This is a genomic window from Sphingobacterium corticibacter (assembly GCF_003076635.1).
Classification (GTDB): Bacteria; Bacteroidota; Bacteroidia; order Sphingobacteriales; family Sphingobacteriaceae; genus Sphingobacterium; species Sphingobacterium corticibacter.
Map to the genome: position 1 here is coordinate 1 of NZ_QDKG01000009.1, position 57,671 is coordinate 57,671.

Here is a 57,671-nt window from a genome sequence, read left to right on the forward strand (position 1 = left end):
CTGCACTATTTCTTGAATCTCTCGCTTGTTAAAAGGGAGGTGCTTGTTCGGTCTAACTGAATTAATTCTTTCTTTTTCTAATGCCATACACGTTGTTTTAGTGTATAGTTATTTTAGGACCGGACAAAGCAATGGTGAATCAATAGGCGATCTATGCCCAGATCAAACGGCAATAAATATCGAAGCAATAGCCAATCAATAGGCAATTAATAGTCTCTCCGATCCGTGGTTTTTTAGATCCACTTATCTATTTTAGGAAAACAATAAGCCGCAATAACGAGTAAATTAAAAAGAAAAGAATCCACTGCTATAAATCTCTCCATTCTACCACTTTTGGACGTGATCCAAAAAAACTTTTTTTCTGAGGTACTTTCTGATTGGCTAGCCGTATATAGAATATATGACTACCAAGTATCGAATTATTGAATTGCTCCACAAAGAGCGAACAGGTGCGCTTAATGCACAGGAACAACAGGAGCTCACGAATTGGTTGTCGACCTCAAAAAATGCTACCTTATATCAGCAACTCAAAGACAGCGCGTCGGAAAAAGAAGCTCTGGATAGATTGCAAGCTTACGATACGGAAACCGAACTCGCACAGATTTTAGGCAGGCTTGCGCCTCAACAGCAAAACAAAAAAACAAACCGCAACTGGTTTAAAGTTGCGGCTTTGAGTGCAGCATGCCTCGCTGCGGCTTTTTTGCTTATTTTCCCCTTTTTCAAAAAGACAGAAGAAGTCAAAAATATCATTATCGCTGGTACAGATAAAGCCATATTGACATTAGAAGACGGTACCATCGTGCCTTTATCCAATTTTAAAACAACGGTGAATGATTCTTCTGGTACAATGCGCGTGTATGCGGACTCCGAAGGACGTCCGGTGTATGAATATACAGGCACAGATAACAATAGCTCAGGTTGGCATACGATTACGACGCCTAAAGGCGGACAATACACCGTAAAATTACCTGATGGCTCGACCATATGGCTGAATGCAGCATCCAAATTGAGTTATCCGCTCAACTTTTTGGCCGATAGAAAAGTAAAATTAGAAGGTGAAGGCTATTTTGATGTGCAGAAAATGTCTGTCAACCAAGCTACATTAGCTCCTTTTACGGTAGAATTATCGGGACATCAGGTACATGTTCTTGGCACACAATTCAACATCAACGCGTACAAAGAAAATGCGCAAACACAAACGACTTTAATCGAAGGAAGCGTGCAGATTAGCGCACAAGGGAGTACAAGTATGTTGCGTCCCGGACAGCAAGCCATTGTATCTTCTTCAGGACCCGGTGTTATTAGGATACAAGAAGTAGATACGCGCTCTTTTGCCGATTGGAAAGAAGGTTATTTTTACTTCGATGAAATCTCTATCCAAGATATCATGAAAAAGATTGCGAAATGGTATGATATCGAGGTTGCCTATGCAGGTACTATTCCAACGGAAAAATTTGGCGGAGAAATCTCCCGTTTCGAAAATCTGCAGGAACTATTAGATCTCTTGGAAATGACCGAAAAAGTACATTTTAAAGTGGAAGGAAGGAGGGTGACTGTCATGCCATAAACACTATGTGCTAATAAATATGTTACCCTAGAGAATATAACAGGACATTGTTGCAGCAATGCCCTGTCAAATATAGGGTCAACAGCTATCTAATCGTGAAAATCGTAGTTTTCTAACCCTAATCAAATATATGAAATTATCAAAAGCCAAAGGTATCCTTATGCGCTTAAATTTAATCGTTGCCCTACTGCTCACCTGCGCGATCGGCACCTATGCAACAAACACCTTCGCTCAGCGCGTTACCTTAAGCAAAAAGGACGCCAAGCTGAAAGATGTATTCTCGGATATTCGCAAACAAACATCGTATAGTTTTATCTATACGCAAGAATTGCTCGAGAAATCCAACCCCATCAATATTGAGGTACTCAATATGCCCTTGGCCGAGGTATTAGATTTATGTCTAAAAAATCAGCCGCTCACCTACAAGCTTTCTGGGAAAAGCATTATTTTGAAAGAAAAAGCACTTCCTATAGCTACTAAAGCAAATGCTAGTGCAAATCAGCAAGAAACATTTCCGCTACGCGGTACCGTTTATATCCGCACCGACGATGGTACGGCTACCGTAGCTGGTGCCAGTGTACGCAGCAACGCACAAGCGGTCGGCACAGGCGCAGATGGCGTTTTTAACCTTTCGGTAAAGCGTGGCGACAACATCGTCATTTCTATGATGGGCTATATCACTAAAACGGTGGTTGTTGGTACAGCTCGCACCATCGACGTCATACTTGAACCAGCGATCAACGAAGTGGAAGATGTAGTCATAACTGGTTACATGACACAGGAAAAACGATCTATTACAGGCGCGATGTCTTCCATCAAATCAGACGTACTGGAAAATGTACCGGTACAAAGTATTGACCGCGCCATGCAAGGACAATTATCTGGTGTAAATGTGATGGCGGCCAATGGTGTACCAGGCGGTCCTGTAAACATCAATATCCGTGGTATGGGATCGATTACCGCTGGAAATGAGCCGTTGATCATTGTTGATGGTGTACAACTAAATATGTCGACTAGTTCTGGACAAACAGCTAGCAATCCATTGGCATTCTTGAATAATAATGATGTGGAGAGCATCGAAGTATTGAAAGATGGGGCTGCGGCATCTATTTATGGTGCACAAGCTGCCAACGGTGTGGTCTTGATTACGACAAAACGTGGTAAAGCGGGTAAGACAAAAATTGGCCTCAATTACTACAACGGTATCACAACACCGATGCCAGAGGTGGCTATGATGTCTACAGAGCAATATTTTACGTCACGATTCGAAGCCAGAAACAACAGATATCCTACGCGTACGCTAGAGCGTAACCGTGCAGATATGCTTACCGCAGTTGGCCTACCAGCAGATTTGACCGATGAAGATATTGCCGCGCTAGGAACTTACAACTGGCAGGAAGCAGCTTTCCGTACGGGAAGAACAAACAATGCAGATATTTCGGCTAGCGGTGGTAATGAGAAAACACAATTTTTCGTATCCGCTTCGTACAACAAAACAGATGGTAACGTAGTCGCGATTGATTTTGAACGCGCTACGGCGAAAATCAACTTAAGACACGAAATTTCGAAGCGCCTTTCTTTTGATTTGAACACGAACTTAAGTAGTATCGTACAGAACGGTACTTCTGGAAGTAACGGTTCTACAGGTGCATATGCCGCACCGCAATATGCTGCACCTACCATGTTGCCTTTCATTCCGATCTATAATCCGGATGGTTCTATGAATGCGCCGATTGAAGGCTTCCCAGGATCGGCCAATAGAAATCCTATTCAGGAAAGTTTATTGGGCACCTTGCAAAGTCGTACCAAATCTTTGGTGAGCAATGTGAGCGCGACGTACAAGATTTTGGATAACCTATCTTTCAAATCTTTTTACGGATTAGATTTTCGGTTAATTGATGATGAGCGTTATGTAGATCCGCGCACCAGAAGTGGATTTGCAGCACAAGGTTCATTGACTGTCGGTGCTCGTCAAAACCGCAACTTCATCACCAATCAGACCTTACAATACAATACCAGCTGGAACGATCAGCATAATCTCTCTGCCTTATTGGGTTTTGAATACCGCAACGACAATCGCGAGATGAATTCTATTTCGGCGAGCGGGTTTACCACACATCAATTCCGCACATTACAATCTGCGGCGGTGATCGGTAGCGCTTCTGGAAGCTGGACAGGATTCAAGCGTGCTGGCGTATTTACGCAAGTAAACTATGATTTCAACAAGAAATATTTGTTGAGCGGTGTGTTACGTTATGACGGTTCATCCCGTTTTGGGGCAAACAATTACTTTGGATGGTTTCCAGCCATTTCAGCAGGTTGGAATATCTCGGAAGAATCCTTTATGGATGACCAACCTTGGATCAACCAATTGAAAATACGTGCCGGTTATGGCGAGACAGGTAACGATGCCATCGGCAACTTCGATGCTAGAGCATTGTATGGCAGCTCTAGCTCTTCAAATTATAATCAGGAGCCCGGACTTCGCCCATCTGGATTGGCCAATACAGAACTTAAATGGGAGAGAAATTTAACATCTAACATCGGTTTAGATTACGGTTTCTTCAATAATCGTATTTCAGGTTCTGTTGAGGTATTTAGACGCGTTAGTAGCGATTTACTATTAGATAGACCTTTACCTTACTTGAGTGGTTTTTCCAATGTAACCAGTAATATTGGCCGGGTAAAAAACGAAGGTGTTGAATTTGATATTCGCACTACGAATGTAAAAGCGGGTCATTTTACTTGGACAACCAACTTCAACATCACCTTTTTACGTAATCGCGTCCTACAACTATTGGGCGACGACCAAGTGCTGCCGGGCGATCAATCGGTACGCGTAGGTTATTCTTTGCGCACCAATGTGATGTTGGAATATGCTGGTGTGAACTCTGCTACTGGCCGTCCGATGTGGTATGATGCCAATGGCGAAGTAACGTATACGCCAAGCAGTCCGAACGATCTGAAAATTTTCGGTAACCAGATGAGTGATTTCTTCGGCGGATTCACCAATACATTCAGCTACAAAGGATTCTCTGCAAGTGCATTCTTTCACTACGACTACGGTCGTGAACTAAGCAATGCGGGTATGCACAGCCGTTGGTTCTTGAATGGTGGAGACAATCGCAATACCTTGGAACGTATTTTCTTGAATCGTTGGACGACGCCTGGTCAAGTAACCACCGTACCGCGTCCATTCGATGCGAATACCGAGGTCGGCAGTATTTCACATGCAACTACCAGCAGTCGATTTCTGGAAGACGCTTCGTTTATTCGTTTAAAGAATGTGACGTTATCCTATCAATTGCCGACAGGCATCGCAAAACGTCTTGGTATGACAAACTTGAAAGTTTATGCACAGGGAGAAAACCTAGCGACGTTTACCAAATGGACGGGTTACGATCCAGAACTGATGATTGGTTTTGGTGAGTTTTCATCGACACAAGGTACTATCCCACAAACAAAAGTGTACACGTTTGGAGTACAGGTTGGATTTTAATAATACAGGAAACGACAATGAAAAGAATAGTATATATCACCGCCATAGCTTGGTCTACCCTACTATTTAGCGGATGTGAAAAAATGTTGGAAGTGAACCCTCGGCAATCTATTGACGCCGCAGATGCATTAACCAGTCAAGAATCCATAACGGCAGCTACCAACGCCGTGTATGCTCGATTGCGAGAAGTAAGTTTATATGGCCGCGATCTGATTGCCATACCCGATGTATTGGCAGACAATACCATAAACACCTTAGCAGGAAATCGCTTGGTGCGGGAGTGGAACAATCAAATTGGATCACACCTGAGCAATTGGCAACAATCTTACTACGGCATCAACCAAATCAACTTAATTTTAGCAGCGTTAGATGAATTCGATACCGATCAGGCTTACAAAGACGGTATTCGTGGTCAGAATTTGTTTCTCCGCGCTTTGTATTACCACAATCTTATGCGTGCGTACGCCTACGATCCTACAGCCATAGTTGCTGCACAAAATCGTGGTGGTGTTCCGATTATGCAACGTGGTGCTATCGCCGTCGAAGAGATCGAATTTAGTTCTCGTGCTAGCATTGAAGAAACTTACGCATATATCTATCGCGATCTTCAAGAAGCTTATGAATTGATTCCGGCATCTAACAACAGCAGAGGCCCATTCTTCGCAACCAAAGGTGCAGTAGCAGCGTTGTTTTCACGTGTCGCTTTGTACAATGGAGATTACGAGCGCGTGCTAACAGAGTCAGAAAAAGCAATGAACAGTGGCGTAGCAACTTTCCCAAACGCGACACAACTCGAAGCGTCTTGGCGCAGCGAGCGTCATCCAGAGTCATTCTTCGAAATTCCATTTGCTACGCCAGATAATATTGGCAGCAACGAATCTTTACGTGCTACCTACATGACCAGAACGACGGTAGGTTCTACCGCGACAGCATCACACGGTAATGTGGTAATTAGCGAAGACTTACTGGCGCAATTTAGTGCAACTGATGCGCGTCGCGCGTTTATACAAAGTGGATTGGGTAATAACCGTGCTTATTTTGAAATCAACAAATTCGCCAGTAAAAACGGAGTACCTAATCTAGACAATGTTCCAGTGATCCGCTATGCAGAAGTCGTGCTTAACCGCGCAGAAGCGCTAGCAGCGCTCAATCAAACAGCCTTGGCCAATACAGAGTTAAACAAAATTCGGACACGTGCCAACCTAACTGCGGTAAGCCTACAGGGAGAAGCATTGAAAGCAGAAATATTACAACAGCGCCGATTGGAATTTGCCTTTGAAGGACATCGATTTTTCGATTTGAAAAGATTGGGATTACCGATTGTCAAGGAATCAGAAACGATCGCTTTCGAAGACCTACGCATACTGAGCAGAATTCCGGTTCGCGAGGTAGAAATCAACAGTAATCTGGAACAAAATTTCGGATATTAAACTAGTTAAGCATATGAAAAATAGTATAATCATCGCGATGTGCCTTCTTTTGACTTCTTGTTTCAAAGACTATGAAGATAAGCTCATCTTTAAGGACTTTATGGTCGAATTTCAAGATGCCGTAGTCGTAAGTAACGCCGTCGGTAAGACCTACCCTATTATCACCGTTCGACCAGGCGAGCACAAGCTACAAGTGAATCTGTTGGGAGGCTTGTCTGAAAGCGCACAAACCATCCGTGCCACCGTTGTAGCGAGTGAAACCACGGCATTACAGGGCCAACATTATGAACTGAGCCAAGATGGACAAATTCAATTTCCAGCTAATACGGCAATTAGTTCATTGAATTATGTGGTACCTTCGCTAGCGCCACAAACGGATGTTGTTTTGGTCGTAGAGCTCCAAGCAAACGATCAGGTAAAAACGAGTGGAAACTACAAAACCGTAGGTATTCGTATTCGTAATTAAATAACTCCCTTAATCAAAGGTTTGATGAAGTCTAATGACTTCATCAAACCTTTTTGCTTTAGAAAGACATGATGCAATATTTACTTTTAATAATGGCATTAGCCAGCTCTGTAAGCTATGCAAAGACTTCCTCATCAGCAGTAAGTTTAACGCTAGCACAAGACAGCATCCAAGAGCTACCACATATTTTCTTTAATGCCAACGATACGGTTATTCGCTGGGTAAAAGACGGCGCTTTGCAGCAGATATCCAGCGCAGCATCGGCAGATTTTGGAAAAGATGTCGCACAACTCGTGGCCACATTCGATTTGCCATTGTTAGCAGCTTTACAAGAAAATGAGGCTTACAGCAACTTACCAGATCGCTCATACGAATATTCGGATGTGCCAAATTGGTTGGCCATTAGCGATATTCATGGCCAATACCCCCTATTTGTTGCATTATTAGAGCAACATCAGGTAATCGATTCTGAAGGAAATTGGATCTTTGGATCAGGCCATTTGGTGATCAATGGCGACATCTTCGATCGTGGCACTGGTGTTACAGAAGCGCTGTGGCATACCTACAAACTGCAACAGCAAGCGCTATCTGCTGGTGGAAAAGTGCATTATTTAATAGGCAATCACGAGCTGATGGTTTTGGATAATGATTTGCGCTATGTGCATGATCAATACAAACTCACTGCTGAAATCCTAGACAAACCTTACGAAGAACAATTTGGAAGACAATCGTTTTTCGGGCAATGGATCAGACAGCAGCCCATTACGATCAAGATCAACGATACTTGGTTCGTACATGCAGGCATTTCTCCAGAGATCATTCGGGAAAACCTATCTCCTACAAAAATCAACCGCTTATTCCGAGACAGCATCTTTACGCAATCGCGGGCAGATTATCGTGCAAACCCAACGCTGAACTTGCTGGCCACTTCGAATGGACCTGTCTGGTATAGAGGCTACTTCAAAGATGAAGCGATAAACCAAGCTGATATAACGCGAATACTTCAATTCTGGAATGCCGATCGCATGGTGATAGGTCACACTTCACAAAAACAGATTACACCATTGTTTGACAGCAAAGTAATCGTGATCGATTCTAGTATCAAAAACGGCAAGACAGGCGAAGTGTTGCTATATAACGAAGGTCAGCTATATCGAGGTTTGCTCGATGGTAATCGACTAGCATTGTAATGGCAATCTATGAAAACTTAATGGAAGTATCGAAAGGAACTGTTGGAAGAATTGTTACAATAGATCCTTTCGAATTTTTTCAATCGCCGTTTTCATATTGGAATTAAAATGCTCTTTCTCCAAGCGAATTGCAGGTGCCTGTCTTACCTCGCAATCTGCAATACTACACGATTCGCAAGTAACACCCACATTAATCGTCTTTAAACTTGGGGATTTAATGAATCGAATCTTTTTAATGGTCTGCGCATTAAGCAAAATACCCAAACAGTAACTCCTATTACTGCCGTCTGAAAATGGGTTTTTTTGAGAGGTAGAAATCACCAGATAGCTTATGCCTAAATCTTTGTAATGAGATATCTGTGCGTCGGTCAAGGTTTCGTTTTCTTTGAGATGCGCTAGATTCTTCACAGCAATCCAACGTCCACAATAATGCTCGTTCGTGGCATTGGCATGTGGCGCTTGCTGATGATTAAGATGTAGTTCTTTTAATAGCTGAATTTTGTCCGAATTTTTCTTCTTCACCAAACACAGATAAAACAGATCTTTGATACCCAATTCCGAAGATAATACATTGGTCGATCGATAATAAAAAGTCTCTGGAGAATGTGTGAAACTATCAATAAGTCCTTCGAAGCTCTTAGGGCGCCAGCTATTTTGTGAAAAGAAATTTGCGATGCTGTCGCGAATAGCACTCTTCGAAATAAGCAATGCTCCCGCAAAATAAGAAGCATAGAAATTATTTAAAATCTCTTCAAAATTCCCAAAGTGCAACCAAGAATAGGTAGTAGGCCGATGCTTTAATTCCAGCACATTAAACCCAATCTCCTTGGCAAGAATAAAAGTCTTCTTATCGCTATCCAATTTGTTATTGAGCAATAATAATTTTTTTTCAGGAAGAAACATTGATCTTAGATTATCCAAAACGCCATAAGGTTCGAAATCGATTGATTCAATCGCATAATTAAATCGCTCTATTAGAACCTTTTCTAAAATATCCATTTGTATATTTTTACCACTCACGAACTGATTTTCATCCGCGAAGCGCAACACTTCCGCTTCAATATCCGGAAAATTATTATCGTACAACTCTTGAAAAGAGCGCAAAACCGCAAAGTAGAAACGTTCTTTTCCGAGGTTGTAATTTTGCGCAATTTCTATCAGTGCATTGATGAAAGCAGTCACTTTTTTGGGAGCATCACTAATGATACTGATGAGATCATTTTTGCTGATCCCGAAAAGTTCTAAGGGGATTTCTTTAAAAAAATCAGACTGCAAAATCTCATTAAATGGAGCCAGACTTTTGTCCAATTTTGTGGACACAAGGTCATCAAATGTACAATTTAGTGAATTGGATAGTAGAATTATCTTTTCATGCTTTGGGTATTTCTTACCATTTTCTATTTCGTTCAAGTACGATTTCGACAACCCTGTTTTTACAGCTAGATCTTGCAAAGACCAGTTTTTTTTCTGGCGCTGTTGTTTCAATTTAAGTCCGAAAATAGTCTTGATATACTCACTCTCTGATGTCATCTATCAAATGTAAATAATTACAAGGATTTATCCGCAAAGAAATTTTTTTTATAAAAACAGCGAACGTTCGCTCAATAATTTAAATATTTGTTTATTTTTGTGTTGTTAAACCATAAAATCAGTACGTTATGCGAAGTAATCATGAATTTAGAGTAAAACCCATGAAAGAGTTTAACGATGTATTCACTCCGGAGTTAATAAACTTTCTAAGTGAATTACATCAATTTTTCAATCAACAAAGACTACAATTATTAGAAGCACGCAAACTAAAGCAACAAGATTTTGATGCCGGCTATCTACCTACTTTTCTGAGGGAAACCGAGAAGATTCGGCAAGATGATTGGGTATGCACACCACTTCCTCCCGATATATTAGATCGCAGAGTAGAAATCACAGGACCTGTGGATCGAAAGATGATCATCAATGCGTTGAATTCTGGCGCTTCCACTTTTATGGCCGACTTCGAAGACAGTAACGCTCCAACTTGGAGCAATTGCATCGAAGGTCAAATCAACCTTTCTGACGCTATCAACCGTAAGATTGACTTTACGAATGAAAAAGGAAAATCGTACCAACTTAACGAAAAAACAGCTGTATTAATTGTAAGACCTCGCGGACTGCATCTTGCCGAGAAGCACATTGAGATAAACGGCGAAGCGGCCTCCGCATCATTGATTGATTTCGGAATCTATTTTTTCAGAAATATCAAGCAACTTTTAAAAAACGGAAGCGCCACTTATTTCTACCTTCCCAAATTGGAGCACTATAAAGAAGCTCGCTGGTGGAATGAGGTATTTGTCTTCGCGCAAAACTATCTAAATATTCCGCAAGGCACGATCAAAGCAACCGTACTGATTGAAACAATTACGGCCTCATTCCAAATCGACGAAATACTTTACGAATTACGAGAACATAGTGCCGGATTGAATTGCGGTCGTTGGGATTATATTTTCTCATATATCAAAAAGTTTCGAAATCTCCCAGAATTCATCGTTCCTGATCGCGATCAAGTAACCATGACCTCTCCTTTCATGAGTGCATACTCCAAGCGAGTAATAGAGATATGTCATAAAAGAAACGTGCACGCGATTGGCGGAATGGCTGCTCAAATCCCTATCAAAGGTGATGAAGAAGCAAATAAACAAGCTTATGAGAAAGTAAGCAACGATAAAAAGCGTGAAGTGCAAAATGGGCACGATGGCACTTGGGTAGCGCATCCAGCACTGGTCGCAGTCGCCAAAGACATCTTTGACGAGCACATGCCTGCTGCTAATCAGATCGACAAAAAGTTTGATTATCAGATTAAAGAAAGAGATCTATTAGAGATTCCCAAAGGAGATATCACCGAACAGGGTGTACGAAAAAACATCAATATCGGCATTCTTTACATCGAAAGTTGGCTCATGGGCGTAGGTGCAGCTGCCATCTACCATCTTATGGAAGATGCCGCTACCGCTGAAATTTCTAGAACACAGATCTGGCAATGGCTCAGAAACAAAGCAAAGCTTGCGGATAATCGTACGCTAACTCAAGAACTCGTATTAGCATGGGAAGCTGAAGAATTAACCAAGATTGAGCAGTACGTTGGCGCCGACCGATTCAAAAATGGACAATTCGCACGGGCAACAGAACTACTCAACGAACTCATTTTCGACGAAAATTTTGAAGAATTTCTTACGCTAAAAGCTTACCCATTCATTACAAGCAATTAGCACTATACATCATCGTAGTTGTAAAGAGAAAAAACCACTAACAAATAATAAAACTTAAAAAATAGCATCATGAAAACTAAACAAGAGCAAATTCAGGCAATCGAAAATGACTGGAACAACAATCCACGTTGGAATGGTATTACAAGAACCTATACGCCAGAAGATGTATTAAGACTGCGAGGATCTTATACGCAGCAGTTCACCATCGCATCTGAAATGGCGAAAACTTTCTGGACCAAATTGAACAATCAAGATTTCGTAGCCGGATTGGGCGCACTAACCGGAAATCAAGCGGTACAAGAAGTAGATGCAGGATTAGAAGCGATCTATTTATCAGGCTGGCAAGTGGCCGCAGATGCCAATCTATCTGGCGAAATGTATCCCGATCAATCCCTTTATCCAGCCAATTCTGTACCATCGGTTGTCAAAAAAATCAACAATGCACTATTGCGAGCAGATCAAATTCAGTCGGTGAATGGTGGTGGAGATAAAGAATATCTCGTACCGATCATTGCAGATGCAGAAGCTGGATTTGGAGGCAACTTAAACGCCTACGAACTCATGAAGCAAATGATTGAGGCGGGCGCTGCAGCCGTACATTTTGAAGATCAATTATCTTCTGCCAAAAAATGTGGCCACTTAGGTGGTAAGGTATTGGTTCCCACACAAGAAGCCATCAACAAGTTGATCGCTGCTCGTTTGGCTTCCGATGTCTTGGGCGTACCGACGTTGATTATCGCTAGAACGGATGCTGACGCAGCTGATTTGCTTACTTCGGACGTGGACGAACGAGACAAAAAATTCGTTACGGGCGAGCGTACGTCAGAAGGATTTTATTATGTAAACAATGGCGTAGCGCAAGGCATTGACAGAGGATTGTCTTACGCACCATATGCCGATCTCATCTGGATGGAAACTTCTAATCCCGATCTGGAGCAGGCTAGACAATTTGCGGAAGGTATTCACGCTAAGTTTCCGGGCAAAATGTTAGCCTACAACTGTTCTCCTTCTTTCAATTGGGCAGCAAGACTTTCTGTCGATGAAATGAAAAATTTCAGGCAAGAATTAGCCAAACTAGGCTACAAATTCCAATTTATTACATTAGCGGGCTTCCATGCTTTGAACACTGCCATGTTTGAGTTGGCTTCTGCCTATAAAGAAAGAGGTATGGCAGGCTATTCCGAACTGCAAGAACGGGAGTTTGCGCTACAGAAAAAAGGTTTCAGAGCCGTTAAACATCAATCATTCGTTGGAACAGGCTATTTCGACGAGATACAAAATGTAGTGACCAATGGCGCGGCGACTACTGTAGCGATGAAAGATTCGACGGAGACTGCGCAATTTCACTAAGTCAGTATTTCATCCAAAAATGGTTAGTACACTTCACAAAAATTAAGACATCAGATATAGCAGACACGCCGTGTACACATTAATAGCATCAAGGCCCGATCAACTTTTAGCGTTGACCGGGCCTTGATGTATTTCGCATTACCGAATGTAACTTATTTATGCTTCATGATGATCTCTTACCGCAGAATTATTCGCCTTTCCCTTCTTCGGAATCATCGTTCCAAAAATACGATCCCAGAAATACGAACTGACACCAAAGCCTTTATCAGGATCTGAATAGTGGTGTAGCATGTGATGATCTTTGATTTTCTTCAGAAAGCCAGATTTAAAGTTCGCATGATGTATCGCATAATGGCATTCGTCGTAGATCAAGTAGCCAAAAAGAAATCCAGCAAAAAATCCCGCTAAATAATATGTAGAAAAGAAGAGGCTAAATAGTAAATAAATAATAGCTGCCATTGGTATACTTGCCGATAATGGCATCACCAATCGCATTCGATCTCGCGGATAATCGTGATGTACACCATGAAAGATAAAGTGAATGCGCTTACCTAATTTGCCTGGAGGTTCGTAGTGAAATACCCAACGGTGCAATACGTATTCCGCTAAGGTCCAGAATGCTAATCCATATCCAAAATACAATGCTGTAGCTCCACCTCCTATTTCGCCTTGAGCATATGCTCGCCACAAGAAGAAAATAATGACTGGAATCCAGAATATTAAAGGCACCGCATAATGCACCTTGGTAAGTGAGTTCAGAAAATTGTTCTCAAACATGCGAACTGACTCACCCGAGTTCGAAACATAATGTTTTTTGGCCATACGAAAGATGAAAAGTAACTACCTTGAAAATATACCGTGTGGAGCAAATGTACACACCTTACCACAATAATCGTGACAAAACACTCTACTTTTGACCAAAAAGTTACAATGGTCAGGTGAATAGTAAATGTTGCAACAAACAGCAGCACATCATTTTTTATAGATAAAATACCCTGCTTCAGAAGGATGATCTAGAATTAACGTGTCCGCCTTTAATTTCCGCATCGTATGCACTACCATCACATCTCCAATGGCCGATACAGTAAAAAAAGTGCCAAATAAGAGAAAAAACCAATTACCACTAAACCAAGCATAAATCACAGGTGCGAATCCTAAAACGACTAAGGGAGTAAGTGCACCAATAATATAGTGGCGAAGCCGCAATGGTTCCTCACAATGGCAATAAGGCACAAAATGTGGACGAAGAATACCAAAGCGAATAGACGACCAACCTCTTTCTGCAAAAAAAGACCATGGCAAACCATGCAATAGCTCGTGCAGCACAATTCCTAGCACTACAACCAATAGGGCAACAATAGGATAAAGCCAAGAAGCCATCACATCCAAATAACCATTAATAAAAAAAGCTGCGGAAAGCGATTTTTTCCAAAGTAAAAAGTATGGTAAAAAATAACCTAGTAGCACTGGGATCATCAAAGAGCAACCCAGCCGACTGGCTGCTTGTATATCAATTATGTGTTCTTCTTTGTGATGTGGTAACACGCTGAATGATTTTGACATAGAGCCGCATCGTAAAGATCGCAGCAAAAATTCTGCACCAAGATACGTAATTATGCGCTACTGAACAGCAGATCAGTAGCCTTCCGCTAATGAATTGTCATTAATTCTGTCGATAATTTTAACAACTTCTCACGTACACCGCGTATAAAATAGATATCTTTGCATCTGGAAAAGCAGAGAAGAAACTATGAATAAAGTAAAAGTTGGCGTCGTCCAGATGTCGTGCGTACGCGACAAGCAAGAGAACTTAGATAAAGCAATCACTAAAGTACGCGAAGCAGCAGCCAAAGGCGCGCAAATCGTATGCCTTCAGGAACTATTTACGTCCTTGTATTTCTGTGACGTCGAAGATTACGATAATTTCGACCTGGCAGAAGCTATTCCTGGGCCATCTACCGACGCATTATCTGCTGTAGCTGCGGAATTGGGCGTTGTAATTATTGCTTCGCTTTTCGAGAAGCGCACGCAAGGTTTATATCATAATACGACAGCCGTATTAGACGCAGATGGATCTTACTTGGGCAAATATCGCAAAATGCATATTCCTGACGATCCGGCATTTTACGAAAAATTCTATTTCACACCGGGAGATCTGGGTTATAAAATCTTTCCAACCAAATTTGGTAAGATTGGAATTCTGATTTGTTGGGATCAGTGGTATCCAGAAGCATCACGCATCACAGCATTGATGGGAGCAGAAATGCTGTTCTACCCAACTGCTATTGGCTGGGCAACGGATCAAGATGAAGAAACCAACAAAGACCAGTACAACGCTTGGCAGACTATTCAACGTTCGCATGCCGTGGCGAATGGCGTACCAGTGATCTCCGTGAATCGCGTGGGTTATGAGCAAGATGGTGCGATGAAGTTTTGGGGAGGTAGCTTTGTAACCAATGCACAAGGTCGCTTACTTTATTTGGCATCTCACGATCAGGAAGAGGTAGAAGTAGTAGAAGTGAACCTTCAGGAAACAGACTACTTCCGTAAACATTGGCCATTTCTACGTGATCGCCGTATCGACTCATACGGTCAAATCACAAAGCGCTTCATCGACGAGGACTAAGAAGTTTTAATACGTTTTTTTACCGGAAAGTGCAACGTACTTTCTAGCAATAGATATCAACATGGTAGAGCAAGGTGCTGACCTGAACTGGCAACAGGATTTTTTAACGACACCGAAAGATTTAGGATTTACATTCCCAGCAGAATGGGAAGCTCAAGATGCCCTATGGCTAAGCTGGCCGCACAAGGAAGCTTCTTGGCCAGGCAAGATTGATAAGATTTATGCGCCATACTGCGCGTTCATCAAAGCAGTATCTGCGCATCAAAAAGTGCGTATCAATGTCGAAAACGAAGAAATGCATGAATTCGCCTTGCAGCATTTAGAAGCTGCTGGTGTGGCAACAGAAGAAATTGAGTTCTTTTACCATGCTACCAACGATGCTTGGTGTCGTGATCATGGTCCGGCATTCGTCATCAATCGCGAAACGGGTGAAAAAGCCGTTGTGGATTGGGGATATAATGCTTGGGGTGGAAAATATCCTCCTTACGATTTAGACGATGTGATCCCGACAAGAATTGCCAATCGTTTTGGTCATCGTTTATTTACGCCATCTATTGTAATGGAAGGCGGTTCTGTGGAATTTAATGGCGCCGGCACGGTGTTGACAACTACTGCTTGTCTGTTGAACGAAAACCGTAATCCGCACCTGACTAAAGAGCAAATCGAACGTTATTTGCTGGAGTTTTATGGCCAAAAACAAGTATTGTGGCTGGGCGATGGGATTGTAGGAGATGATACCGACGGACATATAGACGATATCACACGTTTTGTAAACGAGGATACGGTGCTTACCGTAGTGGAGCAAAATCCGAGCGATGAAAACTACGCTATTCTACAAGAAAATCTGAAAACGCTAAAAGAGATGCGCTTGCCAGATGGCAGACCGTTAAATATTGTGGAATTACCGATGCCGAAACCAGTGATTTACGACGATCAACGACTTCCAGCATCGTATGCTAACTTCTATATTGGCAATAAAGTCGTGGTAGTACCTACTTTCCAAGATGAGAATGATGCTAAGGCGTTAGAAATTATTAGCCGTTACTTTCCAGATCGCGAAGTAGTGGGCATTGATTCGGTGGATTTGATCTGGGGATTGGGCAGTTTTCATTGCTTGAGCCAGCAAGAACCCAGTATTTAAGGCTAATACGTATAAAGTTAAAGGCTCACAAACTGTAGTTTGTGAGCCTTTAACTTTGGAAGCACTATGCTGACCGTTTAATTACTCCTAAAAAACAACAGACCTTGATTGCTCAAAGTCTGTTGTTTATATTTTCTACTTGAAGTACCCGAGAGCAGATTCGAACTGCCACGCCGTTGCCAGCACCAGCCCCTCAAGCTGGCGCGTCTACCAATTTCGCCACCCGGGTTTGAAGTGTTACAAAAATAGCGGTTTTTCCGATACTTGCAACAGGAATAATTTACAATTTTTCCTTGTTCTTATCGATCAACGTTTGGATAATTCCATCTGCAAGGCCTACCCGTGGAGCGACAATATTTTTCAAACGACCAAACTTCATAACAGTTAGAAAGATCTCTGCTGCTGGAATAATCACATCTGCACGATCGTTTTTCAAGCCCAACACATTGATACGATCTTTTAGCGAATAAGAGCTCAAATACAAGTACATCGCCTTCAATTTCGCGTAAGAAATTGGCTGATCTGGCTTGTCACTGGAAAGTCGTGCCAACTTATTGATATTACCACCTGTACCAATACCGTAGATCACTTTATGCGATTTGGTCAATTCGCGCAACCATAGCTTCATCTCTTCCCAGGTTTCTGATCTATCTTGATTATCGAGAATACGAATCGTGCCGAGATTAAAGGATTTTGAATCAATCAAATGTCCGTTAGCAAATAAAGAGATCTCGGTACTACCACCACCCACGTCGACGAAAAGGTACACTCGATTTTTATCCAGCTTCGCTCCTAGATAACTATTATAGATGATCAGTGCTTCCACTTTTCCATCGATAATATCGATATCTACGCCAACTTCTTTACAGGCTTTGACAACATCTGCACCATTGGCGGCATCGCGCATGGCCGAGGTAGCACAAGCCATATAATCCGTCACTTTGTAAACATCCATCAAATCTCTAAAAGAACGCATTGTCTTCACCATGCTCTCAAACTTCGGCTCGGAAATGTAGTGCTGAATAAATGCATCATCCCCAAGTCGCAGTGGTACGCGCAACAACGTGTTTTTATTGAAGGAGATCTCCTGATCTTTGACAATGATATCGGCAATTAAAAGCCTCACGGCGTTAGATCCAATATCGATGGCAGCGTATCTCATAAAATGAATAGAATAATAGTATACAACCTCTGGCAGAAGTCTGCAATTTGCTTGACGCAATGTTACAGAATCAAGGTTATTTAATTGTTAACAAATCATTAATTAACCTTATTTTCTTTTTGCAGGCGCTAGAATCTCTAATTGCCAACGAATCTGATCCGCAGTTACATAATATGGAGCGCCATGGCGAATACTATCATACACGTGTTGAAACACCTGCTCATAACGTCCTTTTTCAGATGGCACGATCAACTTTTCTAATTCGCCATCACCCTTATTAATCGTTAGCAATCCGTCTACATCTGCTGCTTCCAATCCATAAATTGCATCTTGTGGCTTAATGCCAGCCAGCAGCTGCGCCTCCTGCACATCCGTTCGCGGCTTCACAAAAGAGCCCTGCGTGCCATGCAGCACAAATGCTGCTTGCGGATCGGCCACCAACAAGCTGGTGGTGATAAAAACATTTAATCCATCTACATAGCTGAGGATAATCGTACCATAATCATCGACTTCTGAACCGGCGCGATAAGCGCCCGCAATCTTCGTCATTGATTTAGGTTTTCCAAACAGCGAAATGGCTTGATCCAATAAGTGCGAACCCAAATCGTAAAGTACACCTGCTGCTGGTCGTTTGGTTTCCTTAAAAACCTTTGGTCCTATATCCGTTTTGTAACGATCAAATCGGAGATGTAATTCTATAGGCTGTCCCACAAAATTCTTATCCAACACGTACTTTAGCGATAGAAAGTCCGAATCAAATCGCCTATTATGGTAAGCAAATACTTGTTTACGGTATTTCTCGCCCAAAGCGAATAGCTCATTGGCTTCCTCTAATGTTGGGGCAAAGGGCTTTTCTATCAATACATGTTTGCCATATTCTATGGCACGCTTCGCGAATTCGAAATGCGTATCGTTTGGTGTATTGATAATCACGAGCTCGATCAGCGGATCAAGTAATAGTTCGTCAACACTATCATAACTAATGATACCGGGATAATCTTTATGTGCATTTTTGTGCGTTCGCTCGACCACCGCGTGGAGATCAAACAAATCATTATCACATAAAAAAGGCGCATGGAACACCTTACCGGACATTCCATACGCCAAAAGACCTGTTGTTATTTTGCCTTGCTTATTCAAATAAACTATCAATTAGTGGTGACCACCCGCCTCTTCTTTTCCACCGGCATCCTTATACAAAGTGCTTAGGGCGTCCAATTTTGAAGCAGCGTAATCTCTTAAATCTTTATTCGTATTTCTACTCAAACGCGTGAAGTGATCTTTGATCAAAGCCACTTCATGCTGTACATGATGTGCGTAGTGCTCATCAGAAGCATCACTGTGTGCCGCTGAAGTATGAGCTACAGTCGAATCAGCTACTGCAACGGAATGACTTTCATTCTCTGCGTGGAATTGTTTTCCACCGCGAATCGGAAAATCTACATTATAGCGTGTAGCCAATGTATCTAAATCTACAATCATCTCACTCAAGGTCGCTCTTACTTTCGCTGCCAATGCGCGATTTTCGCCTACAGAACTATTGTTCTCTACATAGGTTGCGTAATCTGTTTCGTAAGGCACTTTTGCTCCAATGGTTTGAAGTGCCAAATAAGCATCACCATCAACCTGTGTCGTGTGGGTATACTTCAATTGCTGTTCTTTCATAGAAGGTTGGCAAGACGTCGTAAATAAGATGCCTGCACATGCCCCAACAGCTAAAATTGTATTTATCTTCATTATGATTCGATTTTGATAACAAAAATAATAAAATATCCCTTATTACTTCACAAAGCGAGTAATTGAAATTCGTTCTAAGCTAAATTTCGTCCTGCATTTACCACACCATACACCGTTCGTGCAATCAATTTTTCGTAGACAGCTTTCTTTTCTTCGCTGATATTCCCTTCATTGAGCACACGGATAGCATAATGCTGAATCGTTAGCAATGGTAAAATGATTTTCTCCCGTTCCAAAATAGACAAACGCTCTACCGGATAGTTTTCCATCAGATGCTTAGCGCCCGTCAACTTCAACACATACTCCTTCGTCCGACAATATTCTTCGTACAAACCTTTCCAGAACTCGCCGAAAGTCTTATCGTCCTGTACGTACGAAGTGATATCGAAATTGGATTTTGTCATAGACATCATACAGTTGTCGATAATCGTACTGAACATGCCTGAAGTAGCATACAGGTTTTGAACGACAGACCAGAGATTATTATCCTCCGCCCATTTCAAAGCCGTACCCACACCATAGAAGCCTGGAATATTTTGTTTTAACTGACTCCAAGAAGTCACAAAACTAATCGCACGCAAATCTTCCAAACGTAGTTCGCGATCAGAGTTACGTTTCACAGGACGACTACTGATATTGATCGAAGACAACATCTTTAGCGGACTAAGTACTTCCAAATATTTCAGGAACAAAGGATCGTGGCGGAGATTCAGGAACTTTTGATGACTCTCGTGCGCTAACTGATCGATAACGCGTTTTTGCTGATCAGTCAGGGTATCGCCTTCCCGTTGTTTCAACTCAGAAATAATTCCGGCATGCATCAATTGTTCGATATTATAACGTGCGGTATCTAGTGAGCCGTATTGACTACTGATTGTTTGCCCTTGAATCGTTAGCTGAATGTGCTTGTTCTCAATCTCACGGCCCATACTCGCGTAGAATCGCTGTGTTTTACCACCACCACGTGCTGGCGGCCCACCGCGACCATCAAAGAATACTAAGTCCACCTCATGCTCTCTGGCCATGGCTGTCAATTCGATTTTCGCTTTGTAAATCGACCAGTTAGCCATCAAATATCCACCATCTTTGGTACTGTCGGAGAATCCCAACATAATGGTTTGTTTGTTTCCGCGCGAGCGCAAATGTTCGGCATACCAAGGATGCGTATACAAGGTTTGCATTACTTCAGCGGCATGCTTTAGATCATCGACCGTTTCAAAAAGTGGCACGAAATCCATGTGCAACTCTTCTTTAGTCCAGCCTTGCCATAAGAACAGCTGTACTAAGCCTAATATATCAGCAGCTTTTTGGCAGTTACTGATGATAAATCGCTGTGCCGCGCGCTCGCTACCCGAACGTTGAATATCTTTCACCAAACGGATCACATTGACGGTATCCTCAATTAAAGAATCGGGAGATTCTTCCAGATCCAATTTGGCTTCGGTGAACTTGATGGCTGCTTGTTTCGCTTCTGCCGATTCTTGGTATTCAGTTCCAGAAATACCCGTTTCTTCCGGATATTTGGCGCTCAAGTGATTAAAGGTCTCCCGCAAAATGGAGCTGTCCTGACGCATATCTAAAGTCGTGAAGTAACAACCAAACGTATTGACTTTATGAATTAAATCATCGACTAGCTCCACGAATAAGCTACCATGCTGTTCTACGATCACCTTGCGCGCCGCATGAAGATTTGTCAAGATTTCATCCGTAAGATCTACCGCATCCTCACTAGGATTGAAACTATTCTCATAGAAGATGTCTTGTAGTTTTTGCAATGGTTCTTGCACTCCTTGGAAGGTAATCCGGCGTCTCACCACACGAAAATCGCGATAATAACAACGGAACAAGATCGTACGTAAAAGGGAAGCTACTTTGCGTGTGCTTTCCCAAGTTACATTAGGATTACCGTCACGGTCACCACCAGGCCAGAAGCCCAGTTCTACTAATTGCTTACCGCTCTTATCAGTATCTTCTAATTCAGCATCTACGCGTAAATGAATCTCTGAAGCGACTTTATAAAATACGTTTTCTAAATACCACGCTAAACTAGCAGCCTCGTCTACTGGAGTCGGTTTTTCTTTATTTAAGAAAGGCGTCTTACCCAATTGCTGCAAGAGCAAATGTATATTTTGAATATCATCTGCTTTCAAGGATTCGATCAGGTCATTAATAATACCTAACACTGGCCCTGGATAGAACTGGGTTGGATGTGCTGTCAAAACTAAACGAACAGAAAAATCTTTCAATTTTTTAGCGATTTGCTTTTTCAGTTCAGGGTTATTCTGCACAGATTTGAATAGCGCGTCCAAGCCTTCCGTATCATCGGTCTTGCCAAGGGCTTTAAAAGAAGAATCTTCTACCGCATCAAAAAGCACGACTTGACGCTCGATATACTGTACGATTCGGAATAGAAAATCAATGCGATCATCTTCCTGCACATATTGTTCATACTGTCCAAAAAAGCTATCAATAATTTCTTCTGGCGGCAATTTGTCTGCAACCCCTTTTTGACAATGGGTCGCAAAGAACGGCAGAATCGTACCGGTATGCTTCACACGCTGAAATGGCAACGTCAAAAAGAGACTTTTGAACAAATCGAAGCGTACAAGCACTTCATTTTCGAATATAGCTTGTTTCTGTAATGATTTCATGTATGTATACTGTTATTACTAATTGTCCTATTTACACTATCTTCAAATATAACATTTTGTTACCATCAACCAAGTTTAATTGCTAATAACATATTTTATAAATATTTTTTTTACGATTAAAACAAAAAACAATGCTTAATCTTATCAGTTTTCTACAAGATGCCAGTAGGTCGATAAATAAAAATCAATAGAAAAAAGGGGCATCTCCCCTTGCTTAATCGTCTGCCGACGACTAGCATTTTATTGCTCATAAAGATGTTTTGTACAACTCATTATGGTTATCTTTGTAACCGAATACAGAAATGAAACAATCCAAAGAAATAAAAAGTTTTTTTTACGGACAATATTTCGCTGAAGGGCTGCGAATCACCATAGGAAGCATTATTCCTGTAGTGGTGTGCGCGCTGCTGGATCAGCTTTTTGTTGGTACGCTAATTTCTTTGGGCGCTCTACTAGTTGGTCTGTCCGACACACCTGGACCGCCACATCATCGTCGCACAGGTATGTTGGCCTGTCTTGGGGTGTGCTTGTTTACATTTTTGGTAACCATCTCGGTCAATAATTCTTTTGTTTTGATGGGTGGCGTGCTCGCCATTATTTCCTTTTCGTATTCGATGTTTGGCGTATTCAATGCTCGGGCTGCGACGGTAGGTGCGATGGGTATTTTGATGATGCTCATCCATATCGAAGGTGAATATACGCTGAAAGAAGAATTGCAATTTATCCTCTTTTTTATCATCGGAGCTGTATGGTACATGATTGTGAGCTTTTCTTTCAACAAGATCCAACCCTATCGTTTGGCACAACAAGAATTGGCAGAATCTATCCGTCATGTTGCCGAATTTTTACGTCTACGCGCTAATTTTTATAACGTAAAAACCGATCATAATCAGAATTACCTAAAAATAATCGAGAAACAGATCGAGGTGCATCAGCACCAGGAGAATGTGCGTGAACTGCTTTTTCGGAGCAAACGATCGGTGAAGGATACCACAAAATTAGGCCGCTTGCTGATCTTGGTCTTTAATGATATCGTTGATCTGTATGAGCAGAGCATGACGACTTATTATGATTACGATGCTATCCGCAAGATGTTTAATGATACTGGAGTGCTGCATCATTTCCGTTATGTCGTCGTCAAACTCACGCATGAGCTAGATCATTTTGCTTATCAGATCAATGCCAATCAGATGCCGCGCCCGATGCACGATTTCACAAAAGATGTCGAGCATTTACGCTTTAAAGTAGAGCAGATTGACAAGAACTATGATCGGAATACGATACCGCTAAAAAAGGTAATCGTGAACATCCGAAAAATGGTTGCACTGATCGACAATATGTATAATTACAGTCAAGTGAATGCCTCATCTATTATAAAGGAGGAAATAGATGATGCGAGCAAGTTTATCCAAACTTCGCACATTGACTGGAAAAGCTTTAAAAGCAATTTATCGAAGGATTCCTCGATTTTTAGACATGCGGTGCGCATGGCGATCGTGATGACGGTAAGTTATTTTGGCATGCATTTCCTGAATTTCAGCGATAAAGGCAGTTTTTGGGTGTTATTGACAATTTTGGTGATCCTAAAACCGGGATTTGGCCTTACCAAAGAGCGCAATGTGCAACGATTGATGGGCACCGTAATCGGTGGAATCGTCGGCGCGCTCATTTTGATCACCATTCACAATCAAGCTGTACTTTTTATATTATTAGTTCTATTCTTTCTTATTGCGTACAGCATCTTTAGGATTAACTATATTTTATTTGTGGTCTTCCTGACACCATATGTACTTATTATGATCAGCTTTACTGGTGTAAATACCTTTGAGATGGCCAAAGAGCGCATATTCGACACGTTTATTGGCGGAATGGTGGCTTTCTTATCAAGCTATATTATATTCCCCAATTGGGAAAGCACGAAGATCAAAGAAACGATTTACAAATTACTCGTAGCCAATTTTGTTTACCTAGAGCAGGTAGCAAAGATGTTTACCGATGAGCCGATCAATATTACAGAATACAAATTGGCACGCAAGGAACTGTACATTGCGTCAGCAAATATGGGATCTACCTTTCAGCGTATGCTTACCGAACCCAAATGGCGACAAAAAAACACGAAAGATGTCAACCGGTTTGTGATTCTGAATCATATCTTTTTCTCGTATTCCGCTTCGCTATTTACAGAAATTGATAAATCGAGTAATTTGCATATCTCTAACAATCAATATGATTTATTGAAACGGACAGCTTTTAATTTGTATCGTCTTATTCAGCGATTTGAGGAATACGAGGCACCTGTAGATTGGACGACTAATTTCCAAGGATCATTGGATGAGGATGAAAATCATGAAGATTCCAAGCTCATTACAGAGCAATTGCAGTTCTTATTGAAAATATCGAACGATTTACCTGCAGCAACAGACGACGCGATTAAGAGAGATGCGATAAAATACGAAAAAGAAATGGAGGTAACACATGCATAATGAGGTATACGACGTACTGATTATCGGCGGGGGTCCGATTGGACTGGCTTGCGGCATCGCAGCGAAAGCAAATAATCTTTCGCACCTTATCTTGGAAAAAGGTTGCCTCACCAATTCGCTTTATAATTATCCAGTGAATATGACTTTCTTCTCCTCTGCGGAGAAGTTAGAAGTTGGCGGGATACCATTTGTAACTACTAATCCAAAACCCAAAAGGGCAGAAGCATTAGAATATTACCGTCGTATCGACAGCAATTTCAATTTGAATACGCGTTTGTTCGAAGAAGTGCGCGATGTGACCAAAGATCAAAATACAGGCCTGTTTACCATAAGCAGTTCTCGATCTGTCTATCTAGCTAAACATGTCATCGTAGCAACTGGATTCTATGATATCCCGATGCAGATGAACATACCAGGAGAGGATTTGCCGAAGGTTAGGCACTATTATGATGATCCACATTATTATGCCAAACAGAATGTGGTGGTCATTGGCGCTAGCAATTCCTCTATCGATGCTGCTTTAGAAACCTATCGCAAAGGCGCAAATGTTACGTTGGTGATTCGGCGTAGCGAGATTAGTCCGCGGGTAAAATATTGGGTGCGCCCAGATATCGACAATCGATTAGCAGCCGGGGAAATTCAAGTTTATTTCGAAAGCTGTTTGTCAGAGATTTCGGAGCAAGCCGTAAAAATCAGAACACCGCAAGAGGAAATTGAAATAGAGAATGACTTTGTATTGGCGCTTACAGGCTATCGGCCAAATTTTGCATTTTTAGAACATATCGGCATCGAAGTTCCCGAAGATGGTGCGCGCATCCCGCAGCATAATGACGCGACCATGGAAACGAATGTTGCCGGATTGTATTTAGCAGGTGTGGTTTGCGGTGGACTTAATACACATCTGTGGTTTATTGAAAACTCGCGCGTGCATGCTGACCTAATTATAAAAGATATTGCTAATAAATTAACACTTCTTTAGTCCGTTAAGAAAGATAGCGGCTAATCTCTTCTGCATGTTCAACATTTGTAGCACCTCCTCCTTGGTGGGCGGTGTAAAAATCGCGTTGAAATCCTTCAACAAGCCCAAGCGCATTCCTAAAATAGACACTAAGAATATACGAGCTGTATCTTCCACATCGTCCATTTCGATTTCGCCATTGGCTACACCAATCTGTAGCAAGCGTACAAATTGTTGCAGTTCTTTCTCAAAGATTTTTGGAATGAGATCTTGCAGATCGGAAGGAATATCAAATCGAAAAGAGTACGCATCAGCAAATACATTATAATAATCATTTAAAAAATGCATACGTTCTTCCAACAACAAATTTGTCACTTCAGCAACCTTTCCACCACGTGCAATAATAACATCTCCTCTATCCAACAGTTCGTCGAGTAAGTGATTCCAGACGGCCGCATAAAGATTATTCTTATCTGGGAAATAGTAATAAAGTAATGCTTTTGAGAATGCCAAATCTTTCGCAATCTCTGCCATTGTAGTTTTTGCCATTCCAAAATGTGAAAATCTGCGCAAAGCGGATTCAATAATTTTAACGCGTTTGGCATCAGCGCTCTTCATAGTCATTCGTATTTTTTTTTAGCTTATAACTATCGCAATGGGTATCTTTACCTTTGGATTATTAAAGGTAAATTTTTTCTTTGATTTTTCCGTACAATTAGTCAAATATGGGCATACAGATTTTGGAAAACGCAGCACTAGATCATATCAACACCTTTCGAATTTCGGCGTCTGCCGATCGTTACATGAAGATTACCGACGAGTCAGAGCTTGTGAAACTACATAATCAAGGTTTATTTGCAGAATCTTTTTTTGTGTTGGGCGGCGGCAGTAATGTCTTATTCACCAAAAATTATAACGGACTGATTGTGCACATGGCTATTATAGGCAAACAGCATTTCATCGAGGGCAATTATGTGTACGTCACTGCCGCTGGTGGCGAAGTTTGGAACGATTTGGTTTGGTACTGTATAGCACATCAATTTCCAGGTTTAGAAAATATGGCATTGATCCCCGGATCCGTTGGCGCTTCGCCAGTTCAGAATATTGGTGCCTATGGTGTGGAGTTAATGGATGTATTCTATTCTTGCAGAGCATTTGATACCGTGACTGGCGAATATGTCACCTTTAATAAAGAAGCTTGTGGCTTCTCTTATCGTGACAGCATTTTCAAAACAGAATATAAAGGAAGGTATATCATCACCTCAGTCACTTACAAATTACACCTCAATGCTGCCAAAAACACATCTTACGGCGCGATAAAAAGCGAATTAGAACTACGCGCTATTAGCAACCCGACGATCCGTGATATTGCGGAGGTGGTATCACATATTCGTGTAGAAAAACTTCCAGATCCAAGTATGATTGGTAATGCTGGCAGTTTCTTCAAAAACCCTATTATTTCAGCATCTGCTTTTGATATGCTGATGCAAAAATTTCCTAATGCTGTTTATTACAACTTGCCAAATCAGGAATACAAGATTGCAGCTGGCTGGCTTATCGAACAATGTGGATGGAAAGGCAGACAAATCGGTCAAGTGCTGATATGGCCAAAGCAGGCGCTTGTAATTACAAATGCTGGTGACGCCACCGGATCTGAAATTTATGCTGTTTCCGAAGATATTATACAAGATGTTGCCTCTAAATTTGATATTTCTCTCGAACGCGAAGTCAATATTCTATAATTAATTATTTTTTTTTGATAAAATAATGTTATAAGGCTTAATTGCTCTTAAATCATCCCCCAAGCCCGAAAATAAATACTTTGTGACCGGATATTAACACCTGATCACCCCCAATTTCTACGCATAAAACCTACTAAAATTCATTTTTGCACGGTATTTGTTTTTATCCTAGCAACCGTATGCTTCATTGCGCTAGCGATATGTCTATCATGCTTAGCCAGTATTACATCGATGAGGTTAATCGTTTAAAGACACACATTAATAAACAAATAAATAACCAGTAGTATGAACAAGTTAGAATTTAATACACTCGTAATACAACATTCTGATTCGCTAAAATCTTACGCAAGAAACTTTACGAAAGACGGTGACGATGCTAACGATTTAGTTCAGGATACGTTATTGAAAGCCGTTACTTATTTCAAAAACTTCCGTGAAGGAACCAACCTAAAAGGCTGGCTATATACCATCATGAAAAACACGTTTATTAATAATTATAGACGAGTTGTTAAAACAAATTCTTTCATCACCAAAGAGGAAGAAATCAGCAATGCCAATCTAGTGGTATCGGCCACACACAATAAAGGCGAAAATAAGTTTATGATGGAAGACATCAATAGTGCTTTAGGAAAGCTAAGCGAAGAGTACTATATCCCGTTTACCATGTACTACGAAGGCTATAAATATCATGAAATTGCCGTACATTTGGCTATTCCGATTGGTACTGTGAAAACTCGTATACACGTAGCACGCAAAACCATGAAGAAAAGCTTAAATGCCTACAGCTAACAAATGACAGACAGCCTACCCTCATTCAGTAAAAGCATGCTGGCTCGTCGCAATGGCCAAGACAGACCAGAGATATGGGTAGCCTTTCAAGGAGTTATTTATGATGTCAGTACAAGTAGGCTTTGGAAAAACGGCAAACATTACGAACATTGGGCTGGGCAAGACCTAACCGATGAACTCAAAGATGCGCCGCATTCCAGCAAAGTATTTGAAAGATTTCCCATTGTTGGAACTCTAACCATATAGAAATAGGGAGTAGATTATCTACTCCCTATTTTATTTCAAATTTGGCTAACGCCACAAATTGCTCAATTCTATGCGCAATTTCTTCTTTATTTAACTGCTGCAATTTTTCCGTACCAAATTTCTCGACACAGAATGAAGCTAACGCCGATCCATAGATGATGGCATTCTTCATATTATGGAAATTTACCGATTGCACATGGGCTAAATAACCGATAAAACCACCCGCAAAAGAATCACCTGCTCCTGTCGGATCAAAAACATCTGCCAAAGGCAATGCTGGCGCAGAAAAGATCTGTCCTTCACCAAACAACAATGCTCCGTGTTCCCCTTTTTTGATAATCAAATAAGATGGGCCCATTTGCAGAATTTTTTCCGCTGCTTTGACCATAGAGTACTCGCCAGACAATTGCCGCGCTTCTCCATCGTTAATAGCCAAAACATCAACACGCTTGAGAACCGTTTTTAAATCTTCTAGAGCAACGTCCATCCAATAGTTCATCGTATCCATCACGACTAGTTTTGGAACAGTTTCGAGGCGATCTAAGACAGCCATTTGTACTTGAGGCATTAAGTTGCCCAGCAAAAGATATTCGCAATCTTGGTACGAGGATGGAATCTTCGGATCAAAGTCGGCCAACACATTGAGTTCAGTCGTCAACGTATCCCGGCTATTCATATCCACATGATACTTCCCAGACCAGAAGAAAGTTTTTTGATCGTCGACGATTTCTATTCCATCAATATCAATTCCTTTCGCAGTAAGGATATTGAGATTATCCTTCCCAAAATCACCTCCAACTGTGCCTATTAATTTCACCTCATCGTACAAATAAGAGGCCGCTAAGCCCGCAAATGTAGCCGCTCCACCCACAACCTTATCCGTCTTACCAAAAGGTGTCTCAATCGCATCAAATGCTACCGAACCAACGATCATTAAACTCATGTCTATCCCGTTTTAAAAATAAGTTCAAAAAAAAATGCCGACAATTATTTGCCGGCATTTAACGAGTGCTCCTGAAGCTGGGCTCGAACCAGCGACCCTCTGATTAACAGTCAGATGCTCTAACCAACTGAGCTATTCAGGAATATCCTTCTTAAGAGCGTTACCCCTCTAAAGCGGTACAAAAGTAGTCATTGAGAATTATACTTCCAAATGCTATTTTAAAAAAAATCCGTTGAAACGAAAGAAGGCTGTTTTCGTAAAAACAGCCTTCTTTTTTTGTGCTCCTGAAGCTGGGCTCGAACCAGCGACCCTCTGATTAACAGTCAGATGCTCTAACCAACTGAGCTATTCAGGAATATTGCCCCGTTTGCTTTCGGTGACACAATATTCGGAAGATTTGAGGAATTATCAAAATATTACTACTCAAAAAATCACAAGTTATTCAGTACCAACCAGAATAATTAACCAACCACATCTTTCAAGATGAGCGAAATGAAAGTAAAGTAGATAAATAAGCCAGAAACGTCTACCAAGGTAGATACGAATGGCGCTGATGAACTCGCAGGATCTGCCCCTAAGCGTCGTAAAATGAACGGTAGCATGGATCCGATCAACGAACCCCACAAGACAATGCAGACCAAAGAAAGAGAAACAGCACCAGCCAATAATTGCCAATGATCGCCATAAGAAGCTGTGAAAGCTTGCCATGCTCCTATTCGCACAAATCCCAAAACGCCTAGAATAACCCCCAACGCCAATCCCGATAAAATTTCTCGCTTCATTACGCGCCACCAATCACCGATAGTGACCTCTCCTAACGCCATGGCTTGAATTATTAATGTAGATGCTTGAGAGCCACTGTTACCACCACTAGACATAATCAGCGGAACTAAAGCCAACAGTGCCACCGTTAATCGTGCTTCGTAGTGCTCGATAACCGAAGCAGTGAACAATTGCCCAACAAATAGGACAACTAACCAACCTGCACGCTTGGAGACGAGCTGAAATATCGAAACATCCATATAAGGCTCATCTAACGCTTCGGTACCACCAAAGCGTTGCATATCTTCTGTATACTCCTCGTTTGCCACCCAAAGGATATCATCAATCGTCACAATCCCCAACATGATATCCTGATCATCGACAACTGGAAGCGCCACACGATTGTTCATACGAAATATGGTTACGGCTTCTTCTTGCGGATCGTCTGCGTACAATTTAATCAGTCGATTATCGATGAGATCTTCAACGCTGTTTTCTGGATCAGCAAGCAAGACATCTTTGATTCGAATATCATCAATCAGCTTGCCGTCCGAATCGATGACGTAGAGTACATCAATCGTTTCAGAAGCTTTACCATACCGGCGAATGTGATCTAGTACACGTGGGATGGACCAATGAGATTTGACCGTGATATAATCCGGCGTCATCAAACGACCGACACTATCTTCGGGATAACCGAGTAACGATAAAGCTTCTTTGCGCTCTTCGGGTGAGAGCAGGATGATGATACGTTTTACGGCATCACCTTTTAATTCACTTAAAAAAGATGTCCGGTCATCAGGAGGCATCTCATTTATCAACTCGCGAACTTTGGGAGCAGAGAGTTTTTTTATGATTCGCTCTTGCGTTGGAAAGTCGAGAATTCGAAAAACATTGATCGCCCTTTTGATACTTAAGGTTTCTAAAAACAAAGGACCATGTTCTGGAAGTTCGTCAATGAGCTCCTCGACATCGGATATATTTAAGTCATTTAAATAATCCTCCAATGAGAGCATATCGCCTTGTTCGATGAGCAGCTCGATGCGCTCTACCTGCATGTCTAGTTCTTCCATATTGCCCTCCTTTTATTAAACCCTACATTGGTGTTGATCTGATAATTTGCTTGCAAAAGTCGGGTATTTTGACCGGAATCGCTAATTAAATTTTACTGCACGCTAAGCTCATTTGGATTCCCTTGTGCTCACAAAAACACGGTGATGGACAACAATAAACCCACGAGAATCACGACATAATGTCAGTGATAAATATAAAACAAATGAGCTAACCGATCTACAATTTAATTTATAAAACCACAGCTCAATAAGCTTAAAGAAGTTCCGATTTTGACACGATCATTTTGGTCGTCAAATAAATTCGACAAGCTAACTTTTATTGGACTACTCATTGTTTTTTAGAACCCAATCTCGAACAGCAACCATAACTGCAGAAATTTCGCCAACTGCAATTCCGGTAGACATAGCGACACAAATATTGATTGTCAATGAGGATTATATCACAAAATAGTTTAGCTTTATCTTATGATTGAAAAAGCGCATACAATCAGCAAATTGGACAACTTTGCAACAGTTTACGTGTTAAATAGCATAATTATTTAAAATACATATATTACTACATTTCAGATATATACAAAAATTACATAACCTATAGGTATATATAAAACAATTTTTTTTTACTAAAAAAATTAGCTAAATCAATAAATGAATAAAATCTTACAAAATAATATACTATACATCAGTGTTTTAACATTACTGATATCAACATATAATTCACATTCAACTTTTGCCCAGATTATTGACAACGATCAAGTGGACCCACGCATCAAATGGGAGCAGTTCAATTTGCCAAATCATCGGGTTATATTTCCGCAAAGTTATCGTCGACAAGCTTCTATCCTGACACATCAGCTGGATAGCATGCGCTATTTTGCGAATGCTGATTTGTCCAGCGACCCCAAAAAAATACCCGTTATTCTACATGCGAATCATATCCTTCAAAATGGTTTTGTACAAATGGGGCCGCGAAAAACGGAGTTCTATCCCTTACCTAGTGGTGTAGCTAGCAATGTAGAATGGTTACCAAATCTCGCGCAACACGAGCTACGACATGTGGCTCAAATGGACAAATTGACAGGCCGTTTGAAGGCACCATTTTTTGAACAACTAGCCTTTGCCATGTTCGGCATTCACTTGCCAGCATGGTATTTTGAAGGAGATGCGGTGGCTACCGAAACACGATTTTCTACTGGTGGCCGCGGACGAATGCCTTCGTGGTTTATGCCACTTCGAGCCAACCAACTGAGTGGTCGATCGTATACTTTTGACAAAAATATACTAGGTTCATTTAAGCATATCACACCTTCTTTTTACCTCACGGGCTACCTGATGAACGTCCATCTGACGAACCAATTTGGTTATGATATTCGAACAGACATGCTAGAAGAAATGCACGGAAAACTTTTCCGACCATTCAACTTTTATAAAGCCTTGCGCGGAAACACGGAAACTTTCAACAGCCAAAGATTGTATCGAAGTGCCATCGATTCTATCGGAAATATCTGGAAAAGTGAAGCGCTTGGAAAGGCTTTGATGAACCCGATCACCACACCTTCCAGTCGTTATCCACAGAACTATTTGCTTCCACAATACGACAATGGGAAGCTGTTTAGCCTGTTCCAAGGACCACAAAAAGTGTCTCAAATCGTGAGTATTTCTGAAGGAAAAGCAAAGCATATTGCTTATACAGGACAGCAGCTGATGCCCTATTTTCACCTTAATAAAGACTTGATCGTGTGGGACGAAGTGCGGAAGAATGCGCGTTATGGAAAGAACACTTTTCAAGTGATTCATGTGATGAATTGGAAAACAGGGCGTCAAAAAACATTAAAGCTTCCTGATTTTGTATACACTCCTGCCCTTTCTCCCAACAATGAAAAGATCGCTGTAGTCCGCGTTGATCCTGCAGGTCGAAGCAGTTTGTTGCTGTATGATTTGACTACAGAAGTGACCACTAACACCTTTTTTCTTCCAGAAGGTATCCATATTCAACAACCACAATTCCATAGTAATGGACAAAAAATTGTCTGTATAGCGGTATCTGATCAAGGAACAAGCATATATGAATTTGAAACCACCAATGGACTATACAGCCAAATCTTACCTTGGGGACAGCAAACTTTAGAGCGCCCGATATATGCTGGCGACGATATTATTTACAAAGCGCACTACAATGCCATAGACAATTTGTACCGCTGGGACCGTAAGAATAACGCTATTTATCCATTGACGAATGCGCTATACGGCGCTTTTAATCCTACGTTGGCAAGCGCAGACTCCCTGATATTTAACGAATACACGCCAGATGGACATCGGATTGTGCAATTGCCACTAACGAATCTGGAAAAAGTGACGCCCTCTTCTATTAAGCCGGTGCTGTACGATCGTAGGGACACCATCGCACACCAACCTCAGCAATCTACGACAATAAAGACAGCAACAGACACGGCACTTACCAAGCCTTATAACACGCTTTCTAGCCTGTTGAATTTTCACAGTTTATCCATCAGCAGCAATAATTTCGAGAGTTTGGACAACTTTAGACCGGGTATATTCTGGTTGGCCAATGACTTATTAAATACCTCACAGATCATGTTAGGGTACGAGTATGATACTGATATCCGAAAAAGCATATATAGCGCAGACTTTACTTATGCCAAATATTACCCAAAATTCTCTTTGCGTTACGAGAACAGAGGGCAAATTGGTCAAGCTCGTGTGAATGATGGTAGCTTTACACAGTTTGACTGGAGAGAACATGTTTATTCCGCTAACATTCAGATTCCTTTTTCTATTTACCGTCAACAGATTATTTATAGTTATGGTATCAATTTGGGCACATCTTATCTCAAGCGTTATGATGTGAATATGCGTCTCAACAACTTTAACGATGAAATTGCATTTCCATTGAATTACCAAGCCTATTTCAATCGCAATATGCGACGCAGTACCATGGATTTGCAACCGAGATGGGGACAAAATTTCAGTATGACTTACCGGCATCTACCATTCGCCAATGAGTCGTTGTCTGGAAATATTCTATCACTGAGGACGGGATTCTATTTCCCAGGTATCATGTTAAATCATGGCTTGCAAGTGCGTATGAGCTTTCAGCACAAGACAGGCACATACCTCTTCAACAACGATATTCCGGTCGTGAGTGGTTTCGGATATTTTCCATCTCCTCGAGTGGACAACACCCTTTTGCTTTCATACAGATTGCCTATTGCATATCCCGATTGGACTGTAGGTCCACTGGCCTACGTAAAACGTATCCAAGCACGCTTGTTTTCAGATTATCAAAATATACAAGACTCTGGATTAGCTCCCAAAACGTTTGGATTGGGCCTATCTGCGGATGTCAATTTCTTACGATATGTCTTGCCGGATGTTAACATTGGTGTACAAGGGATTTACATCAATGATAATCGGGCATCGCAACGCGTTGTGCCTGTTTTCAACCTGAGCTACACCTACTAGCGGCATACTAGCTACGAGAAAGGCTCATTCGAAATTAATCGGATGAGCCTTTTATATGAATTTATCTTCTGATCGACTATTCGCTTTCAGAGATGGCTTTGACACCTGGAAGTGTTTTACCTTCCATATATTCTAGCAAAGCACCACCGCCTGTACTTACGTAACTCACATGCTCCGTCATACCGAATTTAGAAACGGCAGCTGCAGAATCACCTCCGCCAATGAGTGAAAATGCTCCTCTTTCCGTAGCGGCTACGACCGCGTCAGCTACTGCACGCGTACCTTTTGCGAATGTATCCATTTCGAATACACCCATTGGGCCGTTCCATAATAGTGTATTTGAGGCACTAATCACTTCTGCAAAGTGCTCACCAGATTCTGAACCAATATCAAGACCTTGCTTATCTGCAGGAATAGCATCGTTTGCACCATTGTATACGGCTGCATCGTTGGCAAAACGATCTGCAATTTGCGCATCCGTAGGCAATACTAGATTCACGTTTTTCTCTTCTGCTTTCTTCACCAAAGCATTCGCTAAGTCTAGTTTATCCAATTCTACCAACGATTGACCAATCTCGCCTCCACGTGCTTTCACAAACGTGTAGGCCATACCGCCACCTATAATTAGATTATCTACTTTATCCAACAATGCCTCGATCAACTCCAACTTGTCAGACACCTTCGCTCCGCCCATAATTGCCGTAAATGGTCTTGTCGGGTGGTTCATCACTTTTTCAGCATTTTCAATTTCTTTGGCCATCAGGTATCCAAAGACTTTGTTGTTGGAAAAATTTTCTGCGATCACAGCGGTCGATGCGTGTGCGCGATGTGCTGTTCCGAATGCATCATTGACATAAACGTCACCCAGCGCAGCTAATTTTTTAGCAAACTCTTGATCACCTTTTTCTTCTTCTTTGTAGAAACGAAGGTTTTCTAGCAGCAATACCTCACCCGATTTCAACGCAGCAGCTTTATCAACTACTTCACTACCAATGCAATCATTAGCGAATTGCACGTCGACACCTAATACTTCCGAAAGGTGTTTTACGATATGCTTTAGCGAGTATTTTTCTGTAGGTCCTTCTTTTGGTCTTCCTAAGTGGGACATCAAAATAACAGACCCGCCATCTTTTAATATTTTTTGTATCGTAGGGAGAGCTCCTTGTATACGGTTATCATCCGTGATGTTAAAATCATCGTCTAACGGCACATTGAAATCCACACGAACAAGGGCTTTTTTCCCTGAAAAATTTAAATCGTCAATAGTCTTCATAGTTCAAACTTTAAGGCCTAAATATACAAAAAAGCAGGTCTTTTAAAAGCTAAAGCCATGTTAATTTAAATGTTCGTTGTAAATAAAACACAAAAAAACCTACAGAAATATTTCTGTAGGTTTTATTATATAGTCCCACATGCGTAGGGCTAACGGTATGAGTTACGCTTTGTTTGCAACAAGGTTAACTTTGAAGTTGATTTCTTTTGAAATCAAGTCATCCTCTTTACCCGAGTAATTAACACCCCAGTCTGCACGTGTAATGTTGAAATCGGCTTTTACTTTTACAGTAGTTTCTGTAAGCTCTTCTACATTTGCGTCGAAAGTAACATTTTTAGAAATACCTTTGATCGTCAAGTTACCTGCAATCACCACGTTATTAGCAGATGAACCTGCAGTAACTTGTGTAATTTGGAAAGTAGCCTCAGGAAACTCTGCTACGTTGAAGAAATCTTCATTTTTCAAGTGGCCATCTAAGTTACCTTTGTACTCACCTTCTAAGTCAGTAGAGCTGATTGTGTTCATATCCAATACAAAGTTACCACCAGAGATAGCTTCATTATCTACCAATAGAGAACCAGATTTGATATCTACAGTACCTTCATGAAATCCTGTTACTTTAGTACCTTTCCAGATTAGAGAAGATTGTGCTGTATCCACATTGTAAGCTGTTCCTACAGATTCGCCTGCTTCTACCGCATCTGCTGTTTCTGCTTTTTTACCTTCTGGATTGCCAGCACATGCCGACAAAATTAACGCAGCTGCAGCTGCTACTACTGTCATTCTATTCATGATTGATCTATTTAATGTTTAAACATCTAGTTTCAACAAAGATAAAAAGTATTCTGTAATAAGTGAAAAAAATCAAAAAATTGCTAATGACCTTGTGGTGAAGCTTCTACACGACGAATATCAGCGCCTAAAGCTTTCAAACGTTTTTCAATATGCTGGTAGCCACGCTCAATCTGTTCGATATTATGAATTACAGAAGTGCCCTGCGCAGACAGTGCGGCAATCAAAAGTGATACCCCAGCACGAATATCTGGTGAAGTCATTTCGATACCACGTAAGGTATTTTGTTTGTTCAACCCAATCACGGTGGCACGATGCGGGTCACATAGAATAATCTGAGCACCCATATCAATCAATTTATCAACGAAGAATAAGCGGCTCTCAAACATCTTTTGATGAATCAAGACATTACCTTTAGCTTGTATAGCGGTAACTAATACAATGCTCAATAAGTCTGGCGTAAAACCAGGCCAAGGCGCATCGGAAATGGTCAAGATAGATCCATCAATAAAGGTATCGATCTCGTAACTCTTTTGTGCAGGAATATAGATATCGTCTCCACGTAGTTCGAATTGTATACCTAATCGAGCAAAAATAGAAGGAATAATTCCCAATTCGGCAAAGCAAACATCTTTGATGGTGAGCTCCGAACCTGTCATCGCGGCTAGACCGATAAATGAACCAATCTCGATCATATCAGGCAACATGCGATGTGTAGTACCGCCCAATTTCTCAACGCCTTCAATCGTTAACAAGTTAGATCCGATCCCAGAAATATTAGCTCCCATACGGTTCAACATCTTACAGAGTTGTTGCAAATAGGGTTCGCAAGCTGCGTTATAAATCGTTGTTGTACCTTTGGCTAACACAGCAGCCATCACAATATTTGCCGTACCTGTAACAGACGCTTCGTCCATTAATATATACGTACCTTTTAATTGAGTTGCGTCGACGTTGAAAAAGTTCTTTTCGGCATCGTAGTTAAACTTTGCACCCAACTTTTCGAAACCCAAAAAATGCGTATCTAATCTTCTACGCCCGATCTTATCCCCTCCCGGTTTTGGAATCGCTGCTTTACCAAAACGAGCCAATAGTGGACCTACGATCATAATAGATCCGCGTAGGCTGCCACCCTTTTTCTTAAACTCTTCGGATTGGAAGTAATCGATATTGATATCTTTTGCTTCAAACTCGTACGTATCTTCATTCAACCGATTGACCGATACTCCCAAAGCCGCCAATAGATCGATTAGCTTATTGACATCTTTAATATCAGGAATATTGCTAATTGTGATTTTTTCTGGAGATAGCAAAACCGCAGAAATAATCTGCAATGCCTCGTTTTTAGCTCCCTGTGGAATGATCTCTCCACTCAATGGCTTACCGCCACGTATTTCAAATGCGTTCATAGGTAAAATAGCATTCCATTGTAGAAACAGAAGAGGTAAATTGTGATCTACCTCTTCTATTTCTTACAACTTATTGAAACTTCTTTCTGTTGTTATTGTAGTTGCTGTTGTTGTTACTCTTATTGTTGCTGTAGCCACCGCCACCGACTTTCTTTTTCATCATCGGTTTCTTGCCGCCACCCGCATTTTTCTGATGGCTGCTTTGCTGACTAGAACCACTTGTTTTCGTTCGGCTTCCTGGAGGCGCCGATTTGAAATCTAATTTGGTCAACACCGTATCGCTCGGCAATGTGAGTGCTCCTTTAGACAGTTCTTTTAAGTCTTGAATGATATGCTCATCCGACACAGAATCTTTATTCCAGGATAGGTAGGCCATCTTCATAAAGTTAGCGATAGACAATGCCATGCGTTCCGTGTATTCAGGCTCAGGCTGCGCAATCGCCTTATTAATCATATCCTCTACCGTACGACCGTAATGTTTGTAACGAATACGTTTTTGCGGATACGCTAATGTTTCGGGTTTTTGGCGAAGCTGACCTCTTTCTGGAATCGGGTATGGAGAATCCACATCGATTTTAAAATCAGAAATGATATACAAATGATCCCACAGCTTGTGTTTGAAATCAGATACATCACGCAAGTGGGGGTTCAATACGCCCATCATATCAATAACGACCTGCGCTAATCGATTACGTTCTTCACGATCAGAAATCGTGCAGATATAATCGACCATGTTTTGCACATTACGCCCATATTCGGCCAATATCAAGTGCGACCGAGTACTATTATAATCAAAATTCATAGTGTTATTTTATATACAAACGTCTGATTATGAAGCTAATGACGTCGTTAAATCTTTTTAATTGTGCTTTTTTATACAATTCGAAGCTTAGCAAATTTAAGCAACAATTGCTTCTGTCCCAACTCTTTGAAAAAAATAGTTGCTTTTATGTCAGGTCGGTTACCTTCTAAGTTAACGACTTTGCCAAAACCGAAGCGTTCATGCTCGACTTCCATACCGACTTGCAGTCCGCTGGTATCCGATGGAGCAAAGCCTGCTGTCGGCACGTGTGCCTTAGGCAAGATTGAGGTTGTCTTCACTATTTTCGGCTTCGGCTTGCTAAACGATTCTTCGCGTTGCCATGCCATCCGCTCGGATGAAAAACCACTTTCCTGCTGGGCTGGTACACGTGGTTTGAAATCTAACTCCAAACATGCTGGCGCCAATTCATCTAAAAAACGACTCGGTTCACAGTTGTTTAACGAGCCCCAACGATAGCGCGAAGTTGCATACGATATATGCAATTTTTTCTCCGCACGCGTTACCGCTACATAAAACAAACGACGCTCTTCTTCTAATTCCGACCTCGAATTGAGAGACAGTTGAGATGGAAAAAGGTTTTCTTCCATGCCCACAATAAATACGGTATTAAACTCCAAACCTTTGGAAGCGTGAATCGTCATCAACGATACCGTATCGGCATTGGGATCTTTGTCTTTATCATCGTTGGTAAGTAAAGCCACATCTTGCAAGAAGATATCGAGCCCTTTTTCTTCCAGATCTTCTCTTTCCGAAAATTCCTTGATACCGTTCAACAATTCCTGAATGTTCTCGTAGCGGCTCAGTCCTTCTACCGATTTGTCCTCGTACAGGCTTTTCAGTAATCCCGAATGTTGCGCGATGTGCATCGCCGTATCAAATGCAGATTGATTTTTGGCGACCGCCTGAAAACTTTGAATCATCGTCGCGAAATTGACCACCGCTGTCGCACTTCGTCCATCCAATATACTACCTGCATTCGCCAGCACATCCCACAGGCGGTAATTATTTTGATCTGCTGCGACCATCAACTTCTCAATCGTGGTATCGCCTATTCCTCGGCGCGGATAATTGATCACGCGCTTTAGCGCTTCCTCATCATTAGGATTGAAAGTAAGTCGGAAATAGGAAATTAGATCTTTGATCTCCTTACGTTGGTAGAATGACGTACCGCCGTACAATTTATAAGGTACGTTCAGCTTGCGCAATGCTTCCTCCAGCGATCTGGATTGGGCATTAGTACGGTATAGAATAGCAAAATCCTTATACACCAAGCTTTTTAATGATTTCTCTTGTAGAATGGCTTCGGCCACGATTTTCCCTTCTTCATTGTCCGAAAAAGCGCGGCTCACCTTAATCTTTTCGCCATCCTCATTATCCGAAAATACATTCTTCTCCAACTGATTTTTATTGTTGGCGATGATGCTATTTGCGGCATTCACGATCATCTTGGTCGAACGGTAATTTTGCTCTAATTTGAACACTTGTACGTCCGGATAATCTTTCTGAAAATTTAGAATGTTTTGAATATTCGCTCCGCGAAAAGCATAAATACTTTGTGCATCATCCCCTACTACGCAGATATTTTCGTGTACAGCCGCCAGACGCTTCACAATAAGGTATTGTGAAAAGTTGGTATCCTGGTACTCATCAACCATCAAGTATTTGAACTGATGTTGGTATTTATGCAAGGTATCGGGATGTTTGTTGAGCAACACATTGGTTTTGAACAACAAATCATCAAAATCCATCGCTCCAGCACGGTAACAGCGCTGCGCGTAGGTCATATAAATTTCGCCCAACTGCGGACGGCCATTGGCGCGATCTTCAGCCATAATGGCTTCATTTTTATTGTATTCCTGCGGAGAAATTAGATTGTTTTTAGCCGAAGAAATCCGACCGTAAACGTGATTTGCATTATAAAGCTTATCATCCAAGTTCATTTCTCGGAGAATAGCGCGCAATAAACTTTTGGTATCGTCGGTATCGTAAATCGTGAAATTGCGTGGATAGCCAATCAATTCGGCTTCCGAACGCAAAATGCGTGCAAATACCGAGTGAAATGTACCCATCCATATATTTTTCGCTTCTGAACCAACGACTTTCATAATCCGTTCACGCATCTCTTTGGCCGCCTTGTTGGTAAAGGTCAACACCAAAATATTGAATGGATCGACTCCTTGACGGATCAAGTGAGCTACACGATACGTAATAACGCGAGTTTTGCCAGATCCGGCACCCGCTACAATCATAACTGGACCCTGAGTTTGTTCTACAGCACCACGTTGAGAGGGGTTGAGCCCCGCTAAATAATCCAAAATAACTTCCTTTTAATTGATAAAAAGTAATGAAACCAAGATGTAAAACTAAGAAAAATCCGGCAACAAGCCTAGCCTGCATCCGCGCGAGCGGATGCTTGTTTAGAAAAACCTAAAACGGTGCGTCGTCTGGCATATCATTCATACGAGATGGCATCGTAATGCCACCTCCAAAACTATCGGATGGTGCCATCGCAGATGGTGATGGTGGACCACCGAAGGCGCCAAAACCATCATCCTTGCCACCTTCCATGCCATAAAAATCGTCTTCAAGATCGACGAACTTCACATATTTACCAACGAACTTCAGTGGCACAATTCCGGTTTCACCATTACGGTGTTTTGCAATAATTACCTCACCTACACCAGCTGTCGGGCGACCTTCTTCATCTTCCGTCATACCGTAATATTCTGGGCGATATAAGAACAATACCATATCGGCATCCTGCTCAATAGATCCAGATTCACGCAAATCGGAAAGCATCGGTCTTTTACTATTCCCTGGTCTGGATTCTACCGCACGACTTAACTGTGATAATGCCAAGACGGGCACATTTAATTCCTTGGCTACAGATTTCAGCGCTCGGGAAATACTACCAATTTCCTGCTCGCGGTTTCCGCCGCCTTTGCCTTCGCTCTTGCCATGCATTAGCTGCAAATAATCCACAATCACCATTTGGATATCGTGTTGTGCTTTTAGACGGCGACATTTTGCCCGAAACTCAAATACATTTAGTGCCGGTGTATCATCAATAATAAGCGGCGCTTCAGTTAACCGGCCGATGCGAGAATGTAACTGTTGCCATTCATGATCGGCTAGATTTCCTTTTTTTAGTTTTTCTTGTTCAATTTCCGTTTCACCCGCAATCAAACGATTCACCAACTGCACCGACGACATCTCTAGAGAGAATACCGCTACTGGACGCTGATGATCCACCGCCGCATTCCGTGCTACAGAAAGTACGAAAGCCGTCTTTCCCATCGCTGGACGAGCTGCAATAATCACTAAATCAGAAGGTTGCCAGCCCGATGTCATGCGATCTAAGGCCGTTAATCCGCTAGGAATACCGGTTAATCCGTCGGTACGATCACGTAATAATTCTAACGCATTAATCGCTTCGCGCATGATATCATCCATCTTCCGCGAATCACGACGCAAGTTGTTTTGCGCGATATCGAAAAGGCTCTTCTCCGCATGATCTAGCAAATCGAAGATATCGCTGGTCTCGTCATATGAGGCATTGATAATCTCGGTAGATACCTGAATCAATTCACGCTGAATGTATTTCTGCGAGATAATACGGGCGTGAAACTCGATATTGGCCGCAGAAACGACGCGATCGGTCAATTGCGTAATATAATAGGCGCCGCCGACCATCTCCAAAGCACCCATCTGGCGCAATTCGGTGGTCACGGTCAACAAATCTATCGGAGATGTTTTCTGAAATAGATTGTAAATTGCCTGAAAGATTTTTTGGTGTGCTTCTTTGTAGAATGACTCCGGTTTTAGGATGTCAATCACTTCACTCAGCGCATTTTTTTCTAACATCAGCGCGCCTAATACTGCTTCTTCCAGATCTGGGGCTTGAGGCGGCAACTTGCCCAGACCGCCGATCAAGCTACTAACGCTTGCCCGCTTTCTGTTCAGATTAGCCTTCCCGGATTTTCCGAAATCATTAGTATTATTTTCGCTCTGTTGTGACATATAGATATAATGGATTTTTGAGGAGTTTTTCACACATTCCCTGCTACCGCTTTGCAGCAAACAATAACGGGATAGCAAAAGTAACAAAAATAGCTACGACGCATCATTTTAGTTTTAAACACTCTTTTTTATTAAACGCGCTGACGATCTATTTAGCGTACAATACGACACCTATGTATTCCACAAACAAATTTAGCACGATGTTAATAACATACATAACAATCTGACAATAAACTTTGTAAAAACATGTTGAATTCACATCGACATTGTGGATAAGCTATTTGTAGTGATTTAAAATATTCCCACTTTTTCAAATTTTGCCCCTTTGCGGGAGCTATATTTTTTTACATAAATAGCAAGCCTTCTCCGACCGCTTTATTGTATCTTTGTGCGTATGACAGCTCCTAATTCAACAGTAAAACCCTATTCTGTAGACGGCAATAAAAAGGAACAAGTAGCTGATATGTTTAACAACATTTCGGCTACTTACGATATGCTTAATCGTTTCATGACGATGGGCATCGATATCATTTGGCGTCGCAAAGCAATTCGATCATTGCGCACCATAAAGCCGCAGCACATTCTAGACGTTGCTACAGGTACAGGTGATTTTGCGATCGAATCGGTCAGACTATTGAATACTAAAAAAATCACTGGGATCGACATTTCTGAAGGCATGCTGGAGGTGGCCAAAGAAAAGATTAAGAAAAAAGAATTGACGGATCAGATTGAGGTCATGCTCGCCGATTCGGAAAACCTTCCGTTCGCCGAAGGGCATTTTGATGCTGTCACTGTGGCGTTTGGTGTTCGTAACTTCGAGAACCTGCAACAAGGCTTAAACGAGATTCATCGTGTGATCCGTCCTGGCGGCAAAGCCATTGTATTAGAACTTTCCAATCCGACGGCCTTTCCGATCAAGCAGTTGTTTCATTTTTACTTTCATAAATTTACGCCAGCAATGGGCAGACTGATTTCTAAAGATAAACGCGCCTATAGTTATTTGCCGGAGTCAGTGGCTCAATTTCCAAGTGGCGCTGTGTTTGCGAAGATGATGCAAACAGCCGGATTTAAGGAAACAAAAGTTCGACCACAAACTTTTGGATTTTGCACCATTTACGAAGCCACCAAATAATATGAATAGAACGGTACTTATCACTGGAGCAAGTTCAGGTATTGGCCAAGCTTGTGCATTAGTATTGGCTAAAGAAGGATATCGCTTGGCACTTTGTGCCCGCCGTACAGAACGACTGGAAGCCCTTAAAAATGAAATTTTGCAAGATCTTCCGGAAACAGAAATATATACGTTCACATTGGATGTACGCGATGCAGACGCGGTGCAACAAGCGATGACGGCTTTACCAGAAGCATGGCAACAAATCGATGTTTTGATCAATAATGCTGGCTTAAGCCAAGGTTTGGATCCTATTCAAAGCGGCAAACTCAGCGATTGGGATACGATGATCGATACGAACATCAAAGGTCTTTTATACGTAAGCCGAGCGGTGATTCCGCTCATGGAGAGCAGTAAAAACGCACACATCATCAACATCGGATCGATTGCTGGCAAAGAGGTATATCCAAACGGAAATGTGTATTGCGCGACCAAACATGCGGTGGACGCCTTGAACAAAGCGATGCGAATCGATTTGCTGGAAAAAGGAATTCGTGTATCAGCGATCCATCCGGGTATGGTAGAAACGGAGTTTTCGGAAGTACGTTTCCATGGCGACACCGATCGAGCAAAAGCAGTATACAAAGGTGTGGATGCACTCAGTGGACAGGATATTGCCGAAGTGATTGCTTTTGTACTTTCTCGTCGTGCTCACATCAATATCAATGATCTACTCATCATGCCGACGGCGCAAGCCACCGGTACTATTGTTAATAGAAAATAAATAGAATATGTCTTTAGAACAAACGATTAATCAAGATATCAAGGCGGCTATGATCGCCAAAGACAATGTTAAATTAAGAGGTTTGCGCGCCATTAAATCGGCCATCTTGTTAGCTAAAACCGAGAAAACACACGTAGAAGATATTTCGGAAGATGCCGAAATCAAAGTATTGCAGAAATTGGTAAAGCAACGCAAAGAATCTGCTGAGATCTACAAAACGCAGAACCGCGAAGACTTGTACCAAGTAGAGATCGAGGAAAAGGAGGTCATCGAAGCTTATTTGCCAAAACAATTGGATCAAAGCGAGATCGAAGCAATCGTGAAAGAAATCGTTGCAGAGACTGGCGCTTCTTCTATAAAAGATATGGGTAAAGTAATGGGCTTGGCCAATCAACGTTTGGCTGGCAAAGCGGATGGTAGCACGATATCACAAGTGGTAAAAGCTATTCTAGCGTAATATGGCTAGCTCAAGCCTAGATTGAATTTCTTTCTAAGGGTCTCCAAAGCTGGGTTTTTGGAGACCATCGCTTGATATTTTTCTTGAGAAGTATATGGTTTACGAACTTTCGTTTTCTCGATCACGACTTCTCGGATTTCCAACGCGTAATTACGCAGCTGCACGCGCAAATGGTTTAGGATATCGACCTTTCCGAGCTTCATCTCTTCCATCTGCACCATATTTTCTACTTCCACCTCGATGATATTATCTTTCAGCACTGGAGTGCTAGACGACATGATGGTATATAGCGTGATTTTATTTTCCTGCTTCACGAATTCAGCGTAAGCATTCCATTTTTTTAAGAAATCTTCGGTTTCCACCTCCGCAAATTCAGAACCTTGCAGCAGTTCATTCTCCTGCTCTTCTTCGTCTTTCTGGTCGAGAATGGTATTGAGATCCGGCAAGAGCTTTTTCGCGGGCATCGCTCCCCATCCTCTGGAAGGCGTTGGTTTTACCTCCGCTTCTCGGGCTACCGATGGATTATTTCCCGAAGTTATTGTATTAGAATTTGATCCAATCGTTTCAGTCACTGATGCTGCAACTGGATTCGCTGCAGCCGGAGCAGGGTTGGCAGAAGTCGACTGTGGACTTGGTTTAGCAATCGTTTCCGTTTCTCGACTATTTGTCACAGAAGCAGTGTTGACCGCATCAGCCGGTTTATCCGTTAGTTTTTTTTTTACATCAACTTCCGTTGATGTTTCTGTGAGGCTCATTCGAATCGCGGTAGCGATGTGGCACATTTTCAGTAGAGCAAGCTCTACTTGAAGCCGATGATTTTTGCTAGTTCGGTAATTGATCTCGCATTGGTTAGCGATATTCATGGCCGACAATAGCAAGCCGCTATTCAGCTGTTGGGATTGTTCCAGATATTTCTTCCGAATATTCTCCCCTACCTCTAATAATTTCAGCGTAGCGGGTTCTTTGGCAACCAATAAATTGCGCAAATGTGCCGATAGACCGGCAATAAAATGTCCGCCATCAAATCCATTGGTCAATACCTTATCGAACACCAACAAAGCTTGCGCAGCATCCTGTTGCACGATGTATTGTAATAAATCGAAGTAGTAATCGTAATCCAGAATGTTGAGATTGTCGATTACTGCTTTGTACGTAACTTCCTTGTTGGAGAAACTTACAATTTGATCGAACATCGATAGTGCATCTCGCAATCCACCGTCGGCTTTTTGCGCAATCACATGCAGACCATCATTCTCATAGCTGATGCCTTCATTCTTAGCGATTCTAGCCAAGTGATTGGCCATATCTTCCACTTGAATGCGGTTGAAATCAAAGATCTGACAACGCGATAAAATCGTCGGAAGGATTTTGTGCTTCTCCGTGGTCGCCAAGATGAAGATCGCATAACTTGGCGGTTCTTCCAATGTCTTTAGAAAAGCATTGAAGGCTTGCTGCGATAGCATGTGCACCTCATCTATGATGTAGATCTTGTATTTACCGGTTTGTGGTGGGATGCGAACTTGGTCAATTAGCGAGCGAATATCCTCTACCGAATTGTTAGAAGCGGCATCTAACTCGTGAATACTGAACGAATTGCCATTCTGGAAAGAGCGACAGCTATTGCATTCGCCACAGGCTTCAGTATTTTCGGAGATCTGTTCACAATTTATTGTCTTCGCCAAAATACGTGCACAGGTGGTCTTTCCCACACCGCGGGGACCACAAAATAAGAATGCTTGCGCCAACTGATTGTTGTGTATTGCGTTCTTCAGCGTATTGGTGATGTGCGACTGCCCTACGACCGAATCAAAGGTGACTGGGCGGTATTTTCGGGCAGAAACAATAAAATTGTCCATTGCAACGAAGTTACGGAAATATTCGACCCTACGCAATATGAGCACCCCAAAAAAAGGGCACAAAAAAAGCCACCTTAGGGGATGGCTTTCTGATAACTCAGTGGCATGTTTCGCAACAGACCTGTAACTAACTAAACACAAGTATATAAAACAAATAATCTACTTGCTCAAAGATAATCGCGTCGTTTGAAGTCTGTGTTATCCATGCGTTATGATAATAATTTTTTGTAGCCGATCAACGAGCCTGTGCCTCGGCAATCATTTTCATGACCTCATCAATGGTGGTCTTTGCGGCTTCTTTCATTTTTGGATTGCCTGGATAATCGGTATCCAAAGTTACTTCTTTGGATTTTTCCTTATAGGTAAACTTCAGCACGAAGCGAGCGGCAGTAGGCTCACGATCTGCCTGTGGAGTAGTCATATCATTATCTACATTCCAAAAGCCTAGCTCTTGTGCTTTGCGGTGTAGATATAACAAGTCATTGTCACGCAACTTTACCGTATCTAGTGCTACCGTTCCATTTTTACGCTCAAACTGGTAAAGATTCGTTGTAGAGCTGAAGTGGTTTTGCAACGAATCGGGCGTACCGTAGGTCAGCTCAATGGCTTGGAAGTCGGCAAAGCGAAACGGTGCATTTTTCACCATCGCAGAATAATAGTAAAAACAGTAAATAAAGAATGGAACGATGATACAAATTCCGAGAAAAATGCGTTTTCCTCTGTCAGACATAATGTTTAAATGTAAAGTGCGCACAAAAGTACGCATTTATACACACTTTCCGACTGGAAGTGTAGAAAGAGACGATTTGCTGACTAAGTTTTTGGGCTACCTGCTCGTTTGAAATAGCGGTAATACCAGGTATCTTTCAGATCAGAGATAATGACGCCTTTTTTTGTAGATACATGGACGAACTTACCATTATGCAAATAGATCCCAACATGGTCGATATTGCGCCCACCAAAGGAGAAAAATACGAGATCACCTTCTCGCAGTTGGTTTTCATATTTCCGTTTGACATTATCTGCCATATCTCTGGAGGTGCGTGGTAGGTCTTGGCTGAAAACTTCTCGATACAATAAACCGACAAAGGCAGAGCAATCCATTCCATTACGATCCAATCCGCCCATCCGATGTGGCGTACCCATCCAATCGTCGATGAAAAGGTATAAATCGCTGCTTTTAGAGATATCGCGACTATTTACGCCTAGTAATTGTGCGTAATTATCGAGTTTATTGCCTGAATAAGAAATCGAGCGTGCTTTACTGGCATCAGATACAGGAACTTTTGATGTATTCCGATGTTTGCTACTTTCAAGTTTTCCGTAACGATAATTAGTATTAGTCTTTTTGCGCACGCCACATGATCCTAATAGTAGTGCACCGCAAAGGATAAATACGAGATGATATACCTTGTAAGAAGTAAGTTGTAACATGCTCTTTGTCATATTTACAAATGTATTTTCGTGACACGAAAAAGCAAAGCACTTTTTTCCACAATTGTTATTTACTTTTGCCAGATAATGGAAAAATTAAAAGGATCATTGGCCGTATTTTTTGGAGCAGCAAGTTTTGGTGTGCTATCTACTTTTGTGAAAAAAGCGTATAAAGCTGGATTTACGCTGGGTGAAGTAACAGGCTCTCAAGCACTCTTTGGGGTTGTTTTTTTGTGGTTGGTATATGCTATTTCGCAAATAGGCAAAGCTCCAAAGCAGATTACAATTCGCAAAGATCCCAAATGGCTTTTGTTTGCAGCTGGACTGAGTTCAGGCTTGGTCAGTGTACTCTACTATCAATGTGTACAACTTGTGCCAGCCTCGATCGCGATCATCTTGTTGATGCAATATATTTGGATTGGCGCCATCTTAGAATGGTTATTATTTAAAAAAGCTCCTAGCCAAATACAATTAATTGGATGTGTGCTCATTATCGTAGGCACGATATTCTCCACCGGTTTGCTCGAAGAGGAAGTACCGACTTTGTCCGCAGAAGGATTGCTTTATGGTTTTGGCGCAGCTACGGCTTATTCGCTATTCATTATGCTCAATGGTAGAATTGGGAATGATTATCCAACCGTGTTAAAAAGTGCTCTGATGATCACAGGTGCATTGGTGCTTATTCTAGTTTTGTTGCGACCAGTAGGATTGTTGTCGTTAGAAACTATGTATCGCTTATTGCCCTACGGACTTCTGTTAGCTTTGTTTGGTACGGTAATACCGCCCTTATTATTTGCTTACGGAATGCCTAAAACGGGTTATTCATTGGGAAGCATTTTAAGTGCGGTAGAATTGCCCGTCGCGGTCTCTATGTCGCACTTAATATTAGGAGAATATGTGTCTGGTGGGCAATGGTTTGGTCTGGTCTTTATCTTAGCGGTCATTGTGATCATCCAGTTGCGGAAGCCCAAAAAAGCTCCGACGATTTAGTGTCGGAGCTGTACTATTGATTCATAGTAGGTATCTGCTATGAAATTGGTTTGTGGTATTTTATTAAAAAGCGTATCGCATACCAAATTGAATTTGGAATGGGTTGCCCGAAGGTGCTACACGACCAAGACTATTAACATTGTAATTAAACTGTCCGTCGGTAAACGCATTTGCGGCTGGTAAAGCATATAGCGCTTGTGATCCAAAGTTTTTCATCACGCCCCATTCTTTATTCAACATATTCATAAAATTGAAGATCTCACCAGATATTTCCACACTGTGTGACCGGAAAAGCTTGATATTTGTCGCAAGACGAACGTCTACTGTACCATAAAATCCGTTGATCCCGCCATTGCGCTCCGCAAAAGTCCCTTTGTATTCCTCGATATAATTTTTCATACTCTGACTAGCTTCCGGATTATCCAAGATAGCTTGTAAACCAGTACGAATGTTTTGTGGAGTATTAGGATTTGTGTAATCGAAAATATATGCCAATTTGTTCGCTGCACCGCCAAAATCACCGTTAGTATTAGCTCCAGCTAGCAAACTATATCTAGTTCCGCCAATTCCTGTATACCTCACACCAACCTGCACACCGTAAAATGTTGGCAGATTTCCATATGCCACTAATTTGTGACGAAATTGGTTGGAAGAGTACGTCACCATACTTAGATCGCGTGGATCATTAACTATTGCTTGTGATAAAGTGGCTGAATTAGCTACGTTGCCGTTAAATGAAGTATTATCTTTGGTATCATTCCAAGTATAGCTTACGGTAATCGTACCATCTTTAAAATAATTGTATGTACCATCTAGTACAACGGCATAGTTATTCACTTTACCTATGCTCGTAAGCTCTAAAACACGACCAAGTTGATCCGAGATTCGACCTTGCTGCCAATCCGGCTGTCCGTTGCTTGGAATAGTATTTTCAGGAACAAATACAGCACGATTTCCTTCATTCGCCAAGCGGAAGAAAGGATCTGCCACCATATTACGATCGATGTACGTATAGTTATTGCGACCAAGCGTCATGTATCCTGTCGCACTCACTTTAAAGCGATCGGTGATAAAACGGGTATACGACAAGTTAGCTTTATACACAGTTGGTACCGCCGCATTTTCTCCTGTATAATTTATCGTAGGCACTCCGCGATCCAATACTGTTGGAATGTTACTCATATCTTCACGATAAGCATTAAAATCAACTGTTGGAACCGCATCGCCACGCACATCTACTGTGGAGAAGTTGGACCCATCAAAGGTCAGGTTATTAATGATCATGTAGTTATTGATATCTGACGCAAAAATACCTGCTCCCGCACGAATGATATCTGTACCATTCTGATTGATATCCCAGTTAAATTGCAAGCGAGGTTGTACGATAAAGGTTCCTAATTTATTATCGGTACGAATCCCGAGTTGTTGATCCACTAAAGCGTTGTACTGCGCTTTAGGATAACCAGCATAATCGAATCGAAGACCAGCAGTAATTTCCATACCTGGTCCAATATCTTTACGCAACTGCCCATAAAGCCCCAAATTTGCGATCGTTCCGCGTACCGCTACGTCATCTTTTAATGGCACTTCGCGGTAGTATCTATAAGCATTACCTTGCTCTAAGTTGTCCAAACCAGAAAAATGAAAACGCCCGTTTACCTCTGAACCGTATACTGATTTAGAAGTAGTCGTCATCAAATCTACTCCGAAAACATATTTTGCCCAGTCGGTATCGTAATAAACATTATTCATCAACTGGACCACATGATTGCGGAAGTTCTCTTGCCCAAAGCGATGACCGCCCAATTGCAAATTGGTTCGCAAAGTACCACCTTCAATCGTAGACTCTACTCCTTCCACAATCGCTCTCGGAATATACCCAGGAGCAATCTGATCGCCTTGCGTACTATTTTGATATAGATATAGGTATTGTAGTTTTAGCTCGTTGGTTAATCTTGGTGAAATAGAAGTTCTCAGCGTAGCTAGAAAATTATTATCTACGTTTTTATCTGTTCCATACGATTCTAAGAGATTGATACTGGTATTGTCCGCCAACCCGAGTGGATTGTAATCGTAGGTAAAGTTGTTGCGCACGGTCAATAAGTTTTTATCATTGATCTGCCAATCTAATCTCAAGAAGCCCACATCAGACGTACGTTTCTTATCAATGGCACCAGTCTGCGGCTGATCGGACACGCCATAGCGATTTCTGGCGATATCAAGGTAACGATTAAGTGTGGTTTCATTGATTCCAAAAACTTGCTGATTCAAATCTCCCCTTAAATCGGCGATGAGCAAAGCACGGTTGTCTTGTTGACGATCCCACACGGCGAAGAAGTGAAGTTTATCTTTTATGATCGGCCCACCCAACGAAAATCCGTACTGGTAGGTTCCGTAACTTCCTAAACGTGGATTGCCGGCAATGTCATATTTACTACTAGACCAATCGGTTCGCCCAAACATAAAAGCCGATCCAGTTAGCGTATTGGTTCCCGCTTTGGTCACCGCACTTACGGTACCACCGCCACTGCGACCAAAAGTAACATCGTATTGGTTGGTAACGACTTTAAATTCACGAACGGCTTCCATCGACAAGGAATAAGGTGCACCACTTCTAGCGGTGGTTGATCCAGCCGATGTCGGATTCTTCGCACTCATACCGTCAATCGTGAAGTTGGTCGAAGAAGCTAATTGTCCGGAAATAGAACCACCTGCAGTAGCTAACGGAGAAAGCTCGGTCAAGGAAGTAAAATTACGTCCGTTAACAGGTAAAGAGCGAATCACTTTAGAGGAGAACGCCGTAGCAGCACCCAAATAATCTTTGGTATTCACTAATCCGGATGCATTTACTTCGACCACATCTAAGCTAGAAGTGCGAGAAACGACTTCGATTTCAATACGCGCCACATCACCTTGATTGAGCTGAATACCAGTTACGGCGCCTTCACCGCTGCTCAAGTGCGTAGCGGTAACGACGTAAGGACCGCCTAATGGTAATTGTTTGATATCAAAATTTCCACGATCGTTACTTATGGAGCTCGTCGTAAAACCAGTAGACTCGTTTCGGACTTGAATTGTCGCTCCCGCAACTGGCGTGCCGGCAACGTCTATTACTCGACCTGTGATGGATGCCTGTGTACCTTGTCCGTAAACAGTTGTACCCGTAACAAACAGTAAAGCAACCAAATAGAAAATGCAAAATGCGTAATTAGTAGCTGTTTTTTTCATAAAACAATAAGTAAGTATAGTGCTGATTAATTATGAGCAAAAATACTTCTGTATCGTTACGTGAAAAACAACCTCATATTAAGATAATATTATGAAATATGGCGTTATAACCGAAAATCATGAGCTATTATATTCTCGCTCAAATCATCTTTAAACACAGAAATAGTTTCTCAAAAACGCATTATGTAATAATTTACCAACATGAGAAAATTGCAGCAATATGATAAAATTACATTAACTTTCTAAGAAGCCTTCTAAATCATCCTCTTTCTTCAAACCAAACTTTTGTTTTAATCGGTATTTGAACATCCGGACGCTTTGAGGTTCTACATGTAATGCTTGCGCAATCTGCTTGGTAGTCATCTTCAGATAGAGATAGGTGCAGTATTTCAAATCTAGCGAGGTCAATTTCTGAATAGATCGTTCATTTAAGCGATTAAAGAAATTGGGATGTAGCTCCTGTATCTGCATTTTGATATCCTCAAAATCCGTTTGCAATAGCATTTCTTCTTTAATCAACTTTTGAATATGAGTGGCTTCGCCATTATTAATCTTATCCTGGATCTGCTTCAGGGTATCGTTTTTTCGTTCGATAAGTAGCGAGTTGGCTAATGCTTCTTTCTCTAATTGCAGCCTTCTAAGATCCAATAGTTCCTGTTCCACCTTCAAACGTGCCTGTTCTTCCTTCTCTAGCATCATATGCATAGCGGCCTGCTGCGCTTGATCTTCTTTTTCCTGTGCCAGTTGCTTTTCGCGCGCCATCGCATACCGCAGCCGGAAATGGTAAGAAATAAACAGGAATACTAACCCAAACAGTAGCGCAAGCGCGATGCCACCATACAAATAGTTCTGCTTCCGACGAAAACTTTCTCTTTCTCTCGATTGCTCTAGCTCACGGTCTTTCTTCGCCATTTCGTATTGCACTTCAAGCTTCTGCGCATTAAAGAGTTGTTGTTCGTTGAATGATTTCTTTAACAGATCTTCTGCTCTTTGCTGATACGTTAATGCCGCTTTCAGATCATTCTTTTGCAATGCAATGTTGGCCAAATCGCGATTTATAGCGTATTCTATTCTCGAATTACCTTTTGCCCCCATCAGTCGGCTCAAACCTTGTAAAAGATATTGCTCGGCCAGATTCAAATCCCCATTTTGCTTTGCGAAGCCACTTTTGATACCAAAGATATTACCCCAATTTTCGGAAAACACATCGTTATTGGCCAATTTTTGCTCTGCAAGAGCAAGGTACTCAAACGCTTTCTCCCGACGGGATGACCAAGCATCTTCAGCGTATTCTAAATAATAATTGGCTAGATTGATACAGGTAATCACATAGGTGTTTACGCTGATTCTTTCCGCATTTGTTTGGAGTAAAGCATACGATTTGTTCAGATAATGAAAACTGCTATCCAGCAAACTTTTTTCCTTCCCTTTACGAAATCTAGCTAGGTACATGCTAGACAAGCCATTATTGACGTTAGCCTGCAAATTGGGACTTTTTACTGCTATCGCGTAGCGATTCGCACTGCGGATGTAGTATTCCATTTTCTCGCTATCTTCCCACTTACTGTAAGCCCCATACAATAGATAATTCAAGTGATATTTGGTCACGAGATCCTCCTCCTTATTTTCGACCTTTTGTAATCCATACAATGCACACTTAACGACCTCGTCAGGCAGATTGAGTGCATTGTTCAAAAAAGCTTTGGCTCGGTAAGCTACGGCCAGAGCTGTGGGTTGCTTAGACTTCTCCGCATTTTCCAAACTTAGATCCGTCAGATTTTTGGCTAGCAGCAGACTGTCTTTCAACGTATAGATGCTACTTTGATAAGCATACATATAAGCTAAATCCAAAGGTGCTGTTGTAGAACGAATACCATCATCCAAGACCTTGATAGCCTCCTTGGCTCGATTCTGCAATTGAAATTGCTCAACTTGATCCAATATCTTTTGCGTACTAACTTGAATGTGGTGTGCTCGCACTGTGCCAGCACACCACACCATCATTACGAAACACAAAATAGGTGTAAACTTCATAGGTATCTCTTTACAATTTTCTACAAAGTACAAAAAACGACACTGATCCAATAGCTATTCACCAGACGCATCCACACTACAATAAACAAACAACTAAAAATAAATAGTTTAAACAAACATGTAGATATAATGTATATACAAGCCGACCATTTGTATATGTTTTGTCTTGCATAGATCATTGGAAATTAGTCGATATCTCATGATCTTTGAAATAGACAAAAGACGCATTATAATGACAGCGAAAGTACAATCAATTTTAAGCTACTTGGGCATTTTATGGTTGGTGGCATTTTTTATGGGCAACGATCAGCGCAATGATCTCAGTACATATCACCTAAGGCAGGGATTGGGATTACTAATTTTGGCGATCCTGTTTCATACCATTGCAGGTATCATCGTATCCATCATTCCATCCGTCACATTCTTACTGGGTATTACAGGCATTATATTTTTGATTTGGATGGTGTTGGGAATTATCGCGGCAGCGAATGAAGTAAAAAAACCTTTGCCTTTCATTGGAAAATATTTTGAAGATAAATTCGATTTTATCGACTATTAATAAGGTCTACCTGCTGATTGCGCATAACTATAGTCTAGATGCCATCTTCAGATATGGTGCTGAAGCTATAGTTATTGTGCGATCGACAAAGAATTTCGACCTACATAAAGCAAACTAGCAATCGCAAATAAAGGAGATGAAAATGGCCGTAATGATACACGGAATTTTAGCATTGCTCGGCGTAGTGCTACTGGCATTGGGTATAAAACTATTTATATCATCGCGCGAATTTGTGGCCAAGGGCATCAAAACCACAGCTACAGTAATTGACAATGTCGGAATAGAATCTGACGATAATAAATCGGTTATGTACTCGCCCATGTTGGAATATCAGGTAGCCGGTGAAACCAAAAAATACATGCCTAATATGCGTGCAAACCCACCTTCGTATGATATTGGCGAGCAGGTGCAGATTGTTTATAGACCGAACAATCACCAAGATGTACGCATCCTTTCTTACTGGGGAGTGTATCTAGGGACGATTATTTTACTCATATTCAGTTTACCAATTTTGATTATTGGCGCAGGTTACTTTTTATTTAAATGGGGCTTTATTTAAACGGAAATTATGTCAGAAAACAGTTCATTATATCTGAAATTAGAAATTAGCGAAGCTAAATTACAACAGTTTTTCGAGGCAGATCCTATACCAGTTATTCTAGACAGAAATTGGCAATCTTGGTGGGACAGTCGAGAAATGTATAACAAGGAACCCTTAACACATATCCCGTACTATCGCTTTGCAACCAATCGAGCTGTATTTGACGAATTAATGGAAGACAAGAGCTTTCTTTCAACCGAACATTACGATAATACCACACAATGCTGGACATTTATCTCCGTATTCTTTAGTGAAAACTATTGGGAGATATTACCTATGCTCTCGTTGCTGCAAAATATGATGAGCTATCAGGATCCAAATAATAAAGGCGCGGCAATCATTTATAGTTATTACTGGGGAGCTACTTCAGTGATGGCATACCTCACGCTTACTGAAAACCAGTTTCGACTCCACCATAGCCATAACACGGATGAGATCCCGCCTGAATTCTTAACCGAAGCTAACCGGGATCTTGACCATGCTGTAGAGAAACTTAGCCAGCAATTCGAAGACTAGACCCTACCTCAACATATAGCCTATGATTTTCGTTATCAACAAATTAGAACTAGCTGCTTACGATATAAATGACATACAGAACCCCAAAAACCCATCTAATCCGATGGTGATGGGCTTGTATCGTACACAGTCGAAGACGGCATTATTCACGGTGCACTCTAAAAAAGCATTTGCTGAATTCTGGGATAATACCGAACGGAAAAAGATCGCACGCCGTCTCTGGACACCCGAGATGAAAGCCTTTGCCTCGCAAAAAATTGCACAAGCGCCGAAGCCTGCCTCTATTTTTAAACTCACTATTGTCGGATGGTTATTCGTCGCATTAGTAGTGACCGCTTTTGGACTAATTGCGTATCAAGCCGTAAAGCCACCAGTCCCTAAATCTGCAGAAAGTGTGGCAATGGAGCAAAAACCCGTCGTTGGCGATCTGTATTTCGGCAGGTTTGAAGCTTTCAAAGAGCCAAGCGATCATATTGCTTCTGGCATGGGGTTTGGCTGGTTTAAAGTGATCGATGTGGATGGCGACGTGTATCATATCGCCAAATCAACCGACATGAGCATCACGCACAAACCAAAAGAAGCATTGAACAGTACGGACTTTGAATCAGAAGGAACTCCTGTCAAAATTACTGAGCAAGCGAGCTATCTCATCACGATGAAAAGTGTGGATGGTAAAATGGAAATCTCTATTACCGATAAGCAATAATAAAGTAGTACAAAATTAATGGGTAAAATAACGCTGATATTGATCGGAGCGCTGGGCTTGGTACTGTTTATAATCTATGCAACGGTAAAAACAAAAACGACTTCGATCGCCGAGCATGCGCCTTTTCCAGAATGGATCGGTAAATCCGTCACTTTGAATCGTGAAACGACTCTATTTAAGGAAAAACTTCCTGCTTACGAAAACAGAAAATATCCTTTCGTACTAGTGGATAGCCTACATCCCACGTGGGAATCCGTAGCTCAACAGCTGGAAAGTAGCGATCTGGAAAAGATTAGGACATTTCCAAAAGGTACGAGTTGGAAGATAGAGCAGGCGATTCAATATACCAATGGTGTTTCTGGATTTTCACAGCCTGTACTATTTGGTACAATATGTTACGAAGGAAAAGAATATAAAGTGGGCTATGCTTGGGGAAAAATGAGCATTGCTAGGTATTTGGATGGTATTGAAAATTGCTGGCATTTTCACCAATCACCTTGGCAGGAAACGATTGACACGGCGTATTATGCGCTGCCAAAAG

Annotated in this window: 45 protein-coding genes and 3 tRNA genes (1 of these 48 running past the window's edge); 24 read left to right on the forward strand and 24 right to left on the reverse strand. The window is 41.6% G+C overall.

The window, feature by feature from the left end:
* Positions 1-400 precede the first annotated feature (400 nt).
* From DC487_RS16675 to DC487_RS16695, 5 genes are all read left to right on the forward strand, one after another.
* On the forward strand, positions 401-1,567 hold the full coding sequence (locus DC487_RS16675; protein ID WP_116777117.1) for a FecR family protein: 1,167 nt from the start codon (positions 401-403) through the stop codon (positions 1,565-1,567).
* A gap of 130 nt (positions 1,568-1,697) precedes the next feature.
* On the forward strand, positions 1,698-5,066 hold the full coding sequence (locus tag DC487_RS16680) for a TonB-dependent receptor (RefSeq protein ID WP_116777118.1): 3,369 nt from the start codon (positions 1,698-1,700) through the stop codon (positions 5,064-5,066).
* Positions 5,067-5,083: 17 nt separating this feature from the next.
* Positions 5,084-6,496 carry a RagB/SusD family nutrient uptake outer membrane protein gene (locus DC487_RS16685; protein ID WP_116777119.1) on the forward strand — a complete coding sequence of 471 codons (1,413 nt, stop codon included), beginning with the start codon at positions 5,084-5,086 and terminating at the stop codon, positions 6,494-6,496.
* Positions 6,497-6,509: 13 nt separating this feature from the next.
* On the forward strand, positions 6,510-6,962 hold the full coding sequence (locus tag DC487_RS16690; RefSeq protein ID WP_116777120.1) for a DUF4843 domain-containing protein: 453 nt from the start codon (positions 6,510-6,512) through the stop codon (positions 6,960-6,962).
* 92 nt (positions 6,963-7,054) lie between these two features.
* Positions 7,055-8,152 carry a metallophosphoesterase gene (locus tag DC487_RS16695; RefSeq protein ID WP_165799121.1) on the forward strand — a complete coding sequence of 366 codons (1,098 nt, stop codon included), beginning with the start codon at positions 7,055-7,057 and terminating at the stop codon, positions 8,150-8,152.
* Positions 8,153-8,206: 54 nt separating this feature from the next.
* Here the strand turns inward: DC487_RS16695 and DC487_RS16700 are convergent, their stop codons facing one another.
* On the reverse strand, positions 8,207-9,682 hold the full coding sequence (locus DC487_RS16700) for a helix-turn-helix domain-containing protein (protein ID WP_116777122.1): 1,476 nt from the start codon (positions 9,680-9,682) through the stop codon (positions 8,207-8,209).
* A gap of 161 nt (positions 9,683-9,843) precedes the next feature.
* Here DC487_RS16700 and aceB point away from each other — a divergent pair, with 161 nt between their 5' ends.
* Complete coding sequence (gene aceB / locus DC487_RS16705) at positions 9,844-11,394, forward strand: malate synthase A (RefSeq protein WP_207774458.1); 1,551 nt, start codon at positions 9,844-9,846, stop codon at positions 11,392-11,394.
* Positions 11,395-11,463: 69 nt separating this feature from the next.
* Positions 11,464-12,744: an isocitrate lyase gene (gene aceA / locus DC487_RS16710; protein ID WP_116777124.1), complete on the forward strand. Its 1,281-nt coding sequence runs from the start codon at positions 11,464-11,466 to the stop codon at positions 12,742-12,744.
* Between the two features lie 156 nt (positions 12,745-12,900).
* Here aceA and DC487_RS16715 read toward each other — a convergent pair whose 3' ends face one another.
* Together DC487_RS16715 and DC487_RS16720 are read right to left on the reverse strand one after the other, a co-directional pair.
* Positions 12,901-13,566 (reverse strand): sterol desaturase family protein, encoded by a 666-nt coding sequence (locus tag DC487_RS16715; RefSeq protein WP_239016414.1) that lies wholly within the window; start codon positions 13,564-13,566, stop codon positions 12,901-12,903.
* 150 nt (positions 13,567-13,716) lie between these two features.
* A complete protein-coding gene (locus DC487_RS16720; RefSeq protein WP_116777125.1) occupies positions 13,717-14,307 on the reverse strand; it encodes a DUF3267 domain-containing protein in 591 nt (196 codons plus the stop codon).
* Between the two features lie 187 nt (positions 14,308-14,494).
* Between DC487_RS16720 and DC487_RS16725 the strand changes: the two genes are divergently transcribed.
* Together DC487_RS16725 and DC487_RS16730 are read left to right on the forward strand one after the other, a co-directional pair.
* Entirely contained in the window at positions 14,495-15,370 is an 876-nt protein-coding gene (locus tag DC487_RS16725; protein WP_116777126.1) for a carbon-nitrogen hydrolase, read from the forward strand.
* Between the two features lie 61 nt (positions 15,371-15,431).
* Positions 15,432-16,511: an agmatine deiminase family protein gene (locus DC487_RS16730; protein ID WP_116777127.1), complete on the forward strand. Its 1,080-nt coding sequence runs from the start codon at positions 15,432-15,434 to the stop codon at positions 16,509-16,511.
* Between the two features lie 145 nt (positions 16,512-16,656).
* Here DC487_RS16730 and DC487_RS16735 read toward each other — a convergent pair.
* The 5 genes from DC487_RS16735 to DC487_RS16755 form a co-directional block, all read right to left on the reverse strand.
* Positions 16,657-16,740 (reverse strand) — tRNA-Leu (locus tag DC487_RS16735).
* Positions 16,741-16,791: 51 nt separating this feature from the next.
* Entirely contained in the window at positions 16,792-17,673 is an 882-nt protein-coding gene (locus DC487_RS16740) for a Ppx/GppA phosphatase family protein (RefSeq protein ID WP_116777128.1), read from the reverse strand.
* A gap of 108 nt (positions 17,674-17,781) precedes the next feature.
* Positions 17,782-18,813 carry a Gfo/Idh/MocA family oxidoreductase gene (locus tag DC487_RS16745; protein ID WP_239016415.1) on the reverse strand — a complete coding sequence of 344 codons (1,032 nt, stop codon included), beginning with the start codon at positions 18,811-18,813 and terminating at the stop codon, positions 17,782-17,784.
* 12 nt (positions 18,814-18,825) lie between these two features.
* Positions 18,826-19,410: a hypothetical protein gene (locus DC487_RS16750; protein WP_133228677.1), complete on the reverse strand. Its 585-nt coding sequence runs from the start codon at positions 19,408-19,410 to the stop codon at positions 18,826-18,828.
* A 74-nt stretch (positions 19,411-19,484) separates the two neighbouring features.
* On the reverse strand, positions 19,485-22,061 hold the full coding sequence (locus DC487_RS16755; protein WP_116777131.1) for a phosphoenolpyruvate carboxylase: 2,577 nt from the start codon (positions 22,059-22,061) through the stop codon (positions 19,485-19,487).
* A 302-nt stretch (positions 22,062-22,363) separates the two neighbouring features.
* Here DC487_RS16755 and DC487_RS16760 point away from each other — a divergent pair, with 302 nt between their 5' ends.
* Entirely contained in the window at positions 22,364-24,544 is a 2,181-nt protein-coding gene (locus tag DC487_RS16760; protein WP_116777132.1) for an FUSC family protein, read from the forward strand.
* Complete coding sequence (locus tag DC487_RS16765; protein ID WP_116777133.1) at positions 24,537-25,523, forward strand: YpdA family putative bacillithiol disulfide reductase; 987 nt, start codon at positions 24,537-24,539, stop codon at positions 25,521-25,523. The genes DC487_RS16760 and DC487_RS16765 overlap by 8 nt, the downstream gene beginning before the upstream one ends.
* Here DC487_RS16765 and DC487_RS16770 read toward each other — a convergent pair.
* Positions 25,509-26,126 (reverse strand): TetR/AcrR family transcriptional regulator, encoded by a 618-nt coding sequence (locus tag DC487_RS16770; RefSeq protein WP_116777134.1) that lies wholly within the window; start codon positions 26,124-26,126, stop codon positions 25,509-25,511. The genes DC487_RS16765 and DC487_RS16770 overlap by 15 nt on opposite strands.
* Positions 26,127-26,227: 101 nt before the next feature.
* Between DC487_RS16770 and murB the strand changes: the two genes are divergently transcribed.
* The 3 genes from murB (at position 26,228) to DC487_RS16785 (ending at position 28,279) form a co-directional block, all read left to right on the forward strand.
* Complete coding sequence (gene murB, locus DC487_RS16775) at positions 26,228-27,244, forward strand: UDP-N-acetylmuramate dehydrogenase (protein WP_116777135.1); 1,017 nt, start codon at positions 26,228-26,230, stop codon at positions 27,242-27,244.
* Positions 27,245-27,529: 285 nt separating this feature from the next.
* Positions 27,530-28,033 carry an RNA polymerase sigma factor gene (locus DC487_RS16780; RefSeq protein WP_116777136.1) on the forward strand — a complete coding sequence of 168 codons (504 nt, stop codon included), beginning with the start codon at positions 27,530-27,532 and terminating at the stop codon, positions 28,031-28,033.
* Positions 28,034-28,036: 3 nt separating this feature from the next.
* Complete coding sequence (locus DC487_RS16785) at positions 28,037-28,279, forward strand: cytochrome b5 domain-containing protein (RefSeq protein ID WP_116777137.1); 243 nt, start codon at positions 28,037-28,039, stop codon at positions 28,277-28,279.
* Between the two features lie 25 nt (positions 28,280-28,304).
* Here DC487_RS16785 and DC487_RS16790 read toward each other — a convergent pair whose 3' ends face one another.
* From DC487_RS16790 to mgtE, 4 genes are all read right to left on the reverse strand, one after another.
* Positions 28,305-29,222 carry a PfkB family carbohydrate kinase gene (locus DC487_RS16790; RefSeq protein ID WP_116777138.1) on the reverse strand — a complete coding sequence of 306 codons (918 nt, stop codon included), beginning with the start codon at positions 29,220-29,222 and terminating at the stop codon, positions 28,305-28,307.
* A gap of 68 nt (positions 29,223-29,290) precedes the next feature.
* Positions 29,291-29,364, reverse strand: a tRNA-Asn gene (locus tag DC487_RS16795).
* A 139-nt stretch (positions 29,365-29,503) separates the two neighbouring features.
* Positions 29,504-29,577: transfer RNA gene (locus DC487_RS16800), tRNA-Asn, on the reverse strand.
* 106 nt (positions 29,578-29,683) lie between these two features.
* Complete coding sequence (mgtE, locus tag DC487_RS16805) at positions 29,684-31,057, reverse strand: magnesium transporter (protein ID WP_116777139.1); 1,374 nt, start codon at positions 31,055-31,057, stop codon at positions 29,684-29,686.
* 645 nt (positions 31,058-31,702) lie between these two features.
* Between mgtE and DC487_RS16810 the strand changes: the two genes are divergently transcribed.
* On the forward strand, positions 31,703-34,537 hold the full coding sequence (locus DC487_RS16810; RefSeq protein WP_116777140.1) for a hypothetical protein: 2,835 nt from the start codon (positions 31,703-31,705) through the stop codon (positions 34,535-34,537).
* Positions 34,538-34,613: 76 nt separating this feature from the next.
* Here DC487_RS16810 and DC487_RS16815 read toward each other — a convergent pair whose 3' ends face one another.
* From DC487_RS16815 to dnaB, 6 genes are all read right to left on the reverse strand, one after another.
* The gene (locus DC487_RS16815) at positions 34,614-35,810 is read right to left on the reverse strand and encodes a phosphoglycerate kinase (RefSeq protein WP_116777141.1); all 1,197 of its coding nucleotides are present in this window, start codon (positions 35,808-35,810) and stop codon (positions 34,614-34,616) included.
* Between the two features lie 162 nt (positions 35,811-35,972).
* Positions 35,973-36,602: a YceI family protein gene (locus DC487_RS16820; RefSeq protein ID WP_116777142.1), complete on the reverse strand. Its 630-nt coding sequence runs from the start codon at positions 36,600-36,602 to the stop codon at positions 35,973-35,975.
* Between the two features lie 83 nt (positions 36,603-36,685).
* Positions 36,686-38,011 (reverse strand): UDP-N-acetylglucosamine 1-carboxyvinyltransferase, encoded by a 1,326-nt coding sequence (gene murA, locus DC487_RS16825; protein ID WP_116777143.1) that lies wholly within the window; start codon positions 38,009-38,011, stop codon positions 36,686-36,688.
* A 70-nt stretch (positions 38,012-38,081) separates the two neighbouring features.
* Positions 38,082-38,813, reverse strand: coding sequence for a DUF4290 domain-containing protein (locus DC487_RS16830; RefSeq protein WP_116777144.1), 732 nt, complete (start codon positions 38,811-38,813; stop codon positions 38,082-38,084).
* A 71-nt stretch (positions 38,814-38,884) separates the two neighbouring features.
* A complete protein-coding gene (locus DC487_RS16835; protein WP_116777145.1) occupies positions 38,885-41,149 on the reverse strand; it encodes an ATP-dependent helicase in 2,265 nt (754 codons plus the stop codon).
* Between the two features lie 112 nt (positions 41,150-41,261).
* A complete protein-coding gene (gene dnaB, locus DC487_RS16840) occupies positions 41,262-42,854 on the reverse strand; it encodes a replicative DNA helicase (RefSeq protein ID WP_116777146.1) in 1,593 nt (530 codons plus the stop codon).
* A gap of 394 nt (positions 42,855-43,248) precedes the next feature.
* On the opposite strand from dnaB, the gene ubiE reads away from it, so the two are divergent.
* Genes ubiE through DC487_RS16855 form a run of 3 tightly spaced genes read left to right on the forward strand, consistent with a single transcriptional unit; the run spans position 43,249 to position 45,206 of the window.
* Positions 43,249-43,986 (forward strand): bifunctional demethylmenaquinone methyltransferase/2-methoxy-6-polyprenyl-1,4-benzoquinol methylase UbiE, encoded by a 738-nt coding sequence (gene ubiE, locus DC487_RS16845; protein WP_116777147.1) that lies wholly within the window; start codon positions 43,249-43,251, stop codon positions 43,984-43,986.
* 1 nt (position 43,987) lies between these two features.
* The gene (locus DC487_RS16850; RefSeq protein WP_116777148.1) at positions 43,988-44,749 is read left to right on the forward strand and encodes an SDR family NAD(P)-dependent oxidoreductase; all 762 of its coding nucleotides are present in this window, start codon (positions 43,988-43,990) and stop codon (positions 44,747-44,749) included.
* 7 nt (positions 44,750-44,756) lie between these two features.
* Positions 44,757-45,206, forward strand: coding sequence for a GatB/YqeY domain-containing protein (locus tag DC487_RS16855; protein WP_116777149.1), 450 nt, complete (start codon positions 44,757-44,759; stop codon positions 45,204-45,206).
* Between the two features lie 5 nt (positions 45,207-45,211).
* Here DC487_RS16855 and DC487_RS16860 read toward each other — a convergent pair whose 3' ends face one another.
* The 3 genes from DC487_RS16860 to DC487_RS16870 all read right to left on the reverse strand — a co-directional run bounded on the left by DC487_RS16860 (position 45,212) and on the right by DC487_RS16870 (position 48,508).
* Entirely contained in the window at positions 45,212-47,062 is a 1,851-nt protein-coding gene (locus tag DC487_RS16860; RefSeq protein WP_116777150.1) for a DNA polymerase III subunit gamma/tau, read from the reverse strand.
* Between the two features lie 235 nt (positions 47,063-47,297).
* A complete protein-coding gene (locus tag DC487_RS16865) occupies positions 47,298-47,792 on the reverse strand; it encodes a hypothetical protein (RefSeq protein WP_239016416.1) in 495 nt (164 codons plus the stop codon).
* 83 nt (positions 47,793-47,875) lie between these two features.
* Positions 47,876-48,508 carry a C40 family peptidase gene (locus tag DC487_RS16870; protein ID WP_239016417.1) on the reverse strand — a complete coding sequence of 211 codons (633 nt, stop codon included), beginning with the start codon at positions 48,506-48,508 and terminating at the stop codon, positions 47,876-47,878.
* Between the two features lie 75 nt (positions 48,509-48,583).
* On the opposite strand from DC487_RS16870, the gene DC487_RS16875 reads away from it, so the two are divergent.
* Positions 48,584-49,486 (forward strand): EamA family transporter, encoded by a 903-nt coding sequence (locus tag DC487_RS16875; protein WP_116777152.1) that lies wholly within the window; start codon positions 48,584-48,586, stop codon positions 49,484-49,486.
* 63 nt (positions 49,487-49,549) lie between these two features.
* Here the strand turns inward: DC487_RS16875 and DC487_RS16880 are convergent, their stop codons facing one another.
* Together DC487_RS16880 and DC487_RS16885 are read right to left on the reverse strand one after the other, a co-directional pair.
* Positions 49,550-52,714: a TonB-dependent receptor gene (locus DC487_RS16880; RefSeq protein WP_116777153.1), complete on the reverse strand. Its 3,165-nt coding sequence runs from the start codon at positions 52,712-52,714 to the stop codon at positions 49,550-49,552.
* 234 nt (positions 52,715-52,948) lie between these two features.
* Entirely contained in the window at positions 52,949-54,748 is a 1,800-nt protein-coding gene (locus tag DC487_RS16885) for a hypothetical protein (protein WP_133228679.1), read from the reverse strand.
* Positions 54,749-54,980: 232 nt separating this feature from the next.
* On the opposite strand from DC487_RS16885, the gene DC487_RS16890 reads away from it, so the two are divergent.
* The 5 genes from DC487_RS16890 to DC487_RS16910 form a co-directional block, all read left to right on the forward strand.
* Positions 54,981-55,307: a DUF4870 domain-containing protein gene (locus DC487_RS16890; RefSeq protein WP_116777190.1), complete on the forward strand. Its 327-nt coding sequence runs from the start codon at positions 54,981-54,983 to the stop codon at positions 55,305-55,307.
* 151 nt (positions 55,308-55,458) lie between these two features.
* On the forward strand, positions 55,459-55,866 hold the full coding sequence (locus DC487_RS16895; protein ID WP_165799122.1) for a DUF3592 domain-containing protein: 408 nt from the start codon (positions 55,459-55,461) through the stop codon (positions 55,864-55,866).
* A 9-nt stretch (positions 55,867-55,875) separates the two neighbouring features.
* On the forward strand, positions 55,876-56,424 hold the full coding sequence (locus tag DC487_RS16900; RefSeq protein ID WP_116777156.1) for a hypothetical protein: 549 nt from the start codon (positions 55,876-55,878) through the stop codon (positions 56,422-56,424).
* Between the two features lie 22 nt (positions 56,425-56,446).
* Positions 56,447-57,130: a hypothetical protein gene (locus tag DC487_RS16905; protein ID WP_116777157.1), complete on the forward strand. Its 684-nt coding sequence runs from the start codon at positions 56,447-56,449 to the stop codon at positions 57,128-57,130.
* Positions 57,131-57,148: 18 nt separating this feature from the next.
* A protein-coding gene (locus DC487_RS16910; protein ID WP_116777158.1) for a hypothetical protein crosses the window boundary here: on the forward strand, positions 57,149-57,671 show its 5' portion. 14 nt of this gene lie beyond the right edge of the window; the window shows 523 of its 537 coding nt (coding positions 1-523); its start codon is at positions 57,149-57,151; the stop codon falls past the right edge of the window.

Excerpts from the sequence above, each read along its gene's own strand:
- DC487_RS16675 (WP_116777117.1), top strand. The coding sequence starts at position 401 with ATGACTACCAAGTATCGAATTATTGAATTGCTCCACAAAGAGCGAACA.
- DC487_RS16680 (WP_116777118.1), top strand. The coding sequence starts at position 1,698 with ATGAAATTATCAAAAGCCAAAGGTATCCTTATGCGCTTAAATTTAATC.
- DC487_RS16685 (WP_116777119.1), top strand. The coding sequence starts at position 5,084 with ATGAAAAGAATAGTATATATCACCGCCATAGCTTGGTCTACCCTACTA.
- DC487_RS16690 (WP_116777120.1), top strand. The coding sequence starts at position 6,510 with ATGAAAAATAGTATAATCATCGCGATGTGCCTTCTTTTGACTTCTTGT.
- DC487_RS16695 (WP_165799121.1), top strand. The coding sequence starts at position 7,055 with ATGGCATTAGCCAGCTCTGTAAGCTATGCAAAGACTTCCTCATCAGCA.
- DC487_RS16700 (WP_116777122.1), bottom strand. The coding sequence starts at position 9,682 with ATGACATCAGAGAGTGAGTATATCAAGACTATTTTCGGACTTAAATTG.
- aceB (WP_207774458.1), top strand. The coding sequence starts at position 9,844 with ATGAAAGAGTTTAACGATGTATTCACTCCGGAGTTAATAAACTTTCTA.
- aceA (WP_116777124.1), top strand. The coding sequence starts at position 11,464 with ATGAAAACTAAACAAGAGCAAATTCAGGCAATCGAAAATGACTGGAAC.
- DC487_RS16715 (WP_239016414.1), bottom strand. The coding sequence starts at position 13,566 with ATGGCCAAAAAACATTATGTTTCGAACTCGGGTGAGTCAGTTCGCATG.
- DC487_RS16720 (WP_116777125.1), bottom strand. The coding sequence starts at position 14,307 with ATGTCAAAATCATTCAGCGTGTTACCACATCACAAAGAAGAACACATA.
- DC487_RS16725 (WP_116777126.1), top strand. The coding sequence starts at position 14,495 with ATGAATAAAGTAAAAGTTGGCGTCGTCCAGATGTCGTGCGTACGCGAC.
- DC487_RS16730 (WP_116777127.1), top strand. The coding sequence starts at position 15,432 with ATGGTAGAGCAAGGTGCTGACCTGAACTGGCAACAGGATTTTTTAACG.
- DC487_RS16740 (WP_116777128.1), bottom strand. The coding sequence starts at position 17,673 with ATGAGATACGCTGCCATCGATATTGGATCTAACGCCGTGAGGCTTTTA.
- DC487_RS16750 (WP_133228677.1), bottom strand. The coding sequence starts at position 19,410 with ATGAAGATAAATACAATTTTAGCTGTTGGGGCATGTGCAGGCATCTTA.
- DC487_RS16755 (WP_116777131.1), bottom strand. The coding sequence starts at position 22,061 with ATGAAATCATTACAGAAACAAGCTATATTCGAAAATGAAGTGCTTGTA.
- DC487_RS16760 (WP_116777132.1), top strand. The coding sequence starts at position 22,364 with ATGAAACAATCCAAAGAAATAAAAAGTTTTTTTTACGGACAATATTTC.
- DC487_RS16765 (WP_116777133.1), top strand. The coding sequence starts at position 24,537 with ATGCATAATGAGGTATACGACGTACTGATTATCGGCGGGGGTCCGATT.
- DC487_RS16770 (WP_116777134.1), bottom strand. The coding sequence starts at position 26,126 with ATGACTATGAAGAGCGCTGATGCCAAACGCGTTAAAATTATTGAATCC.
- murB (WP_116777135.1), top strand. The coding sequence starts at position 26,228 with ATGGGCATACAGATTTTGGAAAACGCAGCACTAGATCATATCAACACC.
- DC487_RS16780 (WP_116777136.1), top strand. The coding sequence starts at position 27,530 with ATGAACAAGTTAGAATTTAATACACTCGTAATACAACATTCTGATTCG.
- DC487_RS16785 (WP_116777137.1), top strand. The coding sequence starts at position 28,037 with ATGACAGACAGCCTACCCTCATTCAGTAAAAGCATGCTGGCTCGTCGC.
- DC487_RS16790 (WP_116777138.1), bottom strand. The coding sequence starts at position 29,222 with ATGAGTTTAATGATCGTTGGTTCGGTAGCATTTGATGCGATTGAGACA.
- mgtE (WP_116777139.1), bottom strand. The coding sequence starts at position 31,057 with ATGGAAGAACTAGACATGCAGGTAGAGCGCATCGAGCTGCTCATCGAA.
- DC487_RS16810 (WP_116777140.1), top strand. The coding sequence starts at position 31,703 with ATGAATAAAATCTTACAAAATAATATACTATACATCAGTGTTTTAACA.
- DC487_RS16815 (WP_116777141.1), bottom strand. The coding sequence starts at position 35,810 with ATGAAGACTATTGACGATTTAAATTTTTCAGGGAAAAAAGCCCTTGTT.
- DC487_RS16820 (WP_116777142.1), bottom strand. The coding sequence starts at position 36,602 with ATGAATAGAATGACAGTAGTAGCAGCTGCAGCTGCGTTAATTTTGTCG.
- murA (WP_116777143.1), bottom strand. The coding sequence starts at position 38,011 with ATGAACGCATTTGAAATACGTGGCGGTAAGCCATTGAGTGGAGAGATC.
- DC487_RS16830 (WP_116777144.1), bottom strand. The coding sequence starts at position 38,813 with ATGAATTTTGATTATAATAGTACTCGGTCGCACTTGATATTGGCCGAA.
- dnaB (WP_116777146.1), bottom strand. The coding sequence starts at position 42,854 with ATGTCACAACAGAGCGAAAATAATACTAATGATTTCGGAAAATCCGGG.
- ubiE (WP_116777147.1), top strand. The coding sequence starts at position 43,249 with ATGACAGCTCCTAATTCAACAGTAAAACCCTATTCTGTAGACGGCAAT.
- DC487_RS16850 (WP_116777148.1), top strand. The coding sequence starts at position 43,988 with ATGAATAGAACGGTACTTATCACTGGAGCAAGTTCAGGTATTGGCCAA.
- DC487_RS16855 (WP_116777149.1), top strand. The coding sequence starts at position 44,757 with ATGTCTTTAGAACAAACGATTAATCAAGATATCAAGGCGGCTATGATC.
- DC487_RS16860 (WP_116777150.1), bottom strand. The coding sequence starts at position 47,062 with ATGGACAATTTTATTGTTTCTGCCCGAAAATACCGCCCAGTCACCTTT.
- DC487_RS16865 (WP_239016416.1), bottom strand. The coding sequence starts at position 47,792 with ATGTCTGACAGAGGAAAACGCATTTTTCTCGGAATTTGTATCATCGTT.
- DC487_RS16870 (WP_239016417.1), bottom strand. The coding sequence starts at position 48,508 with ATGACAAAGAGCATGTTACAACTTACTTCTTACAAGGTATATCATCTC.
- DC487_RS16875 (WP_116777152.1), top strand. The coding sequence starts at position 48,584 with ATGGAAAAATTAAAAGGATCATTGGCCGTATTTTTTGGAGCAGCAAGT.
- DC487_RS16880 (WP_116777153.1), bottom strand. The coding sequence starts at position 52,714 with ATGAAAAAAACAGCTACTAATTACGCATTTTGCATTTTCTATTTGGTT.
- DC487_RS16885 (WP_133228679.1), bottom strand. The coding sequence starts at position 54,748 with ATGAAGTTTACACCTATTTTGTGTTTCGTAATGATGGTGTGGTGTGCT.
- DC487_RS16890 (WP_116777190.1), top strand. The coding sequence starts at position 54,981 with ATGACAGCGAAAGTACAATCAATTTTAAGCTACTTGGGCATTTTATGG.
- DC487_RS16895 (WP_165799122.1), top strand. The coding sequence starts at position 55,459 with ATGATACACGGAATTTTAGCATTGCTCGGCGTAGTGCTACTGGCATTG.
- DC487_RS16900 (WP_116777156.1), top strand. The coding sequence starts at position 55,876 with ATGTCAGAAAACAGTTCATTATATCTGAAATTAGAAATTAGCGAAGCT.
- DC487_RS16905 (WP_116777157.1), top strand. The coding sequence starts at position 56,447 with ATGATTTTCGTTATCAACAAATTAGAACTAGCTGCTTACGATATAAAT.